The 45,836-nt window shown below is 43.7% G+C and carries 37 protein-coding genes and 1 pseudogene; 33 read left to right on the plus strand and 5 right to left on the minus strand.

The features are described 5' to 3' along the window. Positions 1–95 precede the first annotated feature (95 nt). The 16 genes from AAEY79_RS12070 to AAEY79_RS12145 all read left to right on the plus strand — a co-directional run bounded on the left by AAEY79_RS12070 (position 96) and on the right by AAEY79_RS12145 (position 19,710). Complete coding sequence (locus AAEY79_RS12070; RefSeq protein WP_025650620.1) at positions 96–2,075, plus strand: class I SAM-dependent DNA methyltransferase; 1,980 nt, start codon at positions 96–98, stop codon at positions 2,073–2,075. Beyond that, on the plus strand, positions 2,065–3,315 hold the full coding sequence (locus AAEY79_RS12075; protein WP_025650621.1) for a restriction endonuclease subunit S: 1,251 nt from the start codon (positions 2,065–2,067) through the stop codon (positions 3,313–3,315). Before AAEY79_RS12070 ends, AAEY79_RS12075 begins: the two co-directional genes overlap by 11 nt. A gap of 23 nt (positions 3,316–3,338) precedes the next feature. Next, positions 3,339–6,614: a type I restriction endonuclease subunit R gene (locus AAEY79_RS12080; protein ID WP_025650622.1), complete on the plus strand. Its 3,276-nt coding sequence runs from the start codon at positions 3,339–3,341 to the stop codon at positions 6,612–6,614. A gap of 740 nt (positions 6,615–7,354) precedes the next feature. Next, positions 7,355–8,044: a hypothetical protein gene (locus AAEY79_RS12085; protein ID WP_025650792.1), complete on the plus strand. Its 690-nt coding sequence runs from the start codon at positions 7,355–7,357 to the stop codon at positions 8,042–8,044. Positions 8,045–8,119: 75 nt separating this feature from the next. Beyond that, positions 8,120–8,638, plus strand: a complete 519-nt coding sequence (locus AAEY79_RS12090) for a BLUF domain-containing protein (protein WP_173238869.1) — start codon at positions 8,120–8,122, stop codon at positions 8,636–8,638. A gap of 66 nt (positions 8,639–8,704) precedes the next feature. Next, complete coding sequence (locus tag AAEY79_RS12095; RefSeq protein WP_025650790.1) at positions 8,705–9,142, plus strand: BLUF domain-containing protein; 438 nt, start codon at positions 8,705–8,707, stop codon at positions 9,140–9,142. 357 nt (positions 9,143–9,499) lie between these two features. Next, positions 9,500–9,841, plus strand: coding sequence for an IS630 transposase-related protein (locus AAEY79_RS12100; protein WP_352288489.1), 342 nt, complete (start codon positions 9,500–9,502; stop codon positions 9,839–9,841). Further along, positions 9,780–10,340 (plus strand): IS630 family transposase, encoded by a 561-nt coding sequence (locus AAEY79_RS12105; protein ID WP_352288492.1) that lies wholly within the window; start codon positions 9,780–9,782, stop codon positions 10,338–10,340. Before AAEY79_RS12100 ends, AAEY79_RS12105 begins: the two co-directional genes overlap by 62 nt. A 267-nt stretch (positions 10,341–10,607) precedes the next feature. Further along, the gene (locus AAEY79_RS12110; protein WP_025650789.1) at positions 10,608–10,931 is read left to right on the plus strand and encodes an H-NS family nucleoid-associated regulatory protein; all 324 of its coding nucleotides are present in this window, start codon (positions 10,608–10,610) and stop codon (positions 10,929–10,931) included. 325 nt (positions 10,932–11,256) lie between these two features. Then, positions 11,257–12,072: a type II secretion system protein N gene (gene gspN / locus AAEY79_RS12115; RefSeq protein ID WP_101212466.1), complete on the plus strand. Its 816-nt coding sequence runs from the start codon at positions 11,257–11,259 to the stop codon at positions 12,070–12,072. Continuing rightward, the gene (locus AAEY79_RS12120; protein WP_352288495.1) at positions 12,073–12,969 is read left to right on the plus strand and encodes a type II secretion system protein N; all 897 of its coding nucleotides are present in this window, start codon (positions 12,073–12,075) and stop codon (positions 12,967–12,969) included. A 155-nt stretch (positions 12,970–13,124) separates the two neighbouring features. Next, positions 13,125–15,395 carry a type II secretion system secretin GspD gene (gene gspD / locus AAEY79_RS12125; RefSeq protein ID WP_352288498.1) on the plus strand — a complete coding sequence of 757 codons (2,271 nt, stop codon included), beginning with the start codon at positions 13,125–13,127 and terminating at the stop codon, positions 15,393–15,395. 215 nt (positions 15,396–15,610) lie between these two features. After that, positions 15,611–15,766, plus strand: coding sequence for a hypothetical protein (locus AAEY79_RS12130; protein WP_201566190.1), 156 nt, complete (start codon positions 15,611–15,613; stop codon positions 15,764–15,766). Between the two features lie 76 nt (positions 15,767–15,842). Then, a complete protein-coding gene (locus AAEY79_RS12135) occupies positions 15,843–16,883 on the plus strand; it encodes a TatD family hydrolase (RefSeq protein ID WP_352288501.1) in 1,041 nt (346 codons plus the stop codon). A gap of 118 nt (positions 16,884–17,001) precedes the next feature. After that, positions 17,002–17,871, plus strand: coding sequence for a ThiF family adenylyltransferase (locus AAEY79_RS12140; RefSeq protein WP_201566188.1), 870 nt, complete (start codon positions 17,002–17,004; stop codon positions 17,869–17,871). A gap of 21 nt (positions 17,872–17,892) precedes the next feature. Then, positions 17,893–19,710, plus strand: coding sequence for an ATP-binding protein (locus AAEY79_RS12145; protein ID WP_227523275.1), 1,818 nt, complete (start codon positions 17,893–17,895; stop codon positions 19,708–19,710). Between the two features lie 184 nt (positions 19,711–19,894). On the opposite strand, the gene efp is transcribed toward AAEY79_RS12145, so the two are convergent. Continuing rightward, complete coding sequence (gene efp, locus AAEY79_RS12150; protein WP_101212477.1) at positions 19,895–20,467, minus strand: elongation factor P; 573 nt, start codon at positions 20,465–20,467, stop codon at positions 19,895–19,897. 165 nt (positions 20,468–20,632) lie between these two features. Here efp and epmB point away from each other — a divergent pair, with 165 nt between their 5' ends. The 8 genes from epmB (at position 20,633) to AAEY79_RS12190 (ending at position 31,742) form a co-directional block, all read left to right on the plus strand. Then, positions 20,633–21,640 (plus strand): EF-P beta-lysylation protein EpmB, encoded by a 1,008-nt coding sequence (gene epmB, locus AAEY79_RS12155; RefSeq protein ID WP_101212480.1) that lies wholly within the window; start codon positions 20,633–20,635, stop codon positions 21,638–21,640. Between the two features lie 154 nt (positions 21,641–21,794). Next, on the plus strand, positions 21,795–23,612 hold the full coding sequence (locus AAEY79_RS12160; RefSeq protein WP_352288506.1) for a hypothetical protein: 1,818 nt from the start codon (positions 21,795–21,797) through the stop codon (positions 23,610–23,612). A gap of 354 nt (positions 23,613–23,966) precedes the next feature. Then, on the plus strand, positions 23,967–26,060 hold the full coding sequence (locus AAEY79_RS12165; protein WP_173238875.1) for an EAL domain-containing protein: 2,094 nt from the start codon (positions 23,967–23,969) through the stop codon (positions 26,058–26,060). A gap of 377 nt (positions 26,061–26,437) precedes the next feature. Next, the gene (locus AAEY79_RS12170; RefSeq protein WP_173238876.1) at positions 26,438–26,899 is read left to right on the plus strand and encodes a cytochrome c family protein; all 462 of its coding nucleotides are present in this window, start codon (positions 26,438–26,440) and stop codon (positions 26,897–26,899) included. A 46-nt stretch (positions 26,900–26,945) separates the two neighbouring features. Then, positions 26,946–27,974 (plus strand): MoxR family ATPase, encoded by a 1,029-nt coding sequence (locus AAEY79_RS12175; protein WP_037025906.1) that lies wholly within the window; start codon positions 26,946–26,948, stop codon positions 27,972–27,974. A gap of 89 nt (positions 27,975–28,063) precedes the next feature. Beyond that, positions 28,064–29,113, plus strand: a complete 1,050-nt coding sequence (locus AAEY79_RS12180; protein WP_352288510.1) for a hypothetical protein — start codon at positions 28,064–28,066, stop codon at positions 29,111–29,113. Then, positions 29,110–31,386: a DUF3488 and transglutaminase-like domain-containing protein gene (locus AAEY79_RS12185; RefSeq protein ID WP_352288513.1), complete on the plus strand. Its 2,277-nt coding sequence runs from the start codon at positions 29,110–29,112 to the stop codon at positions 31,384–31,386. The genes AAEY79_RS12180 and AAEY79_RS12185 overlap by 4 nt, the downstream gene beginning before the upstream one ends. Positions 31,387–31,454: 68 nt before the next feature. Continuing rightward, positions 31,455–31,742 (plus strand): DUF4031 domain-containing protein, encoded by a 288-nt coding sequence (locus tag AAEY79_RS12190; protein ID WP_025650774.1) that lies wholly within the window; start codon positions 31,455–31,457, stop codon positions 31,740–31,742. Positions 31,743–31,825: 83 nt separating this feature from the next. Here the strand turns inward: AAEY79_RS12190 and AAEY79_RS12195 are convergent, their stop codons facing one another. Beyond that, positions 31,826–32,344 (minus strand): DUF302 domain-containing protein, encoded by a 519-nt coding sequence (locus AAEY79_RS12195; protein WP_350588228.1) that lies wholly within the window; start codon positions 32,342–32,344, stop codon positions 31,826–31,828. Positions 32,345–32,530: 186 nt separating this feature from the next. Beyond that, the gene (locus AAEY79_RS12200; protein WP_350588227.1) at positions 32,531–33,439 is read right to left on the minus strand and encodes a LysR family transcriptional regulator; all 909 of its coding nucleotides are present in this window, start codon (positions 33,437–33,439) and stop codon (positions 32,531–32,533) included. 196 nt (positions 33,440–33,635) lie between these two features. On the opposite strand from AAEY79_RS12200, the gene AAEY79_RS12205 reads away from it, so the two are divergent. Then, positions 33,636–34,760 carry an S-(hydroxymethyl)glutathione dehydrogenase/class III alcohol dehydrogenase gene (locus AAEY79_RS12205; RefSeq protein ID WP_350588225.1) on the plus strand — a complete coding sequence of 375 codons (1,125 nt, stop codon included), beginning with the start codon at positions 33,636–33,638 and terminating at the stop codon, positions 34,758–34,760. A gap of 177 nt (positions 34,761–34,937) precedes the next feature. On the opposite strand, the gene AAEY79_RS12210 is transcribed toward AAEY79_RS12205, so the two are convergent. Next, entirely contained in the window at positions 34,938–35,633 is a 696-nt protein-coding gene (locus tag AAEY79_RS12210; protein WP_025650770.1) for a haloacid dehalogenase type II, read from the minus strand. Positions 35,634–35,703: 70 nt separating this feature from the next. Continuing rightward, positions 35,704–36,357 (minus strand): DsbA family protein, encoded by a 654-nt coding sequence (locus AAEY79_RS12215; RefSeq protein ID WP_101212498.1) that lies wholly within the window; start codon positions 36,355–36,357, stop codon positions 35,704–35,706. Between the two features lie 396 nt (positions 36,358–36,753). Here AAEY79_RS12215 and nfsB point away from each other — a divergent pair, with 396 nt between their 5' ends. The 8 genes and pseudogenes from nfsB (at position 36,754) to AAEY79_RS12255 (ending at position 45,799) form a co-directional block, all read left to right on the plus strand. Continuing rightward, on the plus strand, positions 36,754–37,410 hold the full coding sequence (nfsB, locus tag AAEY79_RS12220) for an oxygen-insensitive NAD(P)H nitroreductase (RefSeq protein WP_101212500.1): 657 nt from the start codon (positions 36,754–36,756) through the stop codon (positions 37,408–37,410). A 571-nt stretch (positions 37,411–37,981) separates the two neighbouring features. Next, positions 37,982–38,638 carry a 2Fe-2S iron-sulfur cluster-binding protein gene (locus AAEY79_RS12225; RefSeq protein ID WP_025650766.1) on the plus strand — a complete coding sequence of 219 codons (657 nt, stop codon included), beginning with the start codon at positions 37,982–37,984 and terminating at the stop codon, positions 38,636–38,638. Further along, positions 38,635–39,627 (plus strand): xanthine dehydrogenase family protein subunit M, encoded by a 993-nt coding sequence (locus AAEY79_RS12230; RefSeq protein WP_201571084.1) that lies wholly within the window; start codon positions 38,635–38,637, stop codon positions 39,625–39,627. The genes AAEY79_RS12225 and AAEY79_RS12230 overlap by 4 nt, the downstream gene beginning before the upstream one ends. Positions 39,628–39,629: 2 nt before the next feature. Continuing rightward, on the plus strand, positions 39,630–42,053 hold the full coding sequence (locus tag AAEY79_RS12235) for a xanthine dehydrogenase family protein molybdopterin-binding subunit (protein ID WP_350588224.1): 2,424 nt from the start codon (positions 39,630–39,632) through the stop codon (positions 42,051–42,053). 124 nt (positions 42,054–42,177) lie between these two features. Beyond that, positions 42,178–43,536, plus strand: a complete 1,359-nt coding sequence (locus AAEY79_RS12240) for an XdhC/CoxI family protein (protein WP_352288520.1) — start codon at positions 42,178–42,180, stop codon at positions 43,534–43,536. Continuing rightward, a complete protein-coding gene (locus AAEY79_RS12245; protein ID WP_025650762.1) occupies positions 43,533–44,282 on the plus strand; it encodes a nucleotidyltransferase family protein in 750 nt (249 codons plus the stop codon). The genes AAEY79_RS12240 and AAEY79_RS12245 overlap by 4 nt, the downstream gene beginning before the upstream one ends. 34 nt (positions 44,283–44,316) lie before the next feature. Beyond that, positions 44,317–44,872 (plus strand): annotated as a pseudogene (locus AAEY79_RS12250) (GNAT family N-acetyltransferase). A gap of 105 nt (positions 44,873–44,977) precedes the next feature. Continuing rightward, entirely contained in the window at positions 44,978–45,799 is an 822-nt protein-coding gene (locus tag AAEY79_RS12255) for a hypothetical protein (RefSeq protein ID WP_352288523.1), read from the plus strand. The last annotated feature ends 37 nt before the right edge of the window (positions 45,800–45,836 follow it).

The raw sequence follows: 45,836 nt of genomic DNA on the forward strand, positions 1-45,836 counted from the left end.
TGTCAGTTTGCTTGGTCATTGCTTATTCTCCTGTTATGGGATTATAAGCAGTTACACAGTTTTTAGGAAACTCCCTAAAGCACTGCGGCTTCTATTTGCCACCTAAAGCACGCTACAAGTACCTGTTAGAGCTACCAGAGTCAGCAGATTTGTCAACTGAAATTTCAAATGCTATGCAGTCTATAGAGGACTTCAAAAAGGATGATAAGTTCGTCGATGTACTACCTAAAGATGAGTATGCCGCGTTTAGTCGCTTAGAAGAAGGCAAGAAAGCTTTAAAAGGTCTTTTAAGAAGCTTTTCTAATATCCCAACTGATGCCAGTGGTGATGTCTTTGGACGCATTTACGAGTATTTCTTGGGGAAGTTTGCGCTCTCAGAAGGTCAGAAAGGTGGTGAATTCTTTACGCCTACCTCTGTTGTTAAACTGATGGTAGAGGTCATCGAGCCCTATCATGGGACGGTATATGACCCTGCTTGCGGCTCAGGCGGTATGTTCGTTCAGTCACTACATTTCGTTGAGGATCGTAATGAGCAGCTTAAAGCGCATGGCGAGCTAGAAGAAAAAGACAGTACGATAGATTTGAGCGTATATGGTCAAGAGAAGACCCGTGATACGGTCAAGCTCGCTAAGATGAACTTATTCGTCAATGGCCTTAGAGGAGAGATTAGACAGGCCAACAGCTATTCAGAAGACCCTTTCGATAGTTATGAGAACTTTGATTTTATCATGGCGAATCCACCGTTTAACGTCGATGACGTATCGGTTGCTACTGTTGAAGACGATAAGCGTTTTAATACTTATGGCTTACCTCGAAAAAAGACTAAGAATAAAAAAACAGATGGTAAAGATGAAACAGTAACGAATGCGAACTACCTTTGGATCAGTTTATTTGCCACATCTCTAAAAAACCAAGCAGAAGCTGAGGCACGAAATAGTGGTCGTGCTGCGCTAGTGATGCCAAACTCTGCCTCTGATGCTCGCAATGCAGAAGAGGATATTCGTAAGCAGATCATCGAGGATAATATTATATATGGCATGCTGACGCTACCATCAAATATGTTCTATACCGTGACCCTACCAGCAACGCTATGGTTTTTTGATAAAAACAAAACCGATGACAATATATTGTTTATTGATGCGCGTAATATATTTAGACAAATTGATCGAACTCATCGTGACTTTACTGATGAGCAAATCCAAAATATTGCGATGATTGGTAAGTTACATAAAGGTCGTCGTCGCGAGTATGTCAGTTTAATAGACAGCTACTTCGGTCTTGGTATGCAGATACTGACAGAAACGGTATCTGACATCGAACCTGCTATTGAGCAGCTCAAAGCAGTGGTAGCGGGTGATAAAGCACTGAAAACAATTGTTAATACGCTAAATGACAATTGGCATGCACTTTCCCCTTTGCAAAGTAAGTATCAAGCCTATTTGGAGGCTCAGGATATAAGTCAGATCGCAAATGAAGATATTGATGACCTAAATACTGACCAGATAAGCCTTTTACAGGAGTTCAAGCCTTTCTTCAAAGCACTGCAAGATAATAATAAGCAACTAGATAAAGGTATCAGGGAAAAGGAAAAAGACAATAAAGAGCAGGTCGCTCAAGCCCGTAAAGGGCTTGCTGATGCAAAGGAAACTAATGACAAAAAGCTGATCAAAGAAAAAGACACTGATTTGAGAGCACTAACAGCTATAACTGCTGAAATAAAGGCTATAAAAGATTTACTAGCAATTATACGTAATGATAGAAAACGTGCTGAATATTATTTCAATCATATAGATTGGTTACAACAACGTTTTCCTGAAGCTCGCTATGAAGATATAACGGGACTATGTAAGCTTGCTAATCTTAAAGATATTGAGGAGCAGGGTTATTCACTTAATACAGGGCGTTATGTTGGTGTGGTGATCGAAGAAGACGGTCGTACTGAAGAAGATTTTATTGACTATATTCATGAAATGAATGAAGAGTTTATGTCTTTAAATAAGCAAGCTCAACAGTTGGAAAGTGTTCTTAATGAGAATATAAGTAAAATCTTAGAGGTGAAAGGTTATGGGAATTAATTTCCAAAAGTTGAGAGAGCTTTGTGTAATCGGAGATGGCATCCATACTTCAATAGAGAGGCAAGATTCAGGTGTACCGTACTTTACCTCCAAAAACTTTAAGCCTGATGGTTTGGATTTAACTAACGTTGATTATATATCTGAGTCAGATTATGAAAGATATTTTATAGATAAGAAGTCACTGCTAAACCCTATAAGCCAAGACATTGTGTTTGGTATTATTGGAACTATCGGAACACCATACTTAGTTAAGCCGGAAGATAGGTTTGGAATTTCAAGTAGCGTAGCTATTCTAAGGTCTAAGAAAAAAATATTACCTAAATATTTATACTTATACATGAGTTCTCATATATTCCAGTCTACTGTAGATATAATGAAGAGTGGTTCTGCTCAAGGTTTTTTGAGCCTAGAAATGATTGGGAATTTACCTATCATTGCTCCTGATTTACGGATTCAGGAGAAAATAGCAGCTATTTTACATACATATGATAATTTGATAGAAGCTAACAAACTACGCATAGGGATTTTAGAAAGAACTATTGAAGAGTTGTACAAAGAATGGTTTGTCCGTTCGCCTAAACGGAAAATGATTGAGCTTAAACCAGAATTACCTAGTAGTTGGGATTTAGTTACAGTTGAAGATCTATGTAAGGAGATTAGAAAGTCAGTAAAGTTAGAAGATTTAGATAGCAAACAGACATATCTTGGGTTAGAACATCTAAGTAGAAAAAGTATAAGCCTATATAAATCGTCAACCACTGATTCTGTTAGCAGTAATAAACTGGCTTTTCAGAAGTTTGATATATTATTTGGGAAAATAAGGCCTTATCTGCATAAAGTTTGTATAGCAAATTTTGATGGTGTTTGTTCAACTGATATTTTGGTAATCAGACCTAAAGACAATATTCACTTAATTTATTTGCTTTTTACTATATTTAGCGATGCTTTTATAGACTTAGCCAACGTATCATCAAAAGGTACTAAAATGCCTAGAGCAGATTGGGATTTCTTGAAGAAAACTGAGTTGCGCCTACCTCCTAGAGATATTCTAGAAAGTTTCAATGAAATATGCATGCCAAGAATAGACCAGATATTTATTTTCTTACAGCAAATCAAATTACTCGAGGGAATGAAAGCTGCTTTATTACCGCGTTTAGTATCGGGTGAGCTATCTGTTGATGATCTAGATATTCAATACCCACCATCTATGCAAACAAGTGATGAAGCTGAAGAAAAATAAAAAATATTCATAGGACTAGAAGTATGGCAAAAGTGACATATAATTTCATCAGTGAAGATAAAATTGAAAAAGCCTGTATTAAGTTTTTGCAGCAGCGCTATTCCTATCAGCATATCGATTGCACTACTATCGACCCTGAAGATCTCAACGATGGCTCAAAGCGTACAGATAAGCGTGACGTCGTATTCAAAGAGCGCTTAGTTGCTAAATGCATGCAGCTGAACCCTAACGTGCCTGAGGCCACCATTCTATCAGCAGTGAAGGACATCATGAGTCGGCGTGTATCGATGTCTACTCTGAAAGCCAACAAGCAGATATATAGCTATATTCGTGATGGAATTAACGTCACTTATGAAGATGCTAATGGTGTTAAGCGCGAAAATATACCTTTACGTCTCATAGACTTCGATACCCCTACTAATAATGAGTTTTTATTAGTAACACAGCTAACCATTAAGACGACTGGTCTTGAACCCATCAGAAAGTACCGTCGTCCTGATATATTGCTCTATATCAACGGCTTGCCGATTGTTTTCTTTGAGCTAAAAAACTCTAACGTCAAGCTACAAAACGCTTTGACGGATAACTTGACCAACTACAAAAACGATATCCCACAGCTATTTTTATATAATGCCTTTTGCATCCTATCTAATGCCTCAGATACTAAGATAGGGAGCTTTACCGCAGATTGGGAAAACTTCTATCCTTGGCTAAGGGTGGATAACGAGAAAGAAAAAGTAGATAAGCAGCAGATTGAAACTCATGGTAATAGCATCGAGTACTTGCTTGCAGGGCTGTTTAGGCCTGAACGGCTATTAGACTACATCGAAAACTTTATTCTATACCAAAACGAAAAAGTAAAAATTGTCGCCCAGAACCATCAGTTCTTAGGCGTTAAGCATGCTTTTGAGAACTTCCTAATTAGAGATCAATTGCAGGGGCGTTTGGGCGTATTTTGGCATACGCAAGGTTCAGGTAAGAGCTTTGCTATGGTGTTCTTTATCCGTAAAGTATTTCGTAAATGTGCAGGCAACTTTAGTTTTGTCGTCATCACTGACAGAGATGATTTAGACAAGCAGATATCCAAAAACTTCTTGGCGACGGAGGCGGTAAAAGAAACGGAGATTGCCAAACCGAAGAATAGTCATCAGATGCGTGAAATGCTAGGTCAGAATCTGAAAATCGTTTTTACACTCATTCAGAAGTTCCGTTATGAGAAGGGTGAGAAGTACCCATTACTCTATGATAAGGATGAAAGAGAAGTCATCGTTATCGTAGATGAAGCGCATCGTACCCAATACGATACGCTCGCTGACAACATGCGCTCAGGACTTAAAGGTGCACATTTCCTAGCCTTTACAGGCACACCAATTCTCAAGCAAAAAAAGACTAAGCAGTGGTTTGGTGAGTATGTGTCCGAATATACCTTTCAGCAAGCTATTGAAGACCATGCAACATTACCTTTGTTTTACGAAAAACGTGTTCCAGAGGTGCTATTACAGAATGAGGCATTGAATGAAGAGTTAGCGGAGATCTTAGAAGACGAAGATCTGTCTGATGCACAGCGAGAGAAATTAGAAAACAACTTTTCAAAAGAGCTTGAGGTCATCAAGCGTGATGACCGCTTGGATACTATAGCAGCCGACATCGTTTACCATTTCCCTCGACGTGGGTATCGTGGTAAAGGCATGGTGATATCTGTTGATCAGTTCACTACGGTTCGCATGTATGACAAGGTGACGGAGTTATGGAAAAAAGAGCAACGTAAGCTACAAGGCCGAATCAATCAAACTCAAAACGATTTGGAAAGAGTCCGTCTTAAAAATCGTCTTAAGTATATGCAAAGTATCGAAATGGCAGTCGTTATAAGCAGTCCTGCCTCTGAAAAAGAGCGGTTTGAAAAGCAGGGACTGGAAATCCAAAAGCATATCAATAGACTGACGCAGCAGCAACCCAATAGTCGAGATATAGAAGATGACTTTAAGGACGCTGAGCATCCATTACAATTGGTTTTTGTGTGTGCTATGTGGCTAACAGGCTTTGATGCTCCCACTGTCTCAACGCTGTACATTGATAAGCCTATGAAGGGTCATACGCTGATGCAAACCATCGCAAGAGCGAACCGTGTAACCTCTTTTAAGACTAGAAATGATAGCGGGCAATTGGTAGAAAAAACTAATGGTGAGATTATTGATTACTACAATGTATTCAGAAACCTTAAGTCTGCGCTAAAAGATTATGGTCAAGGCACGGATTCAGGAGATGGAACAGACCCTGTACAAGACAAGTCAGTATTAATTAACCTATTAGATGAAGCGATAGTGGAAACACTTACATTCTGTCTGTCTCATGAAGTAGATTTGACGAAAATCATTGAAGCTCAAGAAGTTTTCAAGCAAAACGCTTTGTTTGCTGATTATGCGGATATTATGCTATCGCAAGATCTCATACGTAAAACGTACAATGTGCATTTCAATGTAGTTGCTGGTCTGTATGAAGCGGCTAAGCCTACGATTCTTAGTCAACCAAGACCTATTGTCAGTGTTATGCAGTTCTTACACACGTTTATTGCCAATAAGATTGATCAAGATGATTTGGATGAGCAAGCCGTTCAGGTTTCAAGCTTACTAGATCGTAGTGTTGTAGTAGATGGTAACAATACTAGCTCAGTAGCAGAACCAGTAAGCGAGTACCAAATCACTAAAAGCGCTAGTTGGAATCTCGCTAATGTAGATTTCGAGCAGTTGAGAGCCGAATTTAAGCAAACTGAACATAAACATATCGCCATAGCAGACATGAAGAAGTTTATTGAGAAAAAAATCAAACAGATGCTTAAAACCAATCAAGGACGAGTAAATTTTGCAGAGCGTTATCGTAATATAATTGACCGATATAATGCTGGAGCAACACAAACGGAAGAGTTCTTTGAAGAGTTGCAAAAGTTTGCTCAAGACTTAAAAGAGGAAGATCATCGGCATGTCCGTGAAGGCTTGACAGAAGATGAGTTGGAAATATTTGATTTGTTGGCTAAAGATAAACTGACGAAGAAAGAGGAGCAGGCAGTTAAGCTTGCGGCTAAAGACCTTATTAAGTCTCTAATAGATGCATCACCCAAAGTATTAGTGCAGGACTGGTGGAGAGACTCTCATACTAAAGCAAAGGTTCGTTCGTTCATTGAAGAGGTTCTAGATGAAGACCTTCCTGATTCCTACGATAAAGAAATCTTCGAGAACAAGGTGACTCAGGTTTTTGATTTACTACAGCACTTGGCTATTAATGACGAAAAATGGGCTAGCTAAATTAATTGATAAATTAAGAAAAGTGTAAAGTTTAGAGCTATAAAATTGATATTATTTACAGTTTACTTTACACTTTAGGCTTTGATTTAATAAAAGACTGTATAAAACGTATGTTCTAGGGTTATTGATTTATTAATAGGTATATATAACCATTTTAACGATGATAAGAGATACCTAAGACTTATTAGTCAGTAATATATTTTAAAACCTCGCTATTAGCGGGGTTTTTTTATGGGAAAAATAAAATAATAAAAAAAATGGCACAAGCCATTGTTTAAGTTATTTAATGATGGCTTTGTCGCTATTGTGATCGTTATATAGAGACAGAATATGAATGTTAAATACCGCAGAAATATAAAGACCTAATTTTTGTTTGCAAGATATATTCTTTTTATTTCTTATAATTGCAACATCAGCAACGCATAAAAATAGAGTTGTACACTATTATTCTGATGAATTTTTATATGAAATTTATTCAAATGACCATTTATATCTTATATCAACCGTTCGTTCTATTGAATTTCACTAATGCTAACGCTTTATTAAATGTGTTGATATAATCAAAAACATGAATAATCCAGTAAAGATTAATATTTAGATACTTTAAAAAAATAAATAGTTTGTAAGAAATATTCAAAAGCTCAAGGTAGGGCAGATTTATAGCCCAAAGTATCAAGTCTTATTTAGGTGGCACTGTATTATTATCGTGTTTGCTTAAGTATCAGCGTTAGGTTTATCAGATGAATAGTAGTGATGTGTTTCGAAAAAGTGATTTGGGTCGAGAAGAAATTAAGACGCAAAGTTTGGGCGTGTTGCCGCGAGAAGCGAGAACATTGCTGATCATGATTGATGGCAAAAAAACCTATCAACATTATTTAGATTCGCTTGATAACAGTAAGATGTTCGCTGAGTTTGGTGGGATAGCACCGTTGTTTGAGCTGCTGCAAGAATTCCAGTGTATCGAGCTGATAGTAGGGGATAACGCCAGCGCTTCTAGCCAATCTTATGCGCCGCCTCAATCCGCTGAGCCACAAGTAGCGGCATCGCCACCTACGATGCCGCCTATAGCACCGCCCCCAACGCTGGCTAATGAAGACAACAAAGCATTGCAGCCTGAACCAATGCCATCGCAGAGTGATAATGCCGCTGAGTTTGACGCGACCTTTAATGATAAGTCAGACAAAACCGTACCGTTTGCTAGCTACTTTAAGCGCAAAGCCGCTGATGTGGATTTTGAAACCTTAAAGTCGGAACTAGCGACTTATATCGAAAAAAATGCAGCGCCTGAGGATGCGTGGGGTTACCTGCTAAATCTGGAGCAGTGTACTGATGCCTCGCAATTATTGGCTCTCACACAGAAGATTCAGCGCTCTACCAGTGGCAGCCTATCACGCGGTGTGGGCGAGTTTGCCAAAAAAATTAAATCTTAAATTTACCCCTTTTATCGCAGCGCTGCATTTGGCTGTCGCCTGTAAAAAAGTACCAATAACTTATCGGAGTGCCTTATGGAAGTCGCTGAGCTGTCAGAAAAAAACACGTTAAACATGTTGCATGGTGAGCATATTATCTTGCGTTTGACTTATATTAGTCGTTATAACAACGACAACCCTAATGGGGAAGTCACGCGTATCCTAGCGCAGGCGCAGCAGAATAATGAGCGTAATGGCATTACGGGCGCATTGGTCTTCAATCACAATTACTTTCTTCAAAGCATTGAAGGGGCAAGACCTGTCATCAACGAGCTACTACGCAAGCTTGTAAAAGACGAGCGACATGCTGCCTTACAGATTATCGAATGCCGCGAAGTCGAGCAGCGTCGCTGGAATAAATGGTCAATGAAATATCTTATACCAAGTGATGAGAATAAAGGGCTGGCGCTTAAGTTTTCGACGGGCACTCAATTTAATCCCTACCTTATGAGTACCAACCAAATCATGATGTTGATTGATACCTTGTCAGAGCTCCAAGAGCAAGAAGAAATAGACGCTTCTGCTAAAAAGAAATCATGGTTTGCTATTGGCTAATTGACGTTTATAAAAGCGCTAATATAAAAGTGCTACGTCCCCATTACACCGCCTAAGAGAACAGATATGACCTCACCAAATTCAGATGCACACATCTTAATGAGCATGACCTACGCCAGCCGTGCAAACCCAGACGTATCGGCGAAAGACTTTAATGAGATTTTGCAGCAAGCTCAAGCGAATAACGCTGCCAATGGCATCACGGGGATGCTGACATTTAATAAAGACTATTTTTTACAAACGGTCGAAGGGCCGAGAGCGCAGATCAATCGTTTATTATATGGTCTTATTGCTGATCAGCGTCATCACGATTTACAGGTCATTGAAACACGCGAGCTGAAGCATCGAGAATGGGCTAAGTGGTCAATGAACTATGCCTCTCCAACCGAAGCCAATGCCGCAATTTATCTAAAATACTCTACGACGATTGATTTCAATCCGTACTTATTAAGTGCCGAATCCGCTCGTGATTTGATGAGTGAGCTTAGCGCAGGACGCACCTAGGCAGTTTTGGTATTTTCTCGTTAACATCAAAATAATGAGCAGTATGAAATGATAAACATTCAAGGGTTAATTTTATATATAGTCATTCCACTATAAAAGTATTACTGCGTTAACCTCGTTTGAAGTATTAAATATACATCTACACTCGGTTGCCTTGTACTACTTTTAAATTGAATCAACTATAGCCTCCAAGAGGTTTTTATTTATTAGTGTTGTCAGGGTACTGTTTACGAGATTTTTCTTTAGCAGGTTTTGGCACACAATAGGATTATTATCGATCTTCTGTCTAATGCTATATAGTAGATCTTTTATAAAAGTGGTACAGTAGTTTTAAAACAAGCGAAAAGTAAAAAGATTATGACTTATTCAGCAGACTTCCGTGCTCAAGTGGTTAAAAGTGTCGAACAACAAGATATGAGTATCAGACAAGCTTGTGCATTTTATGATATTAGTAAGGCCACGCTACAGAATTGGCTCAAAGATCCTAGTATTAAACTCACTCGCAATAAACCACCCAGTAAAATACCTAACGAAGCTTTATTAAAAGATGTTGAACAGCATCCAGACGATTACATGTACGAGAGAGCACAGCGTTTTGGCTGTAGTAAGTCGGGCATCGAGGCCGCTTTAAAACGTCTTGGTATCAGTCAAAAAAAAGACCTTAGAGCATCCAAAAGCTTGCCCATTAAACAGAGCTAAATATCTAAGTAAACTGGGCGACTACATCGCTCAAGGCTATGCAATTGTATACATGGATGAGAGTGGCTTCGAGGCTGAGACCATCCGCTCTCATGGCTATGCACCTATTGGTACCCCTTGCATCGATAGCTACAACTGGCAAGGTAAAAAACGCACCAATGTTATTGGTGCCTTATATGAAAAAGCGTTATTTGCACTTGATTACTTCGAAAAGAATATCAATGGCGACATATTCTACAACTGGTGCAAAAACACGCTAATACCAAGTCTTAAAATAAAATGCGCAATCGTCATGGATAACGCCAGCTTTCATAAACGCGTTCAGAGATTACTCAACAGGCATGGTCATCGCTTGTTATTTCTACCGCCTTACAGCCCTGATTTAAACCCTATTGAAAAAAAATGGGCACAGGCTAAGTTTCTACGACAAGGGTGGATGGAGAATAATTTACCTAAGCTGTTTCATGATATGGGTTGTACCAATTTTATTCTGGATTGACTATAGAAGATACATCATTGACTTAAGTTTGTTATTAATTATTTCTTATTATAGAGACGATTAATTTACTATTGTTATAACTACTGTTTTTGTTTATATTGTCTGTACTCATTAATGCCACGGCTAATACTGTTTTAATAAGTAAGAAACGGAATTGACTATTAAGTTTCGTATCATTACTTATTTATGAATTAGCAATCTTTAGTGCTTAGTAGATAAAATTATATTTATTAAGTTTATATCCCTTATCTTAAAGTTGAGTTTATTATGAATAAGAATACCACCATTGATTTAGACAGCTTAAACGTAGATGAGCTACGTGCCATCACCGAAAATGCCCAGCAGCTGATTGCCAAAAAGCAACATCAGCGTTTATATGATGCTTATATGCAGTTTGAAAAAATCGCTGAAGAGAGTAATAGCACTATCGAAGAGATTTTAAAAGCTGGTGAGACGTTAGAGAAAAAACGTAGCATCAAATATCGCAACACCGATAATAATGAAGAGACTTGGACGGGCCGTGGTCGTAAGCCGACGTGGTTGGTTGACGCGCTAGCAGCAGGTCGTAAGCTTGAAGATTTTGCTATTTAGCCATTTTAAGACCACTAAATGTATCCATGTGCTAATTGATGACACGCATTAGGTGCAAGAAAGGCAAGTAACAGTGCTACCAGTAGACTGAACGAGCCTGATGACATACCTGATTTTTAGTGGATTTAACTATATAGCAATATGTCTTCTACGCTGTTTTTATGATGTCGTTATAGCGATTGAGCTAACAGCACATCAGTAGACAGAAGCCAGTATCTTTGTTGCCAGTAATTTGGTAAAAAGATACTGGCTTTTTTTCTGTCATCTGTATGCTATTGTTTGTTATGATAATGACGTTTTTATCTTATATAAGAGTTATGTAACCGTGGCCCAAGTCTCTGCGTCGTCTCATAAGCGTCCCCGTAAGTTGTGGTGGCTATTTGGGTTTATATTATTTGCGCTATTTGCCTTATTGCAAATGCCTGCGTCGTGGCTACTTGAAAAATATGCACCCAATAGCCCTTATGTGCAGCACGTGTCGGGCAACTTATGGCAAGGCTCAGCGATTTGGCAATTGCCGTTGTCAGCGACGCCGTTGACTGGTGCGGTGAATTGGTCGTGGCAGCCTTGGCAACTATTCTTGGGTAAGTTGAGTGCGGACGTCGATATCACGACAGAGCAGACCAGATTGAACGGTCAAATAAAACTGGGTACCAGCTCATGGCAGATTGATGATATGAGCGGTAAGATTGCAGCGGAAACCTTGACCAGTGTGGTCGATTGGCAGCTGCCCAAGACGCCGATTCAAGTCAATGCGGTGTCTCTAAAACGCCAGACTGGCTCGGATAATGACTCCAATAAAAAGTCCTATGGTTTCAGTGAGGCGGATGGTCAGTTGACGTGGGTCGGTGGTGAAGTGGGCTATCCTAGTGGCGGTAAGGTTTTTTATATCACCATGCCAGCGATGCGTGCCGAGCTGAGTACGGAACAAAAAAATGATAAAAACCTGCTGCACGTTAATTTGTTGAACAATCAAGATAAGCGTTTAGGGGATCTGTATGTCGATGGCGATAATATGCTAGACGTCAGCTTGACCCAGCGTTTGTTGGAGAATATGCCTGAGTATAAAGGACAAGCTCCGCAAGATACCCCTGTCGTCAGTGTGCGCCAGCCCTTGTTAGCTGGTTTGGGGACGCGCTAAATGTCTACTGTTACCGCTAATTTAAAACCTATTATTAATATTCTGAATCGCTGCGCTGGTTGGCTGTTATTATTGGCGATTGCTTGGCTGTGCTGGACGGCGGCACGGCTATTGTGGTTGTTGCTAGCTGCGCCTTTGGCACCAGCATTGCCGCTTGCTCCTTTACAAAGCGCGAATACATCCGGCGATGATTACAGTGGTTTGTTTGCTATTTTTGCCGATCCCGCTCCTATCGCGGCGGCGGTACAGCCACCCCCTAATATTGGCTTGAAAGGGGTTCTGCTCGCGATACCAGAGAGCATGTCGTCAGCCCTGTTAGATGTCAATGGTGAGGTCAAAAACTATCGCATTGGTGACAGTCTAAAGGACAGTGACTATACTCTGATCGCCGTCGATTGGAATGCCGTCATCATTGCTGATGCCAGTGATCAGCAAACCGTCATTAGAATGGTAGAGTCCATGCCACTCGACCAAAGCGATATGCTAGCAGGTGCCGTCAGCAATCAGCGTTTGCCAAACACTAATGCCTTGCCGAGCGCCTCAACCTCAGCACCAGATAATACTGAATCCACAGCAGAGACGACTCCTGAGAGTAGCCCGCAATCCGCTATTGATGAAGCCATCACGGCACTACAAGAAAACCCAGCCAGTTATCTGAGCAGGATGGGCGTTATGGCCTCAGGCGAAAACTATCAGGTGACAGCGGCGATGCCCTCAAAACTACGCAACCGCCTAGGACTGGAGCCGGGTGATCAGGTGCTGACAGTCAATGGTCAAAGTGTGGGTAATAACCCGAGCCAAGATGCTGGTATCCTACAACAAGTCCAGCAAGCGGGCGAAGCACAAATAGAGGTAAAGCGCGGCGATCAAGTGATTACGATTCGCCAGCAATTTTAGACAAATGATTTTAAGTAAACCGTTCGTCATTAAAACGGCTTTAAGTAATTAATAACTATCTGGTTGGGGCTATGCTAGCAACGCACCAGCCGACAATACTCAGTCATACTAAATTCAGTACATACTAAGCGACATCACTGTAGGTAATTATCAATATGGTAAGTTCTCATAAATTTTCAGTTACGCCTTTGCACTATACCTTACAGCGCTTGATGCGCCTATGTCGTCCTCTTTGCTTAGCCGTGCCGCTATGGGCAGCCAGTACAGGTCTCGTTAATGCTGAGAGCTGGAAAGTCAACTTACAAGATGCCGATATCAAAGCCTTTATTAATGAAGTGGCGACCATCACCGATCAAAACTTTGTGCTTGATCCACGTATCAATGGCAATGTGACGGTCATCTCCAATAAAGCCTTATCCCGTGATGAGATTTATCAGCTGTTTTTGAGCGTGATGCAAGTCAATGGTATCGCCGCGATTGATTCTGGAACGACGGTTAAACTGGTACCGGATAATGTCGCCAAGCAGTCTGGAGTCGCCGTCGATTTACGTGGTGATAGCGTCGGTGAAGCACTGGCAACGCGCGTCATTTATTTAACCAATACTCAAGCGGCAGAGGTTCTGGGAGTCATACGACCGCTCATGCCGCAGTCGGCTCATGCTGCTGCTGTACCGGGTGTTAATGCCTTGGTATTGTCGGATCGAGCGGATAGCTTAAACCAATTAACCGCGCTCATCCGTGATTTGGACAGCAACGTCAATGACAGCTTGCAAGTCATACCGCTACGCCATGTCGATGCAGAGCGTATGATGGAGTTGATCAGTGCTTTGGTGGCGAGTGCCGGTAGTGGGCAAGCACAAGGCGGCAATAATCAGCTCAAAGTCATTGCTGATACGTCCAGTGATCGGCTGCTGGTCAAAGGCAGTCCTGAGATGATTGCCAAAGTCCAAGAAATGGTCAGTCAGCTGGATACCACGCCTACCAGACGTCTGAGTGGTTTGCGCGTTTTTCGATTAAAGTATGCCAGCGCTGGTCATATTGCAGATATGCTGCGTGGCTTACTGGCCAATCAATCCATCAATAGCGCTGGCGCGACCTCAACGTTAGAGTCGGCATCTTTGAATGATGCAAGTAGCACCGGCTCATCATTAAATAATAGCGCCAATGATATTCTTGGCAACAGCAGCATTGGTAATAATGCAGCAGCCTCTACCTCGAGTGCTAGCACTGGTGGCACGAGTACAGGTGGTACTGGGGTTGGTGGTCGACCTTTCAGTATCATCGCTGACGAAACCCAAAATGCGGTCATCGTGAATGCAGCGCCCGAGCTGATGTTTGAGATAGAAGATGCCGTCAATCAGCTAGACAGTCGCCGCGCGCAGGTGCTCATTCAAGCTGCTATCGTCGAAGTATCGGGCGATGATGCCACCCAACTGGGGGTGCAGTGGGCACTCGGTAACGCCAACAGTGGCTACGGGGTTGTCAACTTTAATAACGTTGGTGCTAGTGCAGCGTCGCTTGCGGCAGCTGCTTTGTCAGGGGGCGGTGCTGCTAGTATTAGCGCGGCGGCAGGCTCAATTGCTGGTGCGTTGATTGGAATTGGCGATAGCAGTAAGGACAGTCAAGGCAATACCCAGTTTTATGGCGCTATCTTGCAAGCGCTTGATTCGTCTACCAGTGCTAATCTGCTGTCTATGCCATCGATTTTGACACTAGACAATGAAAAAGCCAGTATTTTAGTCGGTCAAAACGTGCCCTTTGTTACCGGCTCTTACACCACCAGTGGCAACTCCTCAACCAATCCATTTCAGACTATCGACCGCCAAGATATTGGTATTAATCTGAACGTCATTCCACACATTGGTGACAATGGCACGGTGCGTTTAGAGGTGTCGCAGGAAGTGTCTTCAGTCGTGCCCGGTAGCACGGGAAATGCCAGTGGTTTGATTACCAATAAGAGCCTTATTAATACCACTATTTTAGCAGACGATCAACAGACCATCGCTTTGGGCGGTTTGATGCGGGATAACACCACCACACGTCAACAAAAAGTGCCGGGCTTGGGCAATGTGCCGGTTATCGGTCGTCTGTTTCGCTCGGACAATGACAACACGCAAAAAAGCAACTTAATCATCTTCCTACAGCCAACTATTCTACGCGATGGCGGTGCAGTGGCGAGTGTGACCGAGCGTAAATATAACCAAATGCGCGTCTTACAGCTGGTCATCGACAAGAATGGAACGATTAAGCAATTGCCATTGAGTGGTACGGAAGGCTGGAATGGGGATGTCAGTGCAGATTACGAGCTGATGCCACTGAATCCGCTCGTACCTAAGCGCGATCAAACGCCAAAAGCTACCTCGCAAGGATTTACTAAAGTAGAGAGTCCTAACAGCGGTATCACGACTTATCCTCTCAAGCGTTAAACGCTAACTCACGCATATTATCCTTTCGTACGGTGTCATCAAAAACATGACACCGTACATTAGCTTGCGTATTCATAACACAGATAAACACAGCCACTACGATATCCCAGTATACTAGGAAACTTAAATATACCTTAGTACAAAGTATTCAAAGGCAATTTAGCAATTTAGCAAATAAGTAAATAGTAAATAGTAAATAGTAAAGGGGAGTAGTAATGGCACAGCGTATAAACAAAAAAAGATGGCTTATGTTGGGCGCTGTTGCTACTGCTTTATTATTGATACCGCGACGTAGTAGTCAACGAGCAGACAGTAGCCTACAGAACGACACTAAGAATAAGACGAATAACAATTCAAATGCTAAAGATTAACTGCTCTCACTATTTATTTTATAATAAATATTTTCGTTAAAAAATCACTAATAATAATTAAATTTGGAATTTGTTAATGACTGCTCTTGATTCACCGTATATCGCTCCTCATTGTTCGTCTGCTGCTTTGCCACTGATTGACACGCATACACATTTTGACGCGCCAGTATTTGATAGCGATAGAGCGGTACAAGTAGAAAAAGCCTGTGAGCAAGGCGTGCGCCACCTTATGCTGGTGGGTTATTTATATGAGCATTTTGAACGTCTGTATGATATTAAACGCCTGATTAACGAGCAAGTTCAGGTCAATGAGAACAGTCAGGCAATTGCGACGCCAGCAGTTGCAACGGAGGCTGGCAATCAAAACCACTCGTCTCCTGAGGCTCATATCGCTCTAGGTCTACACCCTTTTTATATCACGCAGCATACAGAATCTCATCTACAGAGTATGGCAAAGATGCTGACTGAGCAGTGTCCATTGGCAATCGGTGAGATTGGTTTGGATACTTTTACCGACGAAATGAAGCAGCCGCATATGCTGGCCAAACAAGAGCAGTTTTTTAAGGCGCAACTGGATATGGCAGTGGCGCATCAGCTACCCGTCATGCTGCATATTCGTAAAGCCCATGCTGAAGCCTTAGCGATATTAAAAGCGCACGATTATGATGCGCACAAGTTGGGCGGTGTCGCTCACAGTTTTAGTGGTGGTGAGCAAGAGGCAAAGGCCTTTGTAAAACTCGGCTTTAAGCTCGGGGTCACTGGACAAGTCACCAATCCGAATGCCAAAAAACTGCGTCGGGCGATTCAAGCAGCAGTTGATACTTATGGTCTTGAATGTTTGGTGATTGAGACGGATTGTCCGGATATGACTCCCATCATGTGCCAGCACTCAGATAGCAATCCGTCAACCAATAATCAGTCAGCGCTTGGACAAAGTCCTGATAATGAATGGGGTGATGCGCCCGCTCATAATAGGAATGTTCCTGCCAATTTGCCATGGGTGCTGCTCAGTCTCAGTGAGTTACTTGATGTGCCACCAGCTCGTCTTGCTGAGCAACTATGGCAAAACAGTTGCGATGCCTTGCGCACGCAATGGTCGTATCCTATGCAGTCATAAAAACTGCTGTTGTTAAAAGTAAAATGATATTGCCAAAAGTAAAATAGTACAGAATAAAATAAGAGCAACATAAGTTATCGTTGATTATATACCCCCTCAAAAGAGCGTTTAATCTGTTATGAGTGAAGCAAAATTATTTGACCAGTCGTTTGTAGAGCCTAATGCCGTTGAGCATTCTGTCGCTCATGACGACAGTGGTAGTGCAAGTGAGCAATACGAGCGACGTTTCCAAGGAACAAAAACCCTCTATGGAGGCGCAGCCGTTGACACCTTTGCGGCAGCGCATGTGTATGTGATTGGTATCGGAGGTGTTGGCTCTTGGGCAGCTGAAGCGCTGGCTCGTACTGCGGTTGGTACTATTACGTTGATTGATTTAGACGTATTGGTGGCTTCTAATGTCAATCGGCAATTGCCAGCGCTGGACAGCACCTTTGGTCAAAGCAAAATTGCAGCGATGGCGCAGCGCATTGCTGAGATTAACCCCAAGGTCACGGTCAATTTAATTGATGATTTTCTCACCACTGATAATGTCACTGCACTGCTGCCGAGTCGTGACGAAGCCAAGGCTGCCATTGCTCAAGGTCATCCTATTGCCGTGCTAGATTGTGTCGATGATATGAATGCCAAACTTGCTATTGCCCTGCATTGCCGTTTTAATAAACTAAAATTGGTTTGCGCAGGCGGTGCGGGTGGTAAGATAGACCCAAGCAAAATTACGGTGAGTGACTTGCGTGATAGCTATCAAGATCCATTACTCGCCAAGCTCCGCAATAAGCTGCGTCATGAAAAAGGCATTAACAGCGCTTTAAAAGAAAAATTTGGAATCAAATGCGTTTATTCCACAGAACCACCACGCGTCGATAAAAGCTGTCAAACGGGCGGTTTACACTGTGGCGGTTACGGTTCAGCGGTCGTAGTGACATCGGTTGTGGCTATGCTGATGGTGAGCGAAGCGTTACAATTATTGATAAAGCAGACAGGCGTCTGATTTTAATGAATGGAGTCCACTTTGACGATACCTAACTCACCTAAGCGCCGCTACCCGGTCGCCGCAGATGAAGTAGAGCGCATTAATAAGCTCAAAAAACATCAGGTGCTCAACAACAATGATGAGCCTGCCTTTGCGCGTCTGACTGAACTTGCCAAGTTGTTTTTTGATATGCCGGTCGTCACCATTACCTTTATGGATGAAGAAACCCAGTATCTAAAATCTGTGCACGGGCTTGGCGGGGTATGTACGACGACGCGCCAAGTGGCTATTTGCAACTATACCGTGCTGTCTGACGAGGTATTTGTGGTTGCGGATTTGACAAAAGACAGCCGCTTTAGTCAAAATCCATTGGTGACAGAATCTCCGTACCTGCGCTTTTATGCCGGGGCGCCCATTATCATGTATGAAGACAATAAGACGTACCGTTTAGGCTCTTTTTGTCTGATGGATATGAAACCCCATGATGATTTTGATAATAAGCAAGCGCAATTATTGGCGCAGTTCGCGATGATGGCAGCCGATGCGCTACAACTACAAGACAAACAACGGGTCGCCAAACATGCCAACGAGATGAAGTCGGACTTTTTGGCCAATATGAGCCATGAAATACGCACACCGATGAATGGTATTATCGGCATGGTAGAGATGCTTAGCGAGACTGATCTTAGTCACGAACAACAAGAGTATGTGGACAATATCAAAGTCTCCAATGAGCATTTGCTAGCGATTATCAACGGTATCTTGGACTTATCGAAAGTTGAGTCTGGTAAAATGACCATTGATACCATTCCGATGAATCTGTCCACCTTATGCAATGAAGTAGTCAGTCTTTTTGCGATCAAAGCTCGCCAGCGCGGCTTGATTTTAGATTACCATTATACTGAGTCGTTATCACCTTATGTGCAAGGCGATCCGGTACGTCTTAAACAAATCATGGTCAACCTTGTCAATAATGCCATCAAGTTCACCCGTGAAGGTGGGCGAGTCAGTATCGATGTCAAGCACGTGCCCAATTGCCATTGTATCGATGACAATGCTGAAAAACATGAAAGCAATGGCGGGTTTGCTGATGGTATTATTGGTGAAGAGAATATTACTAAAGAGAACATTACCAAAGAGAGTATTGCTTACGAAAACATGACTCTATGTATTGAGGTCACCGATACGGGTGTCGGTATTAAGCCTGAATCATTGGACGCGATATTCGATGCCTATGATCAAGCCAATAAATCAACCCATCGTCTTTATGGTGGTACGGGTCTGGGGCTGTCTGTATGTAAGTCTCTGGTGGATTTAATGGGTGGGCGCATCGACGTCGATAGTGTGGTCGGTGAGGGTACAACCTTCACAGTATTGTTGCCGCTCGCTACTATCGATGAGGAACAGTATGAAAATTGGCAAGTTGCCAACGACTTTACCATGACCGCCCCGAGTCAGGAGCGTTCTGGTCACATACTGTTGGTTGAAGACGATAGTGTCAATGCGACAATTGCCAAAAAAGCCTTGAGTAATAGCGGCCATACGGTAACCCACGTCACCGATGGACAGCAAGCGATTGAGGCTTTTGCTTTGTACCCTGAGCGTTATGATCTCATTTTGATGGATCATCATATGCCGATTATGGATGGCGTACAGGCGACCATTAAGTTGCATGAGCTGTATGACCCTCAAGTATTGCCACCCATTATCGCCTTGACTGCCAATGCGATGGATGGCGAGCGCCAAAAATACCTTGATGTGGGCATGCAGGATTATTGCACCAAGCCTTTTAAGCAAGAACAGTTAAATGCTTTGGTACAATATTGGCTAATGCATAAGCAATCATTAGAAAAATAGGATTTAATGTAAAATCTTGGGATATGAGAAATAATAGATGTTACTTAGCGCTGTTTTCTATGCTTGTTTAAATGTCAGTTATTAATAAATGATAGAAATACTGTAGAACATTTGGCATAAAAAAAGCTTAACCATTTAATGATGGTTAAGCTTTTTTTATGCGCCACTCAATCAAGTTGAGCGATTAGCTCACGCGAGTTTGGTAGTCACCAGTACGGGTATCGACACGCACGACTTCACCTTGCTGGACGAATAGTGGCACACGTACCACCGCACCCGTCTCTAACGTGGCAGGTTTGCCACCGCCACCTGAAGTATCGCCGCGTACGCCTGGATCGGTTTCGGTAATCTGCAATTCAACAAAGTTAGGCGGGGTGATTGATAATGGCACGCCATTAAATAAGGTAATGGTACAAAGTGCATTGCTGTTGTCTTTAAGCCATTTTAACGCGTCGCCAATGGCTGTTTTGTCCGCTTGAATCTGCTCAAAACTTTCTGGATGCATAAAGTGCCAAAACTCACCATCGTTATACAGATAGTTCATTTCAGTATCCATTACGTCAGCCGCTTCTAGGCTATCACCTGACTTAAACGTTTGCTCTAGCGTTCTGCCACTGCGTAGATTGCGCAATTTAACGCGGTTAAACGCTTGTCCTTTACCAGGTTTGACGAACTCATTTTCGAGAATGGCACAGGGATTGCCATCGAGCATGACTTTTAGACCGGCTTTAAATTCATTAGTAGAAAAACTTGCCACAAGAAACTCCTAAGGGTTACGAATATATGATCGGTATTTGGGTGTGGAGCTGACTGTGCTAAACGCTGTCGTCACGCCAAGTATTGATGGCTGACGGGTATGCTTTGATAGGGCACTCACTAAGGGCGTATAATGACGCCTTTTAGGCACAGGTACTAGGTTGTCATGATAAACCATTTAATCACACAAAAAAACTGGCAAACGCAATTATCCGAAGGGATTACTAGCATCGATGAATTACTTGGTATCCTAAAGCTCGAATCGCTACGTGCAGAGGTTTATGTGCCTGAGCATTTCGAGCTACGCGTGCCACGTGCTTTTGTCGCAAAAATGACCGTCGGCGATAGCGATGATCCCTTATTAAAGCAAGTGCTACCCGACCGACAAGAGCAAATCGCAGTGACTGGCTATGTGGCAGATCCTTTAGCGGAAAATGCTCATAACCCAACCAAAGGCTTATTGCATAAATACCAATCCAGAGTGCTGCTGACGATTACGGGTGCTTGTGCGATTCACTGTCGTTACTGCTTTCGCCAGCATTTTGACTACAGTGCCAATATGCCCACTGCCGATGCCAAACAAAGCATCATCGATTATATTACCGCCCATCCCGACATTAATGAGGTGATTTTAAGTGGCGGCGATCCTTTAAACGTGACCAACAGACGACTGTTTGCTTGGCTTGATACTTTAGAGGCCATTCCGCAATTGACCACCATTCGGCTCCATACTCGGTTGCCAATTGTGATTCCAGCGCGTTTAGATGCGCCATTATTAGAGCGGCTAGCACAAAGTCGCTGTCATATCGTCATGGTCATTCACTGTAACCATGCCAATGAAATCGATACGCTCACAGCAGAATATTTGCAGCGGGCGCGGGCGGCTGGCGTGACGCTATTGAATCAAGCTGTGCTTTTAAAAGGTATCAATGACAGCGTGGCTGCTCAAACTGCCTTAAGTCAACGTTTATTCTCTGCTGGGGTATTGCCTTATTATCTACACGTATTGGATAAAGTAGCAGGCGCGGCACATTTCGATAGCGACGAGCGGTCAGCAATAGCGCTTTACTGGTCACTATTGGCAGCATTACCCGGCTATCTAGTACCTAAGCTGGTTAGAGAGTTGCCAGATAGACCGTTTAAGGTGCCGATTGACATTTACAATGAAGTCTAAAAGTTGCATTATGATAAAGTAGCGCTATTAGCAGACAAATAATGACTAATAAGTGCGTAAGCAGCCGTTATTATAGCCAATCGATAGCTAACGATTACCTACCTGCTTGCTACTAACTTGTACAGCCGTTACTGTGCAATGACTAAGGATAGTAATGATAACTTTATCAGTTTTTCAACAGCAGTTGGCGTCGATTGCAGCGTTACCCGCAGCATCTGGTAAATCGACCGACGGCCAAGAGCAGCACCTACGCAACTGGGTAGCGCTGATGCCATCGCAAACAGAAGCGCAGCAAACGGAGCAATTGGAAAAAGTACTCATGGAATTGAGGGTGGCTGATGTAGATGATCAGCAACGCTTTACCTTAATCACTATCGTCCTTGAAGCGGCTGATCGGCTGATCGCCGCTTTACGTCAGTATTATATTTATGAAGCAGGAGCGCTAAGTGACGCGCAGTTGGCTCATGTTGCTCAAGTAAAATCCTTATACTATCTCATTGTTTTAACTTATGACGGGGTGATACGCCGCGAAATAGCATTGCTAGATCAGCAAAAACCCCCAGCAAGTAGTGGCTGGCAGCGCCACTTCACGGGCGAAAAGTCTTCTCCCGTTAGGTTAGCTATTGCCATTTACCAGACGCTACTCATGTACCAAAAGCTATTGATTGAAGACGCGCTTTGTTATCAAAAGCCACCGTCGTATGTATGGGCTGCAATCAATCGATTGTATTATCTTGCCCATCAGCGCCATGCTGCTACCCTTGACCTGAGCGGTCATGTCGTCACCAATCGTGCAGAAACTATACATCGCTTGTACTGTCAAATATGTCTGCACAGTTTACTCAATGTGCGTGGCATGCGCCGGCCTAATATGCTGCTGGTTCAGCGCTCGCTACCTGAGTGGGCTGAGCCAATCGTTGCGACCATAGAGCCGCAAACTGAGACGCGGGTCTTCGTTAACTTGCATAGTGACAGTCCACCTACTTATTTGACCGCGCATTCTGATATCAATCCTTACGAAAACCAGTACGACTGTCTGTTCATTGAGCTAGCACCAGTGGTCACCTATCTAAAAGCACGCCGGCAAGCGTTAATGAATGAGGGTAGCGAAGGCGTTGAGTGTTGTTTGCTCGATAAGATGGCCATGGCGCTAACCTATCGTTATATTCAGCCGCAATTGACCGTACCGACCAAGTATAGTCCTAAGCAAAACGCCACAATGGTGACCGGATTTAATGACATTCACTATCATGCTAGCCATGCGCAAGGTCTAATAAGTTTGATTGGCACTAAAGAGCTGCCGGATGCGCAGCGACCTCGCTATGATACCGTGCCAAAAAAACAAACGACCAATGGCTTATTATCCGTTGAGACTTTCGACAGTAAGGACGCCCTGTCGCATTTTCGCACGCTGCGCTTGATTATCAATCCTGAAGATATATCTGCTGTTACCGAAGACAAGGTTGTAACCCCAAGCACCGCCACGATAATGACAATGAGCAAAGTCGGTAGCGAAGCGAGTAGTATGGTAGCAGTGATGGACAGCAATACTACTAATGCTGATATTCATCCTATCGATACCGCACCGCCACCGTTGCAAATGATGAGTCTTTTTTTATTATGCCGTTCTGAGACGAAGACCGCAGCTGATTGGTCGATGGGAGTGGTGCGTTGGCTCAATCTTAATACCCGAAACCCAGAAGTAGAATGGCAAGTGCTCGGTCACAAGCTCATCTCTTGTGGGCTGCGCCTAGAGGACAGAGACTCACGCAGTCAGCATTTTGTGCCAGCTTTTATGATTGCTGGTGATGAGCAGCTACAGACGACTTGTAGCTTAGTCGTGCCGACCTCTCATTTTCAAACCAGTGATAGAGTGATAATGCGCCTAAATAATAAACAGAAATCCTTACGCTTATTAAATCCTTTACTGGTTACCGATGAGTTTAGCCAATATGAAGTAGTACAATTGTAATCTGCTCAATTAGGGCGTGTCCTAAATACCAGCATGGATATAAGTGTAGATGGTTACATGGCGAAGGTGCAGGTATAACCACTTTATCTGACGGTATGAGTAATAAGTTAAGCTGCAGTCGGTCAAATTATTGTCTATAATGACGGATACCATGACTTAAGTTTGATAGATAAGATATGTCTACTAAGCCAGTCAGCCTAGATCATATCAATAAACCAGTATTGTCAGTACCGCCCGAACCGAACCCGAATAGTGCTTATCTATTTGCCGCGCTATCTAAATATTGATAAAAGGGCGAGGTATCGAAGTTAAGCGATAAAAATAAATACGATCATAAGATTCAAAAGGCCTCCTATGCGTACTCAGTCCGTCTTAAATCTATTAGTTATCGATGACGATCAGCTCTATGCTGAGCGCCTAGTGGATTTGCTAGATTCTTATTATGACAGCGTCAACCTAGGCTTTTTGGATGACAAGGAAGAACTGCTCAAATCGCTACGCCAGCCGTGGGATGTCTTAGTCTTTGGGCAAGCCTATGATATGGGCTTTACCGACGTTGTGGGTATCGTACAAGAGCAAAGCATTGACTTGCCGATGATATGCTTGATGAGTGCGGAGATGGCTGCGACTGCCCATAACGAGGAAGGTTTGCCTGCGGTCATGAATAGCACGATGGTTAAGGCGCTTAGGGCAGACCAAGAGACAGCGGTAGTGATGGCCATCTGTTTACAGCATGGTAATTTGCGGAGTCGTCATCAGCTTAAAGCCTTGCGTCACGTGTTATCTGAGGCAGAGCAGCGCGCTAATATCTTGATTAAAAACTCTAAAAGTGCGGTTGCCTACCTTGATCAAGGGATTCATATCTTTGCCAATGACCCTTATCTTCAGCTATTCGGTTTTGACTCAATGAACGATATCATTGGCGTACCGGTTATTGACTTGATCGCAGGCGGTGATAACATCAAAGCCTTTAAGCAGTTTTTGCGGCAGTTTGATAAAGGGAGCCGTGACGAAGTCGAGTTCAAGTTTGAGAGTCTGCGTACGGATGGCAGTACCTTTGAGGCAAAATTACAGCTGGCAGCAGCTACCTTGGATAGTGAGCCGGTTACCCAGATTATTATTCAACAAAATAACAGTAATAGTGCTGAGGTTGCTAAGCGCTTGGCAGAAGCTGAGCGTAAGGACAGCTTGACAGGCATCAATAACCGTCGTGGTTTTGAAGAGCAGTTGGCGATATTACACCAGCAAGCGTTGGCTGGTACTCTGACTGCTGGGCTGTTGTATGTTCAGCTCGATAACATTGGTAAGATCAGAAGTAGCTTGGGTTTGCAAGGTGTCGATACGACAGTCAGACAGGTCGCTTATGCTTTAGATGAGCTGGTGCCAGAAGGCTATGTGAGCCGCTTTAGTGACACAGCATTTACGATACTAGTAGAAAACCAGACCACCGACGATCTCGAAAAGCTTGCGGAGCATATTGGCCTACGGATTAGTGGCATGCTTATTGAAGTCGATAAGCGCACGACCAGCACGACGGCGAGTATTGGTATTGTCAAAATCGAAAGAAATACTGCTGAGCCTAAAATAGTACTCGAGCGAGCGATGGATGCCATCGCCCAGATTATGACCGAGACCTCCAATAACGGTGGTACTTATCATCTATATGATCCAAGCGAACATGCCAATAGTGATGACCATGCGCTGGCGGAGTCTTTAGTCGATGCCATTGCCAATAATCGCTTTGAGCTATCATTCCAAGCGATATATGACATCAATCATGATCGTAGTGACTTTTTTGAAGTCTATCTGCGTTTGCCATTGGCAGATGCTGACAATACAGTATTGACCCCTGATCAATTTATGGCGGTTGCAAAGACGCATCAACTGTTAGAAAAAATAGATCGCTGGGTGCTGATCAATGCCTGCAAAAAAATAAACGATGTACGTAAAACCCATCCTGAGGCGCGACTACTGGTACAATTGACCAGTGCTTCGCTGGTGGATAAAAAGCTGCCCAATGTCGCCAGTCAGCTGATTAATGCGGTTGGCGGTGCGGCAGGAGTGTTAACGCTACAGTTCAACGAAAAAGATATTGCCGATCATTTAACAGTCGCCAAATCTCAGTTTGAGGCCCTTAATAAAGTGAGCTGTCAGCTTGGCGTCAATAACTTCGGCTCATCTACTAAGTCTATTGAGATTGCCAGCTTTGTGCAGCCAGATGTGGTGCGTTTGGCCCGCAGTTATGTACAAGATATCGACTCTGCAGATAATTTAGAAGCCGTTAAATCACTAATCGTACGTACCAATGCGGTTAATATTGATGTGTTGATGCCTTACATTGAAGAGGCGGCAACCATGTCTGTCGCTTGGAGTGTGGGTGCGCGTTACCTGCAAGGGTATTATTTGGAAGAGCCAAGCAGTACAATGAAAGTTGCTAGTGGCACATAAGAGAACCTAGGGCGTGTCCTCAATTCAAGCGCTTGTATCTAACTGGGCTAAAAATGACTAAATTTTGCCAAATATCGTCAAATAGCTGAATAATATTCCGATATTATTTGCGCTATTTTTCTCATTTGACGGCAATTTATCTCATTTTTACGACCATTTTTAAAATGAGGACACGCCCTAATCTCATGTGTGATTATAAAGTTATAATCCTAGACGTTTCTTAAGCGTGATTTATTGGTTTAGCTGCCGATAAATTGCGCTCTATTTTTAAACAGCTATCTATGTGTGCCGCCTGATGTTGCTTTCTACATGGTTTTTCAATGCACTATGCCTGTTGTCTCACATAGCTGGCGCTCCTCAACTAAAGATTGCCAAAAATGTCTATCATCAATACATCAATATTGAGCGGTATTTTTTCCGCTGTTCTGCTACTCACCGCCTGCGGGGAAAGTATCCCACCTGATCATCGCGCGCCTGTCACGCTGCCAATATATACTGAAGGTGATGCCGATAATGGTGCTCTAATTTATCAAGACGCTTGTGGCCAATGCCATCAGAGGAATGCTGGACTCAATAAAAAAGGCCCGCAGTTGATGAATATATATGGCGCGCCCGCTGCAGAGTTAGCAGATTATACCTATAGTGACGGGCTAAAAAACTCAGGTTGGGTATGGGATGCAGCAACGCTCGACCCTTATATTGCAGATGCGGAAAAAGCCATACCAAACTCAAAGATGCTATCAGACCCGATGCCAGATGCACAAGAGCGTGCGGATGTGATTGCTTATCTGTCAACGCTGCGCGCCGCCGCGCCGATAGTTGCAGATGAGTCAAAGTAATCTCTGATTTATACTTACTATTCAAAAAACGAGCCAATAATTGACTATGACCCACGCAGCCATCAATAGTGCCATTACAACACCACGTCAAGCAGCAGCAGAGGTGACTGATAAGCCGACCTTTAGCACTGCCGACTATCGTCGCAATCAGCAAAAAATTGCCCAGCTTATGGCGCAATTAAATCAAATTGTGTTAGATAAGCCGCAAGCCGTTAAGCTTGCGCTCAGCGGTATATTGGCAGGTGGTCATCTATTGTTGCAAGATATACCGGGTATGGGCAAGACCACTTTGGCACAAGGCTTGGCGCAGTTGCTTGGTCTGAGCTTTAGCCGTGTGCAATTTACCAATGATATGCTGCCAGCAGATATCCTAGGGATGAGCATCTATGACCAAAGTAAACAGCAATTTGAGTTTCGCTCAGGGCCTATCTTTACTCAACTGTTACTCGCTGATGAGATTAATCGCTCTAGCCCTAAGACCCAAAGTGCGCTACTAGAGGCGATGGAAGAGCGGCAAGTGACCCAAGATGGACAAAGCTATCCATTGCCGCAACCGTTCTTTGTGATTGCAACTCAAAACCCTTTGCAGCAAGCAGGCGTCTATCCACTCCCTGAATCGCAGCTAGATCGATTCTTGCTATGCTTGTCGCTTGGCTATCCATCACCTGCCGCAGAGCGTGAGCTTTTAAAAGGTCAGGATCGCCGTGAGTTACTAAAAGAGTTGTCTGCGGTACTTGATACCGAGGCGGTCTTGTTAGCGCAGCAAGGCGTCAAGCAAGTATATGTCGCGGATGTGGTCTTGGACTATCTACAAAGACTGGTGGCAAAAACACGATCAAGCCAAGAGTATCATGGCTTATCACCACGTGGCGTGCTGTCGCTACAGCGTGCCGCACAAGCCTATGCCTATGTATCGGGGCATATGGAGATGACGCCTGAAGACATTCAAGCGGTGTTTGCCGCCGTCACTGATCACCGTCTCGGTCAGCGTTTTGTACCCGCGCATGTGACGGGAGGACAAGCGACGCAGACCATCGCCCAACGCATTTTGGCAGACGTAGCGGTTGTTGTTTAAGAGTCCGTTATTTAATCGCATGCTTATTTTTCAAACGATCATTCAGTTATCGATGAGAGTATCCATTTTATGGTAAGGATAGGGTAGTCATGAGCTTTTTGCCAAAAGCCTTAACCGTACCAGCTACTTCAGCATTAAGCCGTTGGTTTGCTTCGCGTGCGCCCAAAAGTGATAGTGCCACCCTCAATTTGCGTAACGTCTATATCTTTTTTAGTCGTGAAGGGATGCTATTTGCTGTCTTACTGGTCATTACCTTTATCGCTGGTATCAACTATGGCAATAACTTGGTATTGGGCTTATGTTTTTATCTAATCAGTGTCTGGCTGATCAGCTTTCATGTGACCTTTGCTCATATCTCAGGTCTAAAGGTACAGCTAATAGAGGTGACCATGGCAGAAGCGGGTGCGCCTGTCTGGGTGACCCTGCAACTGCGTAGTGAGAGTCGCCAGCCAAGACGCCAGCTGCTATTTAGCTTTGCGCAGACTGATAAAGAGATGGATAAAAAATCTGGTAAGAAAATCAAACATCACGTGGATAGTCAACATTCTGTACTTGTTACACGGTTACAAGATGAGCAAATTATTCGTTTGCCGGTGCAGACGCATAATCGTGGCGCGTTTGAGTTGCCACGATTAACCATCAAAACCGTTTATCCATTAGGGATCATGCGTGCATGGTCTTATGTCTATTTTGCCCGTAGCGCTTGGGTCTATCCAAAACCTGAAGCCTTTGACTGGCAGACGCAGTATTCGGTCGCAAGTTTAGAGGACTTGCCAACAGGCGGGCAATATCGTCAAGGTCAAGATGACTTTGAGCGGCTCGATAATTATATCGAAGGTGAGTCGCTGGCTCGGGTTTCTTGGGGTCACGTGGCGCGCGGTCAAGGCATGTTTACCAAGCATTTCGCTGATCCAGTCGGTGATGAGCAAACATTGGATTATGCCGATATGCCAGCAGCCCATCATGAACAGAGGCTGGCACAACTGGCGTACGGGGCGATGACATTAGGTGAACTTGGCGTACCATTTAACATGCGCTTACCGAATGACATGCGCTTTGATCAATCCTCTAGTGCAACAATGGGTGAAGGCGATAGCTTTGCACGAGCATGCTTGTTAAGGCTGGCGAAAGCACCATGATCAATTTTAAAAATTCCTCTACAAATGAGACAGAGATCAATCCTGCAAGCTTTGAGCAATTGGCTTTGGGTCAACATATCACTTCTCACACTGAGCAGGCTAGCGATGCTAAATGGACTCGCAAGCTACTCGCCTTGCCAGCCTATTATTGGGTCTTAATTGCCCAAATCATCGTCATTTTACCGCATGCAGCACATCTGCCTTTATGGTTGATTGGCTTTGCTGTGGTCAGTATTGTGGCTCAGTTGCCACGCGTAAAAGCGCGATTTAAAAAATTAGCGCATTTAAAGCGTGTTTATCAAAGCATGCAAATGCTCGGCTTTTTATTGGGGCTGGCAGGTCTGTGGCTGACTTATAATACAGCGTTTGGTCTCGATATGGGCGTGGCGTTTTTAGTGCTCTGTCTTATCAGCAAGCTATGGGAGTTGTATAAGCGCCGTGATGCTTATGTGGTATTGAATTTATCGCTATTTGTACTGGCTGCGCTATTTTTGATGGATCAAGGTCTCGTGACGACGTTAGAAGTAATCGTCGGTGCGGTCATCATATTATTGGCATTTATTGCGCTCAATGACGATGGCAATACTCGTGGTGATGGTCGTCTGCGTACTTTGGGCGTATTAGGTCTTGGGGCACTACCGTTATTGGTCGTGCTATTTTTGTTTTTTCCGCGCTTGCCACCGCTATGGTCAGTGCAGCTCTCAGGTCAGCAAGCAACCACGGGTGTCTCTGATAGTATGTCGCCCGGTGATTTTGCCAATTTGGGACAATCGACTGAGCTGGCGTTTCGGGTAGAGTTTGCAGATAAGCGCCCACCACAGCAGCAGCTATATTGGCGCGGCTTGGTATTTAGCGACTTTGACGGGGTGACGTGGCGTCCTAGCCCTCAGCAACGACAGTGGCAGCCGACGCAGCGAATACCTGCTTGGATTGAGAATGCCTTTGCTACTATCCCTGATGAGGTGAAAGCTGCGCCGACCAGCTATGAGATTATTCTAGAGCCCACGCAACAAAACTGGCTATTTGGCCTTGATTATCCTTTTGCTCAGCGTCAAGACATTAGTATTACTTCAAACTTTACTTTATTAAAAGACCAGCCGGTTACCCAACAGCTGCGCTACGAGGTATTACAGTTTGCCCCGATGGGTATCGATACGATTCTCTCTGATGAGTCACGCCGTCTGAATCTTGCCCTGCCAGCTGACGGCAATCCCAAAGCAAAAGCACTGGCGCAGCAGCTGTTTGTTCAATCAGACTCAGACCCAGTACGCTACATGCAAGCACTTGAGCGCTGGATCAACCAAACGGACTTTCGTTATACGTTGTCGCCGCCACGATTGCATAAGAACCGTATTGATGAGTTTTTATTTGACACCAAAGCGGGGTTTTGTGAGCACTATTCTTCCAGCTTCACCTTTATGATGCGCGCTGCTGGCATTCCAGCACGCGTCGTGGCGGGCTATCAAGGTGGTGAGCTGAGCCGCGGTGGTAATGTTTGGGAAGTACGGCAAAAGGATGCGCACGCTTGGACGGAGGTTTGGCTTGACGGTCAAGGTTGGGTACGTGTCGATCCGACGGCTTTTGTAGCGCCTGAGCGTGTCGAGCAAGGTATGGATGCACTGACGCAGGCACAAGGGGCAGCAATGTTCGGTGATGGGGCTAGTGCGCAAATCAGCTATCAGCAGTATCAAATGCTACAAACCTTACGCCGCCTGTCAGATCAAGCCAGTTACTATTGGCAAAAAGATGTCGTTGGTTACGATCAGGATAAGCAAGCTGACTCGTTACTCAAATGGTTTAACATCCGTGCAATCATGCAGCAAATTATTTGGCTAGCGGCAAGTGCTATTACTGTCATGGTGATTTTGGTCTTTGTCATTTGGCAACGTCGCCGTAAGCGTTGGCATCCAGCCGATCTACCACTTGCACAATTATCAAAGCGCATTGGCAAAGCGGATAAATCGCTCGCTCGCGATAACAACGAAGGGCAATTGGCTTGGCTTGAGCGTTTGGCAGCGGCGGTTAATAACCGAGGCAATGATATAAATAGTGACATGGATAGCCGTAACAATACTGTAAGTAGCGGTGCGGGTGGTAAAGTTAGTAAGCTAACAGATAGCGGTCACTCAGAGATTGTACAAGCAAAAATAATACAGATGAAGCAGGACTATCGTCAACTGCGTTATGGACGCCTAAGCAGCCTTGAAACCAATGATAGCGAATACCAAGTCGTACTGAAACAGCTTAAGAAAGATGCACGTGAATTGTTCTAATGGCTGTTTTGTGAAAGCGTTGTTTAGCATATGATAAAATAGCTAATGATAATAAAGGAGGCGACTCTATGGCGATATACGTTGATTTTATGCAGATAGAATTTAAAGGCTATAAATGGTGCCATATGCTGGCTGATACCCTGCAAGAGTTGCATGACTTTGCGGCATTGATTGAAGTGGATAAGCGTTTATTCCACCGTCATGCCAGTTATCCGCACTATGATGTGACGGTGCAAATGCGAGAGACAGCAATTGAGTACGGCGCTATTCCTGCCGGTCGAAAGAAAATTATTGAATGTGCAAAGAAGTTGAAAGTAGAGTTACATGAGCAAATAGCACAATCTGAGAATCGCTAATAATTTAATTTTCTAAAACATGAGAAAGGTGGGTTATGCTTTTGTATCCCACCTTTTTATTTGTTTAGACTTTCATTTATAGGTTATTTTGCAATAGCTGCTTTACTAACACCATCAAGGGCTTTTGCAATATTCGTGAGCTGGGTATCACAACCTTTTATATTATGGCGGTCTTTAAGATATTCAGGATTGTTGTACGACAACCAAACTTTTTTATCAGCATCTTCACTGATGAGGATTTTTTGCGGCAAATCGATAGCGACGCTTTGCTCGCAATTCATCAATGGCGTACCCGCTTTCGGATTACCAAACATAATCACTTGCGTCGGTCTCAATGTTAAATCGACACCTTGCGCATTTTTTTGATGATCGACGCGCGCAAATACTTTCATGCCTTTGCTTTCAATAATTGCCGCTAGCTTATCAGTGGTATCTTGAACGGAGTGATTACTTTGCATCGTCACCAAACCCTTTTCAGCATTGATAGCAGTCATCGTTTCTGGCGTCGACTGCCCCTTGTCTGGCGCGTTTAAAATATTTTCAACGCTGGCGCAAGAGGATACGGCCAAAGCTAGAGCAGCGATAGAGATAATCTTAAGCATAAAAAGTCCTTTTTTATTGTGGTTGTTTATTCAGTGAGTGATGGTTGGTAATATCAAATATTCATTGTGAATCATAACATTGTGCTTCATAACATTGTACTTCATAGCATTGTGCGTAATAAACTGCGCATAGTAAAGGGTCGTATTACAACACCTCTTAAAGAATGACTAAGCCAAAACTATCATCTAAGCCAAACGCTCTGCTAGATAATCTACCAGCAACCGAATCTTTGGCGATAAATGACGGTTGTGCGGATAGACGGCCCAGATACTTTCTTCAGGCTCTCTATAGTTATCCAGTAAGCTGACCAACGCACCTGATGCTAAGTGTTTTTGCACATAATAATCAGGTAGCTGCACGATACCCAGACCTTTTAAGGCAGCATCGACTAGGCTGTGACCACTGTTGTATTGCACAGTGCCAGACACTCGCAGGTTTTTTTCTTTATCAGCGTCTTTTCCAGAACCTGTTTTTTTAGAATCTGTTTTTTTAAAATCTATAAAGTGCCAATAGTCGCGAGTGCCAAGTAAGCAGTTATGTTGGCTTAGCTCGGACAAAGCATGAGGCGTGCCGTATTTTTCAAGATAAGCGGGTGCGGCACAGACGAAGTTGGTACGACGGCTGAGTTTTTTTGCCATCATGGTTGAGTCGCTTAATTTGCCAATACGAATTGCCAAGTCATAGCCGCCATCAACCAAGTCAATTTTTTGATTACTCAAAAATGCCGTCACTTCGATATCACTATATTGCACCATGAAATCATTGACCAGTGGCAATAATTGCTGCTCGCCATAAGTGACAGGGGCGGTCAGTTTAATCCTGCCTTGGGGTTTTGATTGTAAGTTACTCACCGCTTGCTCAGCGGCATCCAAGCCATCGAGTACACTGCGGCAATGCTGATAAAACACGCGGCCTTCTTCAGTCAGTGTTACCTTACGAGTTGTACGATATAGCAATTTAATATTGAGACGTTTCTCTAAAGCGCTTATCTGCCGACTGACTTGCGCGGTTGAGATGCCCAATTCTTTGGCAGCACGTGTGAAGCTCTCATACTCCGCCACATAGACGAACTCGCTAATACCATCCCAGCGCATGATTATTACCACTGTGTAAAAGATATTTGTAAATATAGCACATTGTTATCATGGCAGAAACGACTATAATGGTCAGTATAAAGTTTAATGCTTCACAGACTGGTACAACTGTCGCTTGCCTCTACTAAGTCAGCACTATAAGATGAATAGGTCTGTGCTCAATAATCGATAAAACTAATTAAAAAGAGAGACAACTATGTCAGATAAATTTATTAAATCGAAAGCCGCCATTGCTTGGGGCCCGAACCAACCACTATCTGTTGAAGAAGTGGATGTCATGCTGCCGCGCAAGGGCGAAGTATTGGTAAAAATCATCGCCAGTGGCGTCTGCCACACTGATGCGTTTACTTTATCTGGTGAAGATCCAGAAGGCGTATTCCCAGCTATCTTAGGTCATGAAGGCGGCGGTATCGTTGAGCAAATCGGCGAAGGCGTGACCAGCGTTCAAGTCGGCGATCACGTTATTCCTTTATATACCGCAGAGTGTGGCGTTTGTAAATTCTGTACTTCAGGTAAAACCAACCTATGCTCAGCCGTACGCGAGACTCAAGGTAAAGGCTTAATGCCAGACGGCACCACGCGTTTTTATAAAGACGGTGAGCCAATTTATCATTACATGGGTTGCTCAACTTTCTCTGAATATACCGTCTTGCCAGAGATTTCGTTGGCCAAAGTGGACAAAGACGCCCCATTAGAAAAAGTTTGTTTGCTAGGTTGTGGCGTGACCACCGGCATGGGCGCGGTTATGAATACCGCTAAGGTTGAAGAAGGTTCTACCGTTGCTGTTTTCGGTCTTGGTGGTATTGGCCTTGCCGCCATCATTGGTGCAAAAATGGCAAAAGCCAGTCGTATTATCGGTATTGATATTAACGAAGATAAATTTGAGTTGGCTAAGAAGCTTGGCGCGACTGATTGCATCAATTCTAAAGACTATGACAAGCCTATTCAGGAGGTCATCGTTGAGATGACTGATGGCGGCGTAGACTATTCTTTTGAATGTATTGGTAATGTCGATGTGATGCGTTCAGCGCTTGAGTGCTGCCATAAAGGTTGGGGCGAGTCGGTCATCATCGGTGTCGCTGGTGCAGGCAAAGAAATCTCAACCCGTCCATTCCAGCTAGTGACGGGCCGCGTCTGGAAAGGCTCAGCATTTGGCGGGGTCAAAGGTCGCAGCGAATTGCCAGGCTACGTCGATCGTTATATGCAAGGTGACATCCCATTAAATGACTTTATCACTCATACGATGCCATTAGAAGATATCAACGAAGCCTTTGATCTGATGCATAAAGGTGAGAGTATTCGTACGGTGATTCATTTTTAAGAGATAATCTTGAAGACACGCCCTAGTTTTATAAGATAGAAAAACCAAAAATGCCGTCCCTATATAAGGGCGGCATTTTTTTAGCATTAAAAATATAGTCAGTGAAAAGTAATATCGATATATCAGCAACATCGTAGCATTTTTAGGATATGTTGACGATAGGCTTATAAATAACGGTTAGCCTTGAGTATCAAGAATGATCTGCTCAGCAAGTGTGACAAGATCTGAGGCCACAAAGTCCGGTGTTGGCACATTGGAGGCGGGCAACATAGCGTTATAAGGACGTTTAAGAAACGCTCCTTGACAGCCAGCCGCTTGCGCGCCAATCGTATCCCAAAGATGACAAGCGACAAGGCACAAATCTGACATTTCAACAGCCAGCTCTTTAGTGATCATTTGATAAGTCTCAGGCGCAGGCTTGAATTTTGCAACCTTCTCAACGCTAAAAGACTGCTCAAAAAACTCACTCAACCCTGCCTTTTCAAGTGGCGTAGGGGACGGGCTGCTCGCTGAGTTGGTTAACGTTACCAGTCGAAACCCTGCGTCACGTAGTTTGGTTAATGCCGGTATTGCATCAGGATGAGCAGGCATTTCGCTCATGCGTTCTTTTAACTCATCGATATCGTCACCTGTTAGCGTGATTTCATGGATATCAGCGGTCATCTGCAACGCACCGACGCCAAGCCCACCAAAAGGCGTATAGAGTCCTGATAAAGTCATGGTTTGTGAGTAAAGCACCAATTGGGCAAACCACTCTCTGAGTATCTGCTTATCACCGAACAGTCGGGCAAACAATGGCTCAAGAGTGGCGATGTCGAGTAGCGTCTCATTGACATCAAACACGATAATCGAGGCTGATTTATTAGAGGACATAAAAGATCCTTTTATGAGTAGCGAACGAAATTTTGTTAACAAAGCTAGTCAGGAAATACTATCAACAAAGCTAGTCTGGCATGTCAGCTAATTGCTGCAAAATATTCGTGAAATTCTCTACACCTTGCGCACCGCTAACCAAATGACGTTCATTAAAAATTACCGCCGGCACGCTTTGAATGCCTTGCTGCTGCCAATGTTGCTCAGCCTCTCTTACTGCTTTAGCAAAACGCTGGTCGTCTAACACGGCTAGTGCTTCATTACGATCCAAGCCGGTCTCTGCAGCGATATCGGCGAGCACGGCATTGTCAGAAATATTGCGACCATGGGTAAAGTGTGCGGCGAACAACGCTTGCTTTAAGTCGTGCATACAGCCTTGCTGATCTGCCCAGTGCAAGAGCTGATGCAGATTAAAGGTATTATGCATACGTGTGTCATCGTTAAAGTTAAATTCAAAGCCGACCTCACGACCAGCTTCTATTAATCGAGCACGGCTAGCATCAGATTCTTGCTTACTCGAACCATACTTTTCCATAATATGTTCACGCATATTTTGTCCTTCGCTGGGCATATTTGGATTAAGCTCAAACGGATGCCAGCGAATCTCATGTTCGGTGTTGGTTTGCTTGAGCGCTTCTGCCAGCTGGCGGTAACCAATGACGCACCAAGGGCATACAACGTCTGAGACGATGTCTATTCGGAGTGGTTTTTCTGATGTGCTCATATATCCTCGCAAGCATTATTGTTTATTTTTTATGACGGTATTTTATAGCTAGACATATCAGCCAAAGCGACTTGGTTGAATCAGCTTTGGATAATATCACTCAGTCAATATTAAGAGAATGAGGGAGCGATTACAATGTAGTCTGCACAGTCTGCGTTATCACTTAGGTAGCTCAATTGTAACTATTATCAGTAGGATAGCCGAAATTTTTGCAAAAACGGTCTAACAACTGACGCACTGATAACAAAACCCATGACTACTTAACCAATCTGCCGTGGTCACAAAACAGGTTTTTATTTAAAGTTGCTCCATTGAAATTAGCGATGATTATTTATAAATAACGCTAATAATAATTCAATAAACAATAAAAACTTAACACTCACTATGGTGTCATATATGAAAAATATCACTGAAGCAATGAAATGGCGTTACAGCACCAAAGAGTTTGATACCAACAAAAAAATATCAGCAGAAGACTTTCAGAGTCTAAAAGATATCTTACGTCTCAGTCCGTCGAGCACCAATATTCAGCCTTGGCATTTTGTGATTGCTGATGACGAAGCGGGTAAAGCTCGAATTGCAAAAGGCACTGAGGGCATGTATGAATTCAATGATGCCAAAGTAAAAGATGCCTCGCATGTCATCGTATTCTGTAGCCGTGTCTATGCCGATGACGAGTTTTTAGAAGGCTTGCTCGATAAAGAAGATGCTGATGGTCGCTTTGCAGAACCAAAACTCAAAGAGCAAATGCATCAAACGCGTAAAATGTTCTTGGACATTCGTCGTTATGAGCAAAAAGACGAGCCGCATTGGTTGATAGAGCAGTTGTATCTCAATATGGGTGCATTACTACTAGGCGCTGCTACTTTGGGTATTGATGCTGTGCCGATGGAAGGCGCAGATTTAAAAGCGCTTGATGAAGAGTTTGATTTACGTAGTAAGGGCTATACAGCGGTCGCAATGGTTTCTCTTGGCTATCGTAGTGAAGATGATTTTAATGCTGATCTGCCTAAGTCTCGATTTGACGAAGAAACAATCATCACTAAAGCCTAGTTTTAGGTGTTTGATTTGAAATGATCATTCTAAAGTAGCCTCATAATAGTCCTATAAACTTTCGTTTGTGGGGCTTTTCTTTATTGAAGTCTATTTAATATACTACCTTTTTCTAAAAAATAGATTGCCCACTTCACATAATATAGTCAATCCTAAATAAAACAGATACATTATATATCAAGGTGGAACTGGTCTAAATTTTCCTTGTGTGCTGTACCTACGCAGACAGAGGCTGCGAAAAATTTATCCCAGTCCCACTGTATCGTTTTTATACTGAATTCACTATATATTGCTAAATCATATGGCCTGAATTTGAGTGCTGATAAATTAAAACCAATTAATACTAGCTAGCAGCAGATGGTTAGGCTGATTGAGGTAAATGATTATCAGTTAGCTTACAGCGATTGGTAGTACACACTTTTAGGTACTGCCTCGGATTAAAAACTATACTGCAACAACTACAAAATAAAAACAAAACAAGTTTTTTGGTACGCCATAATGGATTTATTGCCGCCGTAGCTATAAGGCGCTTTTTTCACCCATTATATTCATCTGCCAGCGAGAAGCCAGCATGTCTACCTTGACGTTAACAATCAATAAGCAGGATTATCAGCTCGAGAATCTTGACGCCCGTACGACACTGCTCGACGTCTGTCGTCAACATTTACAAATTACTGGACCCAAAAAAGGCTGCGACCACGGCCAATGCGGCGCTTGTACCATGCTCATCAATGGTCGCCGAGTCAACTCTTGTCTCACACTTGCTATCATGCATGATGGTGATGAGATTACGACCATCGAAGGCATCGGTATGCCGGATTCACTATCGGCGCTGCAACAAGCCTTTAAAGATAACGATGCCTTTCAGTGCGGATATTGCACCCCAGGTCAAATTTGTTCAGCGACTGCCTTAATAGAAGAAGTAAAACAAAATTGGCCAAGCCATGTGAGCACAGACTTACAACATCCTGATAGCCTTCTGGTACAAGAAATCGCTGAGCGCATGAGTGGTAATGTCTGTCGCTGCTCCGCTTATCCCAATATCATCAAAGCCATCTCACAAGTACTTGAAAATGAGATGTCAGAGTCTGCTGCCCAGACCAATGACACCTCTACACAAAATTCAAGCGTAACAGGTATTTGGTCACCGCCGTCAAGCGAGGCTCAGTTCCATAAAGCCTCAGCGAATAACAAAACAATAACAGGCAAGGCAGGAGACCACTCATGAAACGTTTTGAATATAGCCGCGCTGATGCACCTAAGCAAGCCGCAACCTCTGCTAGCGGCAAAGACGCTTCTTTTATCGCAGGTGGTACCAACTTATTAGATCTCATGAAACTAGAGATCGAAACCCCAATCAAACTGGTCGATATCACTCGTTTAGAATTAGAGCAAGTAGAAACGACTGCCGATGGTGGTTTACGTATTGGTACGCTTGTGACCAATAGCGATTTGGCCGCGCATCCTGAGGTGATTGCAAACTATCCAGTATTGTCCCGAGCTATCTTGGCAGGAGCGACTGGTCAGCTACGTAACAGAGCGACAACGGGCGGCAACTTTTTACAGCGTACTCGTTGCTATTATTTTTATCAAACAGACAGCGCTTGTAATAAACGTGAACCGGGCACAGGATGTCCTGCTATCAACGGGGAGAACCGTACCCTAGCTGTCTTAGGTACCAGTGATTCATGTATTGCTCAGCACCCATCCGATATGGCAGTGGCAATGCGCTTACTGGATGCCACGATAGAGACAGTTAAAGCAGATGGCTCGACTCGCGCTATCGATGTCAAAGATTTTTATTGTTTGCCAAAAGACACGCCGCATATCGAAAATGTGCTAGAAGCAGGCGAGCTGATTACTCATGTTGTATTACCTGCCCCTATTAAGGGCATGCATACCTATGACAAAGTGCGTGATCGCGCTTCTTACGCCTTTGCACTGGTATCTTGTGCCGCAGTCATCGATGCTGACGACAATGGCAACCTAAAGACAGTACGATTGGCGTTCGGCGGCATCGGTACCAAGCCATGGCGTAATGAAGAGGTTGAGGCACTATTAACGGATACCGATGGCAATAGCGACGTTATCACGCAGGCCGCTGATCTATTATTGCATGATGCCAAAGGTAATGGTCAGAACGACTTTAAAATACCGTTGACGCGTCGCCTACTAAAACAAGTTATTCAGCGCGCATTAGCGGGCGAGGGAGCATAATCATGGCACTATTAGAATCAATCACACAGTCAGAACCAACCAAAAAACTGACCATGGATGAGCCTGTTGAAACGCTATTTAGTACAACGGCAAGCAAGCTAGTTGGTAAGCCAATCAACCGTGTTGATGGCTCATTAAAGGTCAGTGGTCAAGCGCCTTATTCAGCAGAGATTCATCTAGAAAACCAAGTCTATGGCGTCTTGGTTGGGGCAACTATTGCCAAGGGCAAAGTAGATAGTATCGACAGTAGCTCTGTAGATGATATTCCCGGTATCATCAAAGTGGTGACCGATCCTGAGCACTTCTTACGTAATTCGCAACAGGGCGGGGCAACAAAAGCACCAACTCAAGGTGTGAGTGAAGTGTTTTATCATGGTCAGCCCATAGCTGTTGTAATCGCCGAAACTTTTGAGGCCGCAACAGAAGGCGCTAAAGCGCTGAAAGTGACTTATAAGGATGAGACTGACCAAGCGGCATTAAACTTTACTCAAGAGCTCTCTAACGCACATGCGGTAGATGAAGAAAAAGGCTCTGATAAAAATAATGTCCAAGGCGATCCAGACCAAGGCTTAGCTGATGCGGCAGTGACCGTTGATCGCTTTTATCATACCCCAAGTCAAAGCAACTCTCCGATGGAGCCCCATACAACGTTGGCTCATTGGGAAGGCGATAAGCTCGTTTTGTATACTTCCAATCAGATGATCGCTTCTTGCAAACAGCAAGTCATGGATGCTCTGGACCTAAATAAAGATCAAGTACAACTGATCGCACACTATGTGGGTGGTGGGTTCGGTAGTAAGCTCGGTATTGCTCCTGAATCTATTGCAGCGGCGATTGCTGCGAAAGATCTGGGTCGTCCTGTGCTAATCACTATGACGCGTTCACAAGTGATGGAAGCAACGGTCAGACGCTCAAACACGCGTCAGCGTATCGCTATTGGTTGTAATAAAGAAGGTATTATCAACACATTTATTCATGATACTACGACCAGTAATTTGCCAGGAGAAGCTTTTTTTGAGCCGACGGCATTATCTACCCATTATCTATACCGTGGTGAAAACCGCCGTGTACATTATCAGATGGTAGATATGAATCAAGTATTATCAGGCTCGATGCGTGCGCCGGGTGAGGCGGTGGGTTTGATTGCGGTTGAATGTGCCATGGACGAGCTAGCCTCACAGCTGGACATTGATCCAATCGAGCTGCGCCGCCGTAATGAGCCTGAAGAGGACCCTACCGAAGAGATTCCTTTCTCCACCCGTCAGCTAGTCGCTTGTATGGAGAAGGGCGCTGAACAGTTTGGTTGGGATAAGCATAATCCCAAGCCTGCCAGTCAATTAGAAGGTGACTGGTGGATAGGTACAGGCATGGCGGCGGCTGCCCGTGGTAACCAATTACAGCCATCTGAAGCACGTGCAACCCTACAGGTAGATGAGTCAAAAGCACTTGGTATCAAAGCAGTTATCGAGACAGACATGACAGACATCGGTACAGGGTCTTATACGGTGTTTTCTCAGGTAGCGGCAGACCTGTTAGGACTGCCTATCGACCATGTTGAGATGAAACTAGGTGACAGTGCATTGCCACCAGCATCAGGCTCAGGTGGCAGTTGGGGTGCTGCGAGTGCGGGTAGTGGTGTCTATCTTGCTTGTGAGCAGCTGCGTGAAATGCTAGCAGAAAAAGTTGGTCTGTATCCTGACAACATTCAGTTAGACAATGGTCAAATCAAGAAAACAGGCGAGCATGCTTTAACGGCAATGGAGGCTGCCAAAAAGAGCGGCCAATCATTTGCTGACAGCACTATTGATAAGCTATCGCAAACCACAGGGCTTTCGCTATCAGGACAGTCAGCATCACAAGAGTATGATTTTGATAATACAGAGTCTTATGCGCTTGCGGATGTGGTCGCTGACTATGATGAGCAAAAAATCACTGCTAAAGGCCAGATAAAACCGGGTAAGAACGGTAAGAGCCATCGCCAAGCCTCTTTTGGCGCGAACTTCGCTGAAGTGGCGGTTCATAAAGTCACTGGTGAGATTCGGGTGAAACGTATGACAGGTGCATTTGCCGCTGGTCGTATTCTGAACCACAAAACTGCAACGTCGCAATGCTATGGCGGTATGGTGTTCGGTATTGGCTCAGCGTTGATGGAAGAAGTGATTCATGACAAACGTGACGGTCGTCTCTGTAACCATGACCTTGCCGAGTATCATGTGCCAGTTAATGCGGACGTACCGCAGTTAGATGTCATATTGGTAGAAGAAGATGATCCTTATACCAATCCAATGCACATCAAAGGTATCGGTGAGACGGCTATTGCAGGTGCTGCTGCCGCGATTGCCAATGCTATCTATAATGCGGTCGGTGTGCGTGTTTATGACTTCCCGATTACCCTCGACAAGCTGCTTTATGAGATGCCAGAGTAGTTTTATCAGCTTATGTATGACAAGAACCCGCTTACTGAGCGGGTTTTTGTAACTGAGTCGGTAGTATATTTTATTACTAGCAAAAAATTCACTAACAAAAAACAATTATTAAATAAGAGGCATTATGAATCAAGTCGCTGACATTCTGAAGCTGGCAAGCGAGGCTCAGCAGCAAGGTGTTGATGCTGTATTGGCTACTGTCGTTCATACAGAAGGCTCAGCGTACCGTCGTGCTGGCGCGATGATGCTTATATGCGCAGATGGACGCTCGGTCGGAATGATAAGTGGTGGCTGCCTTGAGCCGCATATTATCAAACGTGCCTTTTGGCTTACTCGTAATGGCGCAAGCGTACAAGTTTATCAAACGGGCGATGATATTGAATACACCAAAAATGGCGAAGCGAAAGCAGCTGCTAAAGAAGAGACGTCCGAAAATGATTTTTTAAATGTTGATTTCTATGATGAACCAGACCTTGATTTAGACGAGTTGAATTTTGGCTTAGGATGTAATGGACGGGTACATGTTTTGTTTGAGCGCTTAACGACAGCGACGGCGCTTTTGAATGTTATTGGTCAAGTTCGAGGTACGCAGCAACCCGTCACGATAGCCACATTAATTCGCTCTGCTAGTCGCCAAAACTCAAATCCTGAACTGCAAATCGGTATGCGCATTAATTTGGATAATTATACCGAGTCAGAACAAATTACGACTATAGGCGCTAATGGTATTGGCACTAGTAACAGCTTAAATCAAGCCGGGTTTGATGTTTCAAATACTCTTTTCAATACGGTCGAAAACCTAGCTCAACATGAGCTTGGTAATAAAAAGACCGAATACGTTGTTGTGAAAGATGATGACCATTATGACAACGTTAATTTAACAACAGAGTGGCTGGTACAAAGATTAGAGCCACAAATCCGTCTGCTGATTTGCGGTGCAGGCAATGATGTCATGCCGCTGGTCACCATGGCAAAATTGCAAGATTGGCATGTCACCGTTGTAGATAGTCGCGCGCAATACGCCACACGTATACGTTTCCCGCAAGCAGATGAAGTGCTGCCGTTATCGTTGGAAGATACGGATACTTTGCTAAAGCTCAGTCATAACGCTGCTGTGGCACTGATGTCACATAGCTTGACTCAAGACCGCGCTCGCTTGGCGATATTGCTAGCACATGCGCAAAACTATAGATATCTAGGTCAGTTGGGGCCGCGCTATCGTACTGAACGCTTAATCAATGAAATCAGCGCCAACATAGCGAATCCTACTGTTTTGGGTGATGGTATCCGTAAATTACATTATCCGATTGGCTATAAGCTGGGCGGAGATGGTCCAGAGTCACTCGCACTTGGTATCATGGCACAGATAAATGCAGTCATGCACGATCAAACTGTATCAGTAGAGGGTTCTCGCAGTGAAATCTCGAATTTAGCAGCAAGCGGTGATGATATGGACGCTGATATTGTGGCAAGTCTTATATGAGTAGCGGTACGCCTATAAAAGACACTGACAGCCAAGTACAAAATCATGCGGCCATCGTATTGGCAAGTGGCCTCAGTCAGCGACTCGGTCAACCTAAGCAGCTACTCGTTAAAAATGGCGAGCCATTAATCGTGCGCATGATCCGATTAGCAGTAAGCACCAATCCGCAATCCATCGTCGTTGTAATTCCTGATAAGCATCCTGCAATTGCTAATGCAGTTACAGAGCTGGCTATGCAATATCCAACGGTTCAAGCGGTGCTAAATTCAAAACCTGACACCGGCATGGCGGACAGTTTGCGTTTGGGTATTGAGACCATCGCTAGTCTTGAAATTGCCAGTCTTGACGCTTATTCAATCGAGCGAGTGCTCATTATGGGTGTTGATCAAATTCTACTAGATGAGCCACATTTAACCGCTTTACTGGCTGGTGAACAGTCTGTAGTGGCAAGTCGCTATTATAGTTGGCACAACTGCCAAAATTTAGGTGAAGCAGAACTTAATAATAACTCTGCCACCAATAAATCCACAAGCAATATCATTGGTCTACCTTTAGTCATTAACTATAAACTGCTTAGACAATGGCAGGCAATGTTAGCAGGAGATAAAGGGTTAAGGCATTTGATTAGAGGGTTACCAGCCGATCAAATAGGTACAGTGATCAACGATAATCTTACCTATGATATTGATACGCCCGAACACCTAACCTATGCTAGACAACAAGGCTGGCTGGATAAGAAATCCTAGCGATAATAAGTATTAAGCGACCGACATGACAAGCATGATAGAAACCGAACGACTGTACTTAAGACAGTGGCAAGCGAGCGACTTTGCGCCATTCGCTGAGATGAATGCTAATTCTAAAGTGATGGAATACTTTCCCAAGTTATTAACCACTTCCATGAGTAATACTATCGCCAAAAAGTGCCAAACGCTGATTGAGGATAATGGGTGGGGGTTTTGGGCGGTGAGTCGCAAAGGCGGCTCAAACAAAAGCGATGACTTTATCGGTATGGTTGGTTTAAATGACGCGCATGCTGATATGCCGTTTTCTCCTGCTGTTGAGATTGGTTGGCGATTGCACAATGATTATTGGGGGATTAGGGTATGCGACCGAGGCCGCGCAGGCTGCTTTGCGCTATGCCTTTGATGTTTTAGAACTTAGCGAAGTAATTGCCTTTACTGCCGTTATAAATAAGCGCTCGCAAAAGCTTATGCAGCGTATTGGTATGACTGATACGCAGGACAACTTCTCTCATCCGATGCTCGATGCTGATCATCGACTGGCTGAGCATGTGCTGTACAAGATTACGCGTCAAGAGTGGCAGCTTGCTTAAGTAGATATTTACTTAGTTGGGATAGCGACCTAGTTGAACAATTAAATCTCATACTCTTAAATTTAATATATAATTATCGATTTATGTATACAGACCGAGAACATTATGGAAGATATGCTGTTAGAGTTCGAAAAGGGTATAGCAGATATCTTAGAGCTATTTAATAAATTTCGAGATAGCATTGGTGAAAATCCAGTATCTAAAAGCACTAGAGATCGTATTGATTATTTTATAAGCGCTTATGAAAGTTACATGGTTGCTCTGGAAAAAGGCAGTGCAGAGAAAATTGCGGAAGCTGCTTTAAGTGTTTGTTCGAACGCAAGTACAATTAATATGTTTGTTAACGATATAGATGAGCAAACAAAAAAATACAGTAAAAATTTATCGGAACGTGCTAGTTTTCTTCGTGGAAAGATAGAAAGTTCACCAATTTTGACAGTTCCTTTAACAGATAAGGCACGTTCAAATGTCTCAAGCGACATGCAAGACTATAGATCTTTTAAGAAACAATTAAAAGATACGAATGAAAAACTTGAACAGTTAAATCGTAAAGTAAAAAAATCACTTGATGAAAGTGAAGTTAAGGCTAATATTTTAACGAAAGAAATAGAGTCATTAGAAGAGACATACAAAAGTAAAATTAGTGCCATATCGCTAGCATATGAAGAAGAGTTAAAAGCTATTAATGATAAAAACGATCAGTTAGATACTCTTCTAGGTAATGCGGCAAGCAGAGTTATTGTTTCAGAATATGCTGATAGCGCAAAACAGGAAAAAATAGCTGCCGAGTGGTTAAGAGCGGGTTCACTGGTTTGTATGGCAATCATTATTGGGATAGCTGGATATTCTTTCTATGAATCTATTCATCAAAACTTTGATCTTTCTAAGAGCCCATCCCGAATTCTGTGTAACTGCCATTTAGATTAAGTGCTTACTAATACGATCATCAAACATAATCATAAAG

Source organism: Psychrobacter sp. GW64-MNA-CIBAN-0177, assembly GCF_040309585.1.
GTDB classification, from domain to species: domain Bacteria; phylum Pseudomonadota; class Gammaproteobacteria; order Pseudomonadales; family Moraxellaceae; genus Psychrobacter; species Psychrobacter okhotskensis.

Coding starts and splice junctions, on each gene's coding strand:
- AAEY79_RS12210 (WP_025650770.1), bottom strand. CDS start 35,633: ATGTCCTCTAATAAATCAGCCTCGATTATCGTGTTTGATGTCAATGAG.
- AAEY79_RS12100 (WP_352288489.1), top strand. CDS start 9,500: ATGACTTATTCAGCAGACTTCCGTGCTCAAGTGGTTAAAAGTGTCGAA.
- AAEY79_RS12170 (WP_173238876.1), top strand. CDS start 26,438: ATGTCTATCATCAATACATCAATATTGAGCGGTATTTTTTCCGCTGTT.
- AAEY79_RS12180 (WP_352288510.1), top strand. CDS start 28,064: ATGAGCTTTTTGCCAAAAGCCTTAACCGTACCAGCTACTTCAGCATTA.
- AAEY79_RS12175 (WP_037025906.1), top strand. CDS start 26,946: ATGACCCACGCAGCCATCAATAGTGCCATTACAACACCACGTCAAGCA.
- AAEY79_RS12130 (WP_201566190.1), top strand. CDS start 15,611: ATGGCACAGCGTATAAACAAAAAAAGATGGCTTATGTTGGGCGCTGTT.
- gspD (WP_352288498.1), top strand. CDS start 13,125: ATGGTAAGTTCTCATAAATTTTCAGTTACGCCTTTGCACTATACCTTA.
- AAEY79_RS12235 (WP_350588224.1), top strand. CDS start 39,630: ATGGCACTATTAGAATCAATCACACAGTCAGAACCAACCAAAAAACTG.
- AAEY79_RS12225 (WP_025650766.1), top strand. CDS start 37,982: ATGTCTACCTTGACGTTAACAATCAATAAGCAGGATTATCAGCTCGAG.
- AAEY79_RS12075 (WP_025650621.1), top strand. CDS start 2,065: ATGGGAATTAATTTCCAAAAGTTGAGAGAGCTTTGTGTAATCGGAGAT.
- AAEY79_RS12095 (WP_025650790.1), top strand. CDS start 8,705: ATGACCTCACCAAATTCAGATGCACACATCTTAATGAGCATGACCTAC.
- AAEY79_RS12080 (WP_025650622.1), top strand. CDS start 3,339: ATGGCAAAAGTGACATATAATTTCATCAGTGAAGATAAAATTGAAAAA.
- AAEY79_RS12185 (WP_352288513.1), top strand. CDS start 29,110: ATGATCAATTTTAAAAATTCCTCTACAAATGAGACAGAGATCAATCCT.
- AAEY79_RS12090 (WP_173238869.1), top strand. CDS start 8,120: ATGGAAGTCGCTGAGCTGTCAGAAAAAAACACGTTAAACATGTTGCAT.
- AAEY79_RS12110 (WP_025650789.1), top strand. CDS start 10,608: ATGAATAAGAATACCACCATTGATTTAGACAGCTTAAACGTAGATGAG.
- AAEY79_RS12190 (WP_025650774.1), top strand. CDS start 31,455: ATGGCGATATACGTTGATTTTATGCAGATAGAATTTAAAGGCTATAAA.
- nfsB (WP_101212500.1), top strand. CDS start 36,754: ATGAAAAATATCACTGAAGCAATGAAATGGCGTTACAGCACCAAAGAG.
- AAEY79_RS12240 (WP_352288520.1), top strand. CDS start 42,178: ATGAATCAAGTCGCTGACATTCTGAAGCTGGCAAGCGAGGCTCAGCAG.
- AAEY79_RS12245 (WP_025650762.1), top strand. CDS start 43,533: ATGAGTAGCGGTACGCCTATAAAAGACACTGACAGCCAAGTACAAAAT.
- AAEY79_RS12135 (WP_352288501.1), top strand. CDS start 15,843: ATGACTGCTCTTGATTCACCGTATATCGCTCCTCATTGTTCGTCTGCT.
- AAEY79_RS12230 (WP_201571084.1), top strand. CDS start 38,635: ATGAAACGTTTTGAATATAGCCGCGCTGATGCACCTAAGCAAGCCGCA.
- AAEY79_RS12085 (WP_025650792.1), top strand. CDS start 7,355: ATGAATAGTAGTGATGTGTTTCGAAAAAGTGATTTGGGTCGAGAAGAA.
- AAEY79_RS12160 (WP_352288506.1), top strand. CDS start 21,795: ATGATAACTTTATCAGTTTTTCAACAGCAGTTGGCGTCGATTGCAGCG.
- AAEY79_RS12200 (WP_350588227.1), bottom strand. CDS start 33,439: ATGCGCTGGGATGGTATTAGCGAGTTCGTCTATGTGGCGGAGTATGAG.
- AAEY79_RS12205 (WP_350588225.1), top strand. CDS start 33,636: ATGTCAGATAAATTTATTAAATCGAAAGCCGCCATTGCTTGGGGCCCG.
- AAEY79_RS12255 (WP_352288523.1), top strand. CDS start 44,978: ATGGAAGATATGCTGTTAGAGTTCGAAAAGGGTATAGCAGATATCTTA.
- AAEY79_RS12195 (WP_350588228.1), bottom strand. CDS start 32,344: ATGCTTAAGATTATCTCTATCGCTGCTCTAGCTTTGGCCGTATCCTCT.
- epmB (WP_101212480.1), top strand. CDS start 20,633: ATGATAAACCATTTAATCACACAAAAAAACTGGCAAACGCAATTATCC.
- AAEY79_RS12165 (WP_173238875.1), top strand. CDS start 23,967: ATGCGTACTCAGTCCGTCTTAAATCTATTAGTTATCGATGACGATCAG.
- AAEY79_RS12140 (WP_201566188.1), top strand. CDS start 17,002: ATGAGTGAAGCAAAATTATTTGACCAGTCGTTTGTAGAGCCTAATGCC.
- AAEY79_RS12215 (WP_101212498.1), bottom strand. CDS start 36,357: ATGAGCACATCAGAAAAACCACTCCGAATAGACATCGTCTCAGACGTT.
- AAEY79_RS12120 (WP_352288495.1), top strand. CDS start 12,073: ATGTCTACTGTTACCGCTAATTTAAAACCTATTATTAATATTCTGAAT.